Below are 57,671 nucleotides of genomic sequence, written 5' to 3'. Positions count from 1 at the left end.
GGCATAAGTCCCCTGCTGAGCCATCAGCGCTGCGTGGTTGCCGCGCTCGACGATATGGCCTTCGTCGATCACCAGGATCTCGTCCGCCTTCTCGATGGTGGAGAGGCGGTGAGCGATCACCAGCGAGGTGCGCGCCTTGCACAGCTCGTCGATGGCCGCCTGGATGTGGCGCTCGGACTCGGTATCCAGCGCCGAGGTGGCCTCGTCCAGCAGCAGCACGGGGGCATCGCGCAGCAGGGCGCGGGCGATGGCGATACGCTGACGCTGACCGCCGGAGAGCGACGCGCCGTTTTCGCCAACCACGGTGTCATAACCGTTGCTCATCTTGCTGACGAACTCGTCGGCGTGGGCGATGCGGGCCGCCTGCTTGATCTCGTCGAGGCTGTATTGCTCTTCCGCGGCGTAGGCGATGTTGCTCGCCACCGTGTCGTTGAACAGGTGCACGTGCTGGGAGACCAGGGCGTACTGCTTGCGCAGCTCGCTCAGGCGGTAATCGCGGATATTGACGCCATCCAGCAGGATCTCCCCCTGCTCGATGTCATAGAAGCGGGTCAGCAGGCTGGCGATGGTGCTCTTGCCAGAGCCGGAACGGCCCACCAGGGCCACCGATTTGCCCGCCTCAACCTTGAAGCTGACGTTGTGCAGCGCCGGGGTGTCCTTGGTCGGGTAGGTGAAGGTGACGTTGCGAAACTCGATCTCGCCGCGGGCGCGCTCCAGGGTACGAGTGCCAGTATCCTGCTCCGGCTCGGTATCGAGCAGGCCGAACAGGCTGTGGCAGGCGGTGATGGCGCGCTGGAACTGGTTGTTGACGTCGGTCAGGCTTTTCAGCGGCTTGAGCAGCATCATCATGGAGGTGATCATGACGGTAAAGGTACCGGCAGTCAGCTCGCTGCGCACGCTGTCGATGGTGGCCACATAGAGGAAGGCCGCCAGCGCGATGGAGGCAACCATCTGCACCACCGGGCTGCCGATGGCATCGGCGGCGACCATCTTCATGGTCTGCTGGCGCATGTTGTTGCTGACCTTGAAGAAGCGCTTCTCCTCCACCTTCTGGCCGCCGAACATCAGCACCTCTTTGTGCCCCTTGAGCATCTGCTCGGTGGAGGTGGTGATGTCACCCACCGCCTGCTGGATGTGGCGGCTGATCTGACGGAAACGGCGGCTGATGAGGCCGATGATGATGCCCACCACGGGCCCCACCACCAGGAAGATCACCGACAGTTGCCAGGAGTGCCAGAACATCAGGCCGAGCAAACCGATGACCGTCGCCCCTTCCCGCACCAGGGTGACCAATGTGGTACTGGCGGCCGAGGAGACTTGACTCGCGTCATAGGTCACCTTGGAGAGCAGGTGGCCGGTATTCTGGCGGTCGAAGAAGCTCATCGGCATCGCCACCATGTGGTTGAATACCTGCTGCTGCAGGCGCATCACCACGTGGTTGCCGACCCAGGCCATGCAGTAGTTGGAGAGGAAGTTGGCGACGCCGCGCAGGGCCACGATACCCAGCACGAAGAAGGGCATCCACTTGAGCACGGTCGGATCATTGCCGTTGATCCCCTTGTCGATCAGCGGCTTGATGGAATAGACGAAGGTGGTATCCACGGCGGCGTAGCCCAGCATGCCGATGATGCCGCCAATCAGGCCAAGCTTGCGGTCACGGACATAGCCGAGCAGACGCTTGAAGACAGGCCAGCTGTCTTGTGAGGTTTCTTGTTGCATGAATAGCCGTTAATAAGGGAAATGACGGGCTATTCTAGCCAAAGCGCAGGATTACACCAAGCATCGCCAGCGCATGCCCATCGCCAAGACGGCAAATGACGGCCGTTATCCCAGCCAAGGCGCAGGATTACACCAAGCAGTGCCCATCACCAGAGCGGGAAATGACGGTCGTTATCCCAGCCAAAGCGCAGGATTACACCAAGCATCGCCAGCGCATGCCCATCGCCAAGACGGCAAATGACGGCCGTTATCCCAGCCAAAGCACAGGATTACACCAAGCAGTGCCCATCACCAGAGCGGGAAATGACGACCGTTATCCCAGCCACAGCCGGGTTTACGCTCAGCGCTCAGGCTAAAATGCAGGCCGCCACCAGTCACCATTGCGACGAAACCAGGGGCCCTGCTCCCGCTCGGCACTGATCCGCAGCCCGTCCGGCGCTGGCTCGACCAGGATCTCCCCGTCTAGCCCGGTGACCCATTGCTGCGCCTCCCGGTAGCGAGCCACCACCTCGGGGCGGGGAAAGCCCCACTGGTTCATGAAGCCGGCGCTGTGTACCACATAGCGGGGGGCCACCGCCGCCACGAAGGGGGCCGTGGAGGAGGTGCGGCTGCCATGATGGGGGCTTACCAGCAAGGTGCTGGCAAGCCCGGCCCCTTCCAGCGCCAGCAAGCGCTGCTCCGCCTGCCGCTCGATGTCGGCGCTGAGCAGGATACGTCGATCCCCGTCGCGGATCTGCAGCACACAGCCGTCGTTGTTATGGCCGCCTCCCGGCTGCTGTGGCCAAAGCACCGCCATCTCGAGCCCCTGCCAGCGCCACTGCTGGCCACGCCGGCACAGGGTCGTGAAGCGGCCGAAATCGAAGGAAGAGAGCTCGTGGCGCACCGGCAGAGCCTGCAGGATGGCGCGCCGGTTGCCGGCGTGATCCCGGTCCTTGTGGCTGATGACCAGATAATCCAGCACCCGCACATCGAGCCGGTTGAGCAAGGGCAGGATCACGGCATCCGCCATGTTGTAGCCGCCCGGGTAGCGATCGCCGGTGTCAAACAGGATGCCGCGCTCGCCCCGGGTGATCAGCACCGCCAGCCCCTGCCCCACGTCCAATACCCTCAGTTGCCAGTGAGTCGGCACCGGCCAGGCCGCCAGCAGCAGGGCTACGCCCCCCGGCAACAGCAAGGAACGACCGCCCGGCACATGCCAGGCGCACCAGAGCAGGGTCAGCAGCGCTGTGAGCGGCAGCACCCAGCCCGGCACCGGCCACCAGAGCTGCCACTGGCTGGCCAACCTCTCCAGCGCCCACAATATCCACTGCAGGCCGACATCGGCCAGCCAGAACAGCAGGTGGGCCAGCTCCCCCGAGAGCGGCGCCAGCAGCACCCCGATGAGCGCCAGCGGTATGATGCCGATGCAAAAGAGCGGCAATGCCAGCAGATTGAGCAGCAGCGACAGCGGCGCTATCCCCTCGAACAGCGCCAGTTGCAGCGGCAGCAGCCCCAGCAGCAACAAGCCCTGCAGACGGACGAGCCCGGGCTTGGCCTCCAGCAGGCTCGCCACCAGCAGCAGGGCCACCGCCAGGAAGGAGAGCCAGAATCCGGCCGAATAGAGGGCGAAGGGATCCCAGAGCGTGAGTACCACGAAGGCCCACAACCAGACGCGATGGGCAGGCCACTCCCGCCGTCGCCAGCGCAGCAGGCTCCACACCAGCACCATGATGAGGGCCCGCTCGGTGGCCACCGCAAAACCGGCCAGCCAGCTGTAGAGGGCGGCAAACAGCAGGGCGAGCAGAATCGCCCCCCGCAGTCCGAACAGCCGCCCCAGCCACCAGCCGAGCACCGCCACCAGCGCGATGTGCTGCCCCGAGATGGCGATGATGTGGGTCAGCCCGCTGCCGCGAAACAGGCTCCACTGCTCAGTCGTGATGCCGCCCTGCTCGCCGAAGGTCAGCGCTGCCAGCAGCGGGCCCTGGCTCAGATCCTGCCAGCTGGCGGCGGCCCGGGCCAGCCAGCGCTCGCGCAGCCCCGCCGGCACAGCTTCAATCTGGATCACCCGGCGCAAGTTGCCGGTGGCGGTGATCCCCGTGCCGAGCAGCAGGCGCCGCCCGTCCATCCCCGCCTCGTTGGCCAGGCCGTGGGCCGGCTTGAGGGAGACCTCCAGGGTCAGGCGACTGCCTGCCGTCATGGTGGGCAGCGCCTGGTAGGCATTGATGCGCACCAGGGGTGCCGGGGTGAGCGCCTGCTCATCGAGCCTGTTCACCCGCAACACCAGCCGGACAAATTTATCGCCCTCGGGTTCTGCACTTTGCAGTTGTGCGGTTATGATGTGGCTCGTTTTTTTGCCAAGCTGATCCAGCCAGGCAAGCCGGTAGTGCAAATTCCCCTGCATCCAGAGGATGCCGCCCAGCAAGAACAGCAGCCGCCAGCAGCGGCAACCGGCGAGGGGGAACGCGAGCAGCAGCATCAGGCCACCCCATTCCCATGAAGGCAACCATGGCCAAAGCAGTGAGGAGCTTGCCCCGAGGGCAAACGACAACAGGCGCAGATCCATGGTGCAAGTATTTAGCAAGGTTTCAATATGCCCAAACGACTCATACAACGCTGGCTGCCTGATCCGGCGACACTCAAGGAACACAAGCACTTGCGGCTGTTTGGCAAGTTGCTGCTGGACGCCAACCTGTGGCACCTCAATCGCCGCTCGGCGGCCGGTGCCTTCGCGGTGGGGCTGTTCATGGCCTGGGTGCCGCTCCCCTGCCAGATGTTGCTGGCGGCCGGCGGCGCCATCGCCTGCCGGGTCAACCTGCCGCTCTCGGTAGCCCTGGTCTGGCTCTCCAACCCCTTCACCATGCCGCCGCTGTTCTACGGCGCCTACCTGACCGGCTGTCAGCTGCTGGGGCAATCCTCCCAGCACATCGAGATCGAGTTCACCTGGGCCTGGCTGGTGTCGGTGTTCGAGACCGTGGCCCCACCGCTGCTGCTGGGTTCGCTGGTGCTGGCCCTGCTCAGCTCCCTCATCGGCTACGCCCTCATTCGTACCTGCTGGCGCATCAGCACCGTTCGTCAGTGGCAGAAACGCAAGGTGGCCCGCGCATGCTGAATCGCTGGTTTGCCCGCTTCAAGATTGACCCCGATACCCTGCGCCAGCAGAAGTGGTTCGCCCTGTTTGGCGAGCGCCTGCTCGCCCCCGCCCTCTGGCAAGGGGGGCCGCGCGCCCTGAGCGGGGCGGTGGCGGCGGGCATCTTCGCCTGCTGGTTTCCCATCCCCATGCATTCACTCATCGCGGTCGGGCTGGCGCTGGCGTTCAGCCTCAACCTGCCGCTGGCGCTGCTGGCGGTCTGGTTCAACAACCCGCTGACCCTGCCCTTCATGTACCTCTACGCCTATCGCACCGGTTGTCTGGTGCTGCACAAGACGCCGGAGCCATTTCACCTTACCTGGACCCTGCACTGGCTGGAGCACGAAGCGGCCACCCTGGTGCCTCCCTTCCTGCTCGGCAGCCTGCTGCTGGCGGTACTGACCGCCGCCACCGGCGGCCTCCTCACCCTGCTGTTGCTGCGCCTTGGCAAGCTGGTCCGCCCCCGCTGATCTCACCCGCCTCGTCAGCCTCTGGCGCGCTGACGAGGCGCTGCCTTGCCATCCCCGGCACCTGCCACCACACTCCTTGTAACCCGTTGTTTTTAGCCCCCCATTTGCCACAAGGAGCCCACCATGGCCGAACCGCTCACGCTGGCCTATGCCAGTGGTCATCCCCTCGCCCTGCTGCCGGCCATGGCCAATCGCCACGGTCTCATCACAGGGGCCACCGGCACCGGCAAGACAGTCACCCTGCAGGTGCTGGCGGAGGGATTCTCCCGCCTCGGCGTGCCGGTCTTTCTAGCCGACGTGAAGGGGGATCTGAGCGGCCTTGGCGCCGCCGGGGCTGGCTCGGCCAAGCTGGATGCCAGACTGGCCCAGCTCGGCATCCCGGCACCCGCCTTTGCCGCCAGTCCTACCCTGTTCTGGGATCTGTTTGCCGAACAGGGCCACCCGGTGCGGGCCACCGTCTCCGACATGGGGCCCCTGCTGCTCGCCCGCCTGCTCGGCCTCAACGATACCCAGAGCGGGGTGCTGGAGCTGGTGTTCAAGGTGGCGGACGACGAGGGGCTACTGCTGCTCGATCTCAAAGACCTGCGCGCCATGGTGCAGTTTGCCGGCGACAACGCCAAGTCCCTCACCACCCGTTACGGCAACGTCTCCACCGCCTCCATCGGCGCCATCCTGCGCAACCTGCTCACCCTGGAGAGTGCAGGCGGCGATCACTTCTTCGGCGAACCCATGCTGGACATTCAGGATCTGTTGCAGACCGATGAGGCTGGCCACGGCCATATCAATGTGCTGGCCGCCAGCAAGCTGACCCAATCCAGCCGCCTCTATGCCTGCTTCCTGCTCTGGCTGCTCTCCGAGCTGTTCGAACAGTTGCCGGAGGTGGGGGATCCCGACAAACCTGTGCTGGTGTTCTTCTTCGACGAGGCACACCTGCTGTTCAACGATGCCCCCAAGGCGCTGTTGGAGAAGATTGAACTGGTGGTACGCCTCATCCGCTCAAAGGGGGTCGGCGTCTACTTCGTGACCCAGAGCCCGGCCGACATCCCCGACAGCGTGCTGGGGCAGCTTGGCAACCGGGTGCAACACGCCCTGCGCGCCTTTACCCCGAGTGATCAGAAGGCGGTGCGGATCGCCGCCAACACCCTGCGCGCCAACCCCACCTTCGATGCCGCTGGCGTCATCACCGAACTCGGTGTCGGCGAGGCACTGGTCTCTCTGCTCGACGAGAAGGGGCGGCCCAGCATGGTGGAGCGCGCCTTCATCGCCCCGCCGGCCAGCCGCATCGGCCCCTTGAGCGACGCCGAGCGGCAGGCGCTTATTCAGGGCTCATTGCTGCATGGCCGCTACGAGACGCCGGAGGATCGCGAATCGGCCTTCGAGCGGCTCAACGGCGGCAAGCTGACAACCACAAGCGAACAAGCCAGTAAACCGTCATCCAGTGAGGAAGGCGGCCTGCTCGATGCACTCAATGGCATCCTGTTTGGCCGCACCGGCCCCCGTGGCGGCCAGCACGACGGGGTGGTACAGACCGCCGCCAAGAGCGTAGCCCGCACCATCGGCAGCGAGGTGGGTCGCCAGCTGGTGCGCGGGGTGCTCGGCTCCCTGCTGGGGGGCGGCAAGCGCCGCCGTTAAGGCCTGAGCCGAAAAATGAAAAAGCCCGCCGGACCTCCCCGGCGGGCTTTTTATTGAACGGATGGCGATGACTCGCTTACAGCACCTTGGCGATGGCGTCGCACAGCGGATCTATGTTGGCACGGGTGATACCGGCCACGCTGATACGGCCGGAGCCGACGATGTAGATGGCGAACTCGCTCTTGAGGCGCTCCACCTGATCCTTGGAAAGACCGGAGAAGGAGAACATGCCGTTCTGCTCGCGGATAAAGCTGAAGTCCTGGTTCACGCCGCGCGCAGCCAGTTTTTCCACCAGCAGCTCGCGCATCTCGCGAATGCGCACCCGCATGGCCGCCACCTCTTCCACCCACTCGGCATAGAGGGCCGGATCGCTCACCACGGCGGTGACGACGGCAGCGCCGTGTGACGGCGGGTTGGAGTAGTTGGCACGAATGACGGTCTTGACCTGGGTGAAGGCCACATCGGCGATCGCCTTGGTCGCGCTGACCAGGGTGAAGGCACCGACCCGCTCGTTGTAGAGGCCGAAGTTCTTGGAGAAGGAGCTCGCCACCAGCAGCTCGTCGTGGCACTCGGCGAAGATGCGCAGACCTTCGGCATCCTCTTCGATGCCGCGGGCAAAGCCCTGATAGGCGAAGTCAAACAGCGGCAACCAGCCGGCGGCGGCACTCTGCCTGGCCAGTGCACGCCACTGATCAGCGGTCGGATCGATACCGGTCGGGTTGTGACAACAGCCGTGCAGCAGCACCAGATCGCCAGCCTGCGCCTCGGCCAGAGACGCCTGCATGGCGGCAAAGTCGAGCCCCTTGGTGGCCGCGTCGTAGTACTTGTACCACTTGACGGTCAGACCCGCCGCCTGGAACACGCTGACATGGTTGGCCCAGGTGGGATCGGAGATCCAGATGGTCTTGGCGAGGTTGTTGCGTACCACGAACTCGGCGGCGATGCGCAGGGCACCGGTACCACCCGGCGCTTGCGCCGTCTTGGCGCGGCCGCTGTTGACCAGCGCGGAATCCTGTCCGAACAGCAGTTGCTGCACGATGCGGCCGTATTCGATATTGCCTTCGATACCGAGATAGTTCTTGGTCTTCTCGTCGGTCAAGAGCTTCTGTTCGGCTTTCTTGACGCAGTGAAGAATGGGGGTGGCGCCGGTCTCATCCTTGTAGATCCCGACCCCCAGGTTGATCTTGTGGCTGCGAGAGTCGGCGCGGAAGGCTTCGGTCAGGCCCAGGATCGGATCCGCTGGGGCGGCAACAACCTTTTCAAACATGGTATTCCCTGTATTCCGTTGAGTTCGTTGGCTGGCAAAGCGTGTTGGCACACCGTCCGTGACACGCAAAACACGTGGCAAACAAAAGCGCCCACTGGCGAGCGCTTCGTCAACTCTTTATATCACCGTGCAGGATGGGGGAAAACCGCTTTTTCGGCCGGATCTGCGGCAATCTCAACCGATGGCATGCCACTGTGGCGCCAACGCGCACACCTCGGCAGACAAGCCACCATTGGACTCAACCAAACCGCTACAAACTGCTAACAATGACTTGGGGATCCGGCTCGGCTCCCAGGGGCGGGAGTCGGCCAACGGCAGGGCATAGGCCGTCATAATGGGAGCCAGCACGGTGGGCAGCCACCAGCTGGCCGGCCGACCCAAACGCTGGGCCAGAGTCAGCACCCGATCCACCCCGCTCGGGTCGAGGGAGGTGAGATGACTCCACTGCACCTGTGGCGGCAGCGCGGCGATCACTTGCTGCAGTGCCTGCTGCGCCGAGGCGGGAGCCCAGATCAGCAGGGTCCCTGCCGACAGCACCAGCTCGGCAAAGGCACCGACGCTGTCGGTGGTGATCACCCGCAGCAGCTCCCCCTCCCCCCACAGGATCTTGCCAAGGCTGGCTAGGTTGCGTTCCGGCAGCGCCACCTCACCAAGCGCCTGCAGCCAGGGGGCGGCATCGAGCAGGGTGCCGCCGCTGAAAAACAGGCTGAACGGCTGGGGGGCACGCAGGCGCACCTGTTGATCCGAACAGAGCCGGATCCCCTTGTCTTCGAAGTCGATCTGCTCGTTGGGAGTAAAGCTCACCTCGCTCTTGCGATAGAGCGCGGCCAGCACCCGCTCGTTGACCTGTTCCGCCAGCTGCCAACCCTGCCCATGGAGCCACTCCTCCGGGGTTGGCGGCGCCGTGGCGATCTCGGCCAGTGTCAGTTCACGGGTCAGGTAGCGGCGGCCGGCGGGGGTGAGCTCATAGTGGTGATTGCCCAGCGCCAGCAGCAGCTGGTTGTCCTTGAGCAGGCCCAGCAGGGGTTGCCACTGGCGGGCGCGGACCACCGAGGTGGGGTTGTCCAGCAGCTGGCGGGCCAGCTCCCGCCACTGCGGGTGACTAAAGTCAATCAAGCGTCATCCTTCCCTGTCTGCCGAACATCCTGCAACGAGCTGAATAATCTAGCGATTCGCTGACCGGGAGCCAAGTACAGAAAAGAGACAACGTGAACTGGCGCAAGCCAAACAGGAGCAGGAGAGGATCATCAACAGAGGAGAAGAGAGGCAATCAGGTGGGAAGCAGATAAAACAAAACGGCCAAGCAAGCTTGGCCGTTCATCAACTAAATCAGCGCAGAGGCTAGATTAGAAGTTGTATTGCAGGGCAACGGTCCACTCGTCGTCCATCTTGTCGATACCCTGGATCTTGTACTCGGTGTAGGCTTTCAGCTTGGAAGTGAAAGCGTACTGTACGCCCAGCAGGGTTTCGTCAACGATGTCTTTGTACTCAGCACCAGCGGTGTTGGAAGCAGCTTTACCTTCAGTGAAGTTGTAGCCGGCCAGGAAGGTCCAGGCATCAACGTTGTAGGAAGCAGCCAGCTCGTAGCCACGGCCTTTGTCCTTGTTACCACCGGTGGTGTTGTCGTAGCTCAGGTCAGCTTGAGTGTAAACACCGGCGAAGTAGAAACCGTTGATGGCGTAGTGTGCACCCAGTGCCCACTCTTTCTTGTCACCAGTTTTGTTGGTTGCAGTGCTTTCCAGATCGGAGTAGGAGTAACCTGCGTTCAGACCCAGACCGAAGTCGAAGTCATAACCGGCAGCCGCGGCATAACCGTAGTTACGCTTAACATCCTTGCCGTACACTGCGTTTTCTTTGATGCCCTGACCTACGTCAGTAACCTTGACGGCCTTGTCGTCGTTGGTTTGATAGGACAGTTTGCCTTTGAAGCCACCGTAGGTGTTGGAGTAGATGATCTGACCTTCTTGACGACCGTCATAGAAGTTACCTACGTCGCCCCACTCGTTGAAGATATCGGTCGGTTCCAGCACATCGTAGAACGCGGTATCGGTCTGACCGAAGATGATCTTACCGTACTGGGTGCCGTCGAAACCAACGTAGATGTGACGGGAATCGAACTTGTTGGCGGAGTTTTCAGCAGAAACTTGCCACTCAGTCTTGGCGATACCGGACCAGGTGTTGTTCAGGGCAATCTTACCGGACCAACCCAGACGGGAAGAACCGACCAGCTCACCATCAACATCAGAGTAATGGGCAGCGGTACCAGGAGTATATTCCGGGGTACCAGTTCCGCTGAAGCCCCAGGAACCATCGGTAGCAGCTACAGATTTGTTGTGGTCACCGTAGTAGTTAGCCTGAACACGGCCGTATACGTCAAAAGTGGTACCGTCTTTGTCGTAAACCACTGCAGCGTTAGCGGCGGATGCAAACAGAGCCGGGATAGCAATAGCCAGAATTGTCTTTTTCATAGTTTCCAATGCCTACTGTAATTAAACACTAAGTCGTTGTTATTCCCTGTGTTAGCGATGTACTTTGCATCACTATGGCGCCGAGACTAGCACCGGGTTTTCCAATCCGCAATGAAAAAACTTGGAACTTTTTACGAAAAGCATAGTCACAGCGGAAAAATTGTGACCTGAATCCCACATTGTTTGCACGCCATGGGAAAACGTTTACAGCGATAACCGCTGGCAAAAATCGTCCGAATTGGTGATTTATCACACAATAACGACGACTCGCCTTATAAATAGAAGAAGAGGTCGGATCTGTGCGTTGCCACACACCTCGACCCAGGTTGCCGGTTGCAGGTATCCTGTCTTCCTTCACCCTGTGCAACGGTCATTTTCTTCATGCTGTCAACCCGTCTCAAAACCACCATTCGCAATACCTATCGGCAAATAGCCGATGGTTTACCCGGTTTTGTGCCGCGCAAGGAGCAGAATTTTCTGGTGGCCGAAATAGCCAAGACGCTGACCGGGGAGTATGACAAACAGCGTCGCATCCTGGTGGCCGAAGCCGGCACCGGTATCGGCAAGTCCCTCTCTTATGCTCAGGGGGCCATCCCGGTGGCTCGCCTTACTCAAAAGAAGCTGGTGATCTCCACCGCCACAGTGGCACTGCAGGAGCAGCTGATCCACAAAGACCTCCCCTTCTATCATCGCCATAGCGAGCTGCCGTTTCGTTTCATGCTGGTCAAGGGACGCCAGCGCTACTGCTGCGAACACCTTCTGGAGCAGGCCGCCAGTGGCGGCGAGATGGCCAACTTCGAGTTTGACTTCGGAGCCCTCAGCAAACACAAGCCGTCAGACGCCGACAAGGAGTGCTATCAGGCGCTGTGGCAAGCCTACACGGAAGGCAAGTGGGACGGTGATCGGGACAACTGGCCCAAGCCCATCAACGATAACTGCTGGGATCGCATCGCCGCCGACCGCCACACCTGCAACAAGGCGCTGACTCATCATCAGCACTGCCCCTTCCACCGCGCCCGCAACGACATGGATGCGGCCGACGTGCTGGTGGTCAACCACGCCCTGCTGCTCTCCGACCTCACCATGGGTGGCGGCATCATACTGCCGCCACCGGACGAGTGTCTCTATGTGCTGGACGAGGCCCATCATCTGCCCACCATAGCCCGGGATCACGGCGCCGCCTCGGCCAGCGTCAAGGGTTCACGCCGCTGGCTGGAAAAACTGGCACAGGGGGCGGGCAAGCTGGCCAGAACCCTCAACAAGGAGAGCCTGCTCGATCCCCAGCTCAAGCTGCAGGACGCGCTGGCCTCCCTGCAGCCGGACCTGAAGGCGCTGGAGCAGTGGCTCGCCGCCAACGACCGCTTGTTCAATGAAGAAAAACACCATCGCTTCGCCGATGGTGTCTTGCCCGACCCCCTGCCCATGCTGGCGGAGAACCTCAAGGAGGCGAGCAAGAAGGCACTGCGGGCACTGGACAGAATGCAAGGGGCCATCGGCGAGGCGCTGAAGGATGGCGAGATCCGTCGCAAGGATGCCGAACCCCTGCTGGCGGAGAGCGGCTTCTATCTGCAGCGGCTGGAGGGTTTCTGCGCCCTGTGGGAGATGCTGGGGCGGCACGTGGCAGAGGGCAAGACGCCGCTGGCCCGCTGGATGGTCAAGAGCGATGACGGCGACATCTGGCTGCACGCCTCCCCCATCGAGGTGGGCTACCTGCTGGAGGAGTGGCTCTGGTCCAGGTGTCTTGGCGCCGTGCTGGTGTCGGCGACCCTGACCGCCCTCTCCTCCTTCAGCTATTTCCGCCACCAGGTGGGGCTCAAAGAGCACGATGGCACCCGCTATCTGCGCCTGCGCTCCCCCTTCGATTACCAGAAGGCCGAGCTCTATTTGCCCAGGATGGAACACGAGCCCAGCGCCCCCGCCTTCACCCAGGAGCTCGTCAGCACCTTGCCTCGCCTGCTGGCAGGCAAGGAGGCGAGCCTGGTGCTCTTCTCCTCCTACCGACAGATGAACGAAGTGGCGGTGGGTCTGCGGGCCAAGGGACTCTCCCTGCTGGTGCAAGGGGAAGCCTCCCGCAATGCCCTGCTCACCCTGCACAAGCAAAAATGCGATGGCGGCCAGGCCAGCATACTGTTTGGCACCGGCAGCTTCTCGGAAGGGCTGGATCTGCCCGGTCACTACCTCACCAACCTGGTGATCACCAAGTTGCCGTTCGCGGTCCCCAACTCGCCGGTGGAAGAGGCCACCGCCGAGTGGGTCGAGAAACGGGGGGGCAATCCCTTCTTGCAACTGACGGTGCCAGAGGCGTCGCGCAAGCTCATCCAGGCCTGTGGTCGCCTCATTCGCAAAGAGGCGGATAGAGGCCGGGTCACCATTCTCGATCGCCGTCTGCTGACCAAACGCTACGGCAAGGGGCTGCTCGATGCCCTGCCGCCATTTCGACGCCGGATTGAGTAGGGCCGAGGTTGACCAGGGTAGCCAACACCACTGGCCCGATGAGTTTGCATCGGGAAAGCGCGAGCCCAGACGCGACAGGGGCGCCATAAACGCCTATTGCCGCCCTCTGGCAAACCTGCAAAAATGAGCCCCTGTTTTTCAGTGGGCACTCGCCTGACTGTTCAAGGAGATGAAATGAAACTGACTGTTCTGGTGCCAGCCCTGGCTGGTCTGTTGTGGGCAGGTAGTGCCCTGGCCGATGCCCAACTGGAAGTGAACAACCCCTATGTGGTGCAGCTGATCGATGGCCAATCCATCAATCCCAAACTGCTCGACAAGACGAGTACCTATCCTATCAAAGCCGGCAAGCACCAACTGGTCGTCGCCTTCGAAGGCAACTACTCCAGCCGCAGCGACACCAAGCTGGTCACCGCCGAGCCGCTGGTGATCAACTTCACCGCCGCCGACAACCAGAAACTGGTGCTGGACTACAAGAAGCCGCGCAACGAATCCGAAGCTAACCAGTTCGTCAAGGAACAGAAAGTCGCGCTCAAAGACAAGAGCAGCGGCCAGGTCGTCACCACCGAGCAGTTCGTGCTGCCGAAGGTGGAAGGCTTCCAGCTGACCCGTGACTATCAGCAGGAGCTGATCAACATGGGCAAGGCGTTCAACCAGCCCAAGACTGTCGCTGTCTCTACCGCTGCCGTCATGGCCGCCAACAGCGCCCCGGTTCAGGTCGCCCCGAGCAAGGCCCAGAGCAATCCGGAAGCCCTGACCCAGCTGCAAAACTGGTACAACAAGGCCGATGCGGAGACCCGCAAAGCCTTCCAGATCTGGGTGATCCAGCAGCAGTAATTGCATCTGTTCGTCCCGAATTATCGGGCATGACAAGGGGAGCCTGGCTCCCCTTTTTCATATCTGCCCATTTGCCAAGGCCCAGCCTTCATGTCACTGCGCATCTTCCATCACCCCCTCTACTCCGCCCTAGCCCTGCCAGCGCGCCATCTCTTTCCGCTGGCCAAATACCAGGCGCTGTTTGAACAGCTGGGAAACCTGGGTTATCCGCTGGCAGAGGCCGCGCCCGCCAGTCGCGCCCAGATAGAGAGAGTGCACGATGCGGCCTATGTGGAAGCGGCCCTCACCGGCACCCTGGATGCGGGCGCCATTCGCCATCTGGGGTTTCCCTGGTCCCCCGTGCTGATTGAACGTACCCTGCGCTCGGTGGGCGCCACCCTTGCCGCCAGCCGACACGCCCTCGCGCAAGGTTGCGGCCTGCAGATCTCCGGTGGCTATCACCACGCCCACCGGGACGTTGGCAGCGGCTTTTGCCTGTTCAACGATCTGGTGATCGCCGCACAGACCTGTCTGGACGAAGGACGCTGCGAACAGGTACTGATCGTCGATCTCGATGTCCATCAGGGGGATGGCAGCGCCGCCCTGTGCCAGGGTCGGCGCGACATCATCACCCTATCCCTGCACGGGGAGCACAACTTTCCCCGCCACAAGCCCGCCTCCCACATGGATTTCCCCCTGCCAAGCGGCATGGAGGACGATGCCTACCTCAGCACGCTGACAGAGGCGCTCAATCTGGCGCTGCGGCTCTACGCCCCCGACCTCATCCTCTATCAGGCCGGGGTGGACGTGCATCATGCCGACGAACTCGGCTATCTCTCCTTGAGTGATGAGGGGGTGCGCCAGCGCGATGCCATGGTCTTTGACTGCGCACAACGGCACGGGCTACCCATTGCCGCCGTACCGGGCGGCGGCTACCGCCGTGACTGGCAACAGCTGATCCCGCTGCATATGTCCTTGTTTGAAGAAGCGAAAAAGCGTTACGGCTAGCCGTTGAGCTCTGCCTGGCCACCGTTGCAGACAACAAGAAGGCGGCCCCTTGGCCGCCTCTGCTTTATATGCGTGCCATCCAGCCCCCTATAGGTAAGCGAGGATGGTGCCCTGCCGCCGACCACAGTTCAGGCATGAGCCACCGGTGTCGAGTGTTTCCCCATGGGGCGCAGCAACATCAGCAGATAGAGCAAGGCCACGCCGGCGATCATGATGAACAGCAGGTTGTCCGAAAGGTGCTGCATCAGGAGCGCGGTATAGGCCGGACCGAGCAGGCTGCCGATGGTGTAGCTCAGCAGCAGCGCTTGGTTCATGGCCACCAGCTGATGGTGCTCGACCTTCTCGCAGGCCCACGCCATGGCCACCGGATAGAGGGTAAACCCGGCGGCACCCAGGATGAACAGCGCCGGCCCCATCGCCACACCGCCGAGCATGGCCCCGCACCCCAGGATCACCACCAGCACCTGCACCCGCAGCACCGGCAGGCGGCCGAACCTGTCCGCCAGCCGACCCACCGGCCACTGTCCCAGGATGCCGGCACTCACCATCACCGCCATCCAGTAACCAATGCCGGCATCGCTCACCCCCTGATGGTTCAGATAGAGCGGCATCAGGCCGTAGAGCGACCCCAGCACGATGCCGGAGATGATACAGCCATCGACCCCGAGCCGTGCCTGACGTAGCCGCAACATGGACCAGACCCGGGTTGAGCCCTGCGCTTCGCTACGCTCACTGACGATGCGGGTGAACAACAGCGGCAGGATAGCCGCCAGGATCAGCCCACTCGCCCAGGGCAGTACCTCCATCAGGCCGGTCGGCAACTTGCTGACCAAGAGCTGGCCGAGTACGGTGCCCAGGTAGTAGACCATCATATAGGCGGCCAGTAGACGGCCCCGATTGTGCGCGTTGCCGCTGCACATCAGCGCGCTCTCCACCACCACCCAGATCATGGCGCAGCCGATACCGGCGATAAATCGCCAGCCGAGCCAGCTCCAGAAATCAAGGGTGATGCCGAGCCCGACACAACCGGCGGCAAAGAGGGCGGAGGCCAGGTAATAGCTGCGGTTGAAGCCGCAGCGCCTGATCAAGGTGCCCGCCAGCAGGGTGCCCAGCAGGTTGCCGCTGAAATAGGAGGAGCCGACCATGCCCACCTGCCAGGTCGGCAGCTGTTCATGGGCAAGCCAGAGCGGTACCAGGGTATTGAGTACCGCGATGGAGAGGGTCAGCAGCAACAGGCCACAGAGCAATAACAGCACTGGCCGGGTGTATGTGGTCATGGGTAAAACCGTGAGGAGAGTCAAAAATGCGAGCGCATCATGCCACTGCCAATGCCATTGTCAATCGGCACTGAAAGCAGGATCGCAAGGTTTTATCGAATGCTGCTGGTGCGGTGCTGCACTGCACTGTTTGGCGCCTGGCTTATCCCCTTGATTCACGGCCTCTTTGGCCATGATGACGGGCAGATGCCGGTTGCCTGTCGGCCTCTTGGCCTCCCCCTCAATCCAGGACGCCATAACGAGAAGAGGCGACCCCGGGTCGCCTCTTCTTTATACCTGGCACAAGGCCGGTCAGCGCTGACGCTTCTTGGCGTACTTGCGGCGGGCCCGCGCCTGACGCTCCTCTTCCCGCTCCGCCTTCTCCTTGGCCTTCTGTTCGGCCTCGGCATCGGCCTCCACGATCTCGCTGCTCACCATCTGCGGAGTCTCCAGCGAGATGCGGCCCAGCAGGCCAGAGCGGAACTCGTTGACCAGGATCTCGGACGCCTTGTGCAGATCCGACAGCCCCCCCTTGCGCATGAAGCCGCGCTGACGGGCAATCAGATCCAGCAGCTCGATCTCGGTCTCGGGCAGCGCGTCAATCTGATAGCGCGCCTGGATCCGCTCCGGATAGGCCTTGAGGAAGTAGTCCGCGGCGAACATCGCGATGTCCGCATAGTCATAGACGGTGTCCTTGATGGCGGCCGTGATGGCCAGCCGATAACCGCAGGAGGGCGGGTTGAGTTTGGGCCACAAGAAGCCCGGGGTGTCGGTCAGGATGACGTTGTTGTCCAGCTTGATCCGCTGCTGGGACTTGGTCACCCCCGCCTCGTTGCCGGTGCGGGCGATGATGCGCCCCGCCAGGGTATTGATCAGGGTGGATTTGCCCACGTTGGGAATGCCCATGATCATGGCGCGCACGCCGCGCAGCTCCAGATTGCGCTCCGGCAGCATCTCGTGGCAGAGGGTCAGCAGCTGCTTGATCTTCTCCGGCTCCTGCTGGGTCAGGGGCAATGCCTTGATCCCCTTCTCCTGTTCCATGTGGGCCACCCACAACGCGGTGATCTCGGGGTCGGCGAGATCCGCCTTGTTGAGCACCTTGATCACCGGAGTATCGCCGCGCAGCTCGGGCACCAGCGGGTTTTCGCTGGAGAAGGGGATGCGGGCGTCGAGCATCTCTATGATGACATCGACCTGGGGCATGACCTCGGCAATCTCTTTGCGGGCCTTGTGCATGTGGCCGGGGAACCAGTTGATGGACATATCCGTTACTCTCATCTAGGGACTGCGGGCGCGGGCTTGCGGTGGCGCGAGCGGCGGGCGATGGCGGACGCAGGGCGTCGCAAGGGGGCGCATTTTACCTGCACCCGCCCCGATTTGACAGGCCATTCTAGCCGCCAGCCGGCAAACCGGCCAGATTTTCGCCAGCCCCCTCCCCGCGTCAGCCGGTCTGGCCAGTCCCGGCTATTGATAGATAAGTGATTGACACAACATAACATTCACGTAACACCTTCATCGGATTGTCATCCAGTTTCACTAAAAGTGTCATCTGCGACCTCTAGGCTGCGCTCAGGTTTTACAAGGAGCGAACCCCAATGAGAAAGATGGCAGGACTTGCATTGATGATCGGCGCCGCCCTGGCCGCCGGCTGCAACTCCAACAACGACAGCAGTGCGCCCGAGCCCGGTGCCAAGAACGTGATCTTCTTCCTCGGCGACGGCATGGGTCTCAACACCCTGACCGCCGCCCGCATCTACGGCGTCGGTGAAGAGGGCAGCCTCACCATCGATACCCTGCCGGAGACGGCCTTCATCAAGACCTTCTCCCACGACGCCCAGGTGACCGACTCGGCCCCCTCCATGTCCGCCTACATGACCGGGGTCAAGAGCAACAACGGTGTCATCAGCATGGACGGCGATGCCACCCAGGAGAACGACTGCAGCAAGAGCGCCGGCAAGCCGGTCACCACCTTGCTGGAGCTGGCCAAGGCCGCCGGCCGCGGCACCGGCGTGGTCACCACCACCCGGGTGACCCACGCCACCCCGGCCGCCACCTATGCCCACCTCTGCAACCGGGATCTGGAAGCGGACATCGCCGCCCAGCTGGTACCCGGCGGCGCCGGTTACAACAGCGCCCTTAAAGAGGGGGTGGACGTGGTACTCGGCGGCGGCAGCAGTTTCTTCTTGCCCAAGGCCGACAAGGGCAAGCGTGAGGATGGCCGCAACCTCATCGACGAGATGAAGGCCAAGGGCTATCAGTTTGCCGCAACCCTGGACGAGCTGAACCAGGCCGATGCGAGCAAGCCGCTGCTGGGGCTGTTTGGCTCAAGCCACATGAAATATGACTTGGACCGACCCGCCAGCGAGCCCTCCCTGACCCAGATGACCCTGGCCGCCATCAAGCAGCTCAAGGACAAGAAACAGGGCTACTTCCTGATGGTGGAAGGGGGTCGCATCGACCATGCCCTGCACGACACCAACGCCAAGCGTGCCCTGCAGGACACCCTCGCCTTCGACAACGCCATCAAGGCGACCATCGACGAGGTGAAGAAAACCGATCCCGAGCTGAAAAACACCCTGATCGTGGTCACCGCTGACCATGACCACACGCTGGTGCTGAACGGCTACGCCAAGCGGACCGGCAAGACCACCGCCGACAACCCAGGCGTCCTCGGGCTGGTGAAGAACTACGAAACCGGCGAACCGAGCAAGGATGCCGACGGCATGCCCTACACCATCATCGGCTTTGGCAACGGCTACAACCGGGTGGATGGTCCGCGCAGCAGCGTGGCACCGCTGGACGACGCCACCGTCTCTGCCAACGACTATCACCAGGAGGTGGTGGTCAAGGTAGGCGAGATAGGCAACGAGACCCACGGCGGCACCGACGTCTTCCTCGGCGCCATCGGCCAGGGAGCGGAGAGCTTCCACGGCTCACTCGACAACACCGCCGTGTTCGGCAAGGTCAAGGCTGCGGCCGGGCTGTAAGGAGCATTCCCATGAAAAGCGCCATGAAACAAAAACTGCATAAAACCCTCGTCAGCACAGCCCTGCTGGCCGCCCTCGGCGGCGCGGCCCAAGCACAGGCCAGCGACGCCAAGAACGTCATCCTGTTTATCGGCGACGGCATGGGCCCCACCGTGCTCACCGCCACCCGCCTCTACAAGGTGGGGGAAGAGGGCAATTTGGAGATAATGAAGCTGGCCCGCAGCGCCCGCATCAAGACCTTCTCCAACGATGCCCAGACCACCGACTCGGCCCCCTCCATGGCGGCCTACACCACCGGGGTCAAGATGAACAACGAGGTGATCGCCATGAGCAGCGACACCAAGGCCGTCGCGCCGTCCAAGGACGTCAACGGCAACAAGGGCATCAACAACTGCACCAGCGACAACGGCAAGCCGGTGCCCACCATTCTCGAGCTGGCCAAGGCAGCCGGCAAGTCGGTGGGGGCCGTCACCACCACCGAGCTGACCCATGCCACCCCGGCCGCCACTTACTCCCACATCTGCCACCGGGATGCCGCCTACGCCATCGCCGAGCAGGCGGTACCGGGCGGCGCCGGCTTCAACACCGCGCTGGGGGATGGAGTCGACGTGCTGATGGGGGGCGGCGCCAACCACTGGACGCCCTACAACAGCACCAGCAACAAGGGTGGCCGCGCCGACGGGCGGGATCTCACCGCCGAGCTGACTGCCCAGGGCTACCACTACGTCACCACCAAAGATGATCTGGCTGGCGTCAACTCGGGCAAGGTGCTTGGGCTGTTCAGCGCCAAGTCCCACCTCGACTACGAGCTGGACCGGGTCGCCAAGGGGGCTGCAAGCACCCAGCCCTCCCTCTCGGAGATGACCGCCAAGGCGATCGATCTGCTGAGCCAGAACAGTCAGGGTTACTTCCTGATGGTGGAAGGGGGTCGCATCGATCACGCCCTGCACGGCACCAATGCCAAGCGCTCGCTCACCGACGCGGTGGCGCTGGACGAGGCGGTCAAGACGGCGCTCGGCAAGGTGGATCTGAAAGATACCCTGATCGTGGTCACCGCCGACCATGACCACACCATGACCATCAACGGCTACTCCGCCAAGGGCAACAAGGTGCTGGATCTGGTGAAAAACGGCGACGGCTCGACCCAGAACGACGTGGATGGCAAGCCGTTCACCACCCTGGTGTTCGGCAACGGCCCCAACCGCGCCGACGTGCGCCCCACCCTCACCAGCGATCAGGTGATGGCGGACGACTACCTGCAAGAGACCGGGGTCAAGCTGGGCTCCGAGACCCACGGCGGCGGCGATGTGATGCTGTTTGCCGACGGCGCCGGCAGCAGCCGCTTCAAGGGCACCCTCGACAACACCAAGGTGTTCGGCAAGCTCAAGGAGGCGCTCGGTCTGTAAACGGCAGGGCCCGGCCAGGTGCCGGGCCCTGCTCGCTCGAGCGAGACGGCATGATGCGATATTTATTACCCTTGTGGCTGCTCACCAGCAGCCTCTCTTTTTCCCTCCTGGCCGACGAAGTCCCCGATCTGGCCGCCCGCATCCGCTATCAGGACAGGGTGACCAGCAGCGACGGCATCAGCAAGGAGAGCCAGTGGCAGGAGAAGTGGCTGCGGGTCGGCGATCAGGTGTGGAGCCAGCGGCTCATTCCCCTCCCCCTGGCCCGTGCCTACCACGCCGCCCACGATGCCACCCCGGGCCACAAGCACTTTACCCACCAGATGGCAGCGCGCTGGGTGACCCGCAACCAGCAGGATGAGTTGCAGCTGCGCTACGCCGACAACTGGCACAACCAGCTGGTGGAGGTACCGGAGGAGGAGTATGGCCAGGTGGCCTTCAAGCCCGACTGGCCCAGGATCCGCTACCTCATCAACCCGGCCCTGCTGCAGGAGATGACCCCCCTCGACGAGCCGGCTCCCGAGCAGGCCCGCTGGTATGAGAAGCGCGAGGGCAAGCAGCGCACCCGCATCCTCTGGTCGAGCCGCTGGCAGTTACCGCTGGTGGTGGAGTCGGCCAGCCTCGACGGCTATCGCAGCTACCGGATGGAGGTGACCCTCAAATCCCTGCCAAAGAGCCTGCCCTGGCAGCAGCTGGAGGGCTACCAGACCCTGGATCTGCGAGATTTCTTCGACTGACGGGACGCCCCGAACAGGGTGGGCTGACTTGTGCCGACGGGGTGGTACACTCTGTGTACTCATCCCGGATCAGGTCTGCCATGCGAATTTCCGCTCTCCTGCTGCTGTTTTGCTCCCTGCTCTTTTCCGCCCTGCCGGCCCGGGCCGTGGTGGTCATCGCCGCCGAGATCCCGCCTTATGTGATCCGCTCCAATCAGGGGGCCCCGAGCGGCATGGTCATCGAGGTGCTGGAAGAGGCCGCCCGCCGCCTCAAGGAGCCGCTCACCATCGAGCTGATGCCGCTGGCCCGCGCCCTCAGCCAGACCCGCCACCGCCAGGACGTACTGCTGGTGCCGCCGGTGCGCAGCCCCCAGCGCGAGCCGCAGTTCCTGTGGATTGCGCCGCTGCTGGACGAGGCCTTCGTGCTGGTCAGCCATCGCCAATATCACCCGACCCCCCTCACCATCAACGCCCTGCCCGGCCTCACCGTCGGCGTGATGCGCGGCTCCTTCGGCCAGAGCCTGCTGCGACCCTATCCGCAGGTGAAACAGGCGCTGGTGGCCGAGGAGATCCACAACGCCGACAAGCTGGCACTCGGCCGCATCCAGGGCTGGGCGGTGGCCTGGAACAGCGCCCGCTACAACCAGCAGCAGGCCGGCCTGCCGCTGGCGGATCTGGTGCGCGGCGAAACCCTGCAACACTCTCCCCTGTACCTGGCTGCCAGTCCCCATTTTCCAACCACCGAGGCAACCCGCTGGTACCAGACCATCACCGCCATGCGCGACGACGGCAGCCTGGCGCGCATCATCAAGCAGTACGATTACCAGGCGCCCTGACAAGCTTGTCAGGAGAATTGCCAAAGCAGTTCAGAATGGTTATGGTATCCCCATGAAAGCGCTCATGATTTTGTCAAGTCTGCTCACACCCCGTTGAGCCCCCGCCCTCGCCCCTGACAGCGAGTCGTTGGGGGCATCGCATTCCCGATCTGTTTTTTCGTATCGCACACTCTTTTTTCGGCCAGCTTGCCCGTCATCCTGGCCATCAGACCCATTGATAAGGAATATCTTATGAAACAGCCACATCTCGTGATTTCCAGCCTGGATCTCGATCGCATCGAGCAGCTGCTCGGCAACCATCCCCAGCACCTGGCCCTGCAGGAGGAGCTGGATCGCGCCGAGATCCGCGAACCGGCCGACATGCCGCCGGACGTGGTGACCATGAACAGCACGGTGCGCTTCAAGATGCAGAGCAGCGGCAACGAATTCTGCCTGACCCTGGTCTACCCGCGGGACGTACAGGGAGACGAGTCGAAGATCTCCGTGCTGGCACCGGTCGGCAGCGCCCTGCTCGGGCTCAAGGTGGGTGACAGCATCGCCTGGCCAGGCCCGGCCGGTCGCACCATCCAGGTGGAGATCCTCGAGGTGGTCTACCAGCCGGAGCGTGCCGGCGAGCTGCACCGCTAGCCACCCCGGGCACGCGCCAGCCTGCATGACGGCGCCGGGCGTGCCCCTGCAGCTGATCCCGATCAAGCTTTGCCGCAGAAGTGGCGCCGATCCTGCCCTCCGGTCCCGCTTTCACTTGAGCCGGGACGAGGGGGCAGGTATCTTGTTGGCCGCGCCAGCACCCTGGCCGCAGATTTCAGGCTGACATCATGATTAAGATTGCCCTCATCGACGATCACCAGATCGTCCGCTCCGGTTTTGCCCAACTGCTCAATCTCGAACCCGACCTGCGGGTGGTGGCCGAATTCGGCTCCGCCGCCGAGGCGCTGGCGGGTCTGCCCGGCAGCGGGGTACAGCTGTGCGTGTGCGACATCTCCATGCCGGATCAATCCGGGCTGGATCTGCTCAAGCGCCTCCCCTCGGGGCTGGCCGTGGTGATGCTGTCGGTGCACGACAGCCCGGCCCTCATCGAGCAAGCCCTGCAGGCCGGTGCCAAGGGGTTCCTCTCCAAGCGCTGCAGCCCGGACGAGCTGATCGCCGCGGTGCGCACCGCCGCCCATGGCGGCTGTTACCTCACCCCGGACATAGCCCAAAAGCTCGCCTGCAACAGCCAGGATCCGCTCACCAACCGTGAGCGGGAGGTGGCGCAGCTGCTGGCGCGGGGACTGGAGGTGAAGGCCATCGCCGAGCAGCTCGGCCTCTCCCCCAAGACTGTGCACGTGCACCGCGCCAACCTGATGGACAAGCTCAAGGTCAGCAACAACGTGGAGCTGGCCCACCGCATGCTGGACAGCTGGTGATCGCTCGTCTGGCCAGCTATGTCGCCATCTCGCTGGCGGCCTGCTTCATCTTTGCCGCCGGCTGGTTTTGCCTGTGGAGCATTGGCCTGCATCTGGCGGGCTCCCCCATGCTGGCAGCCCTGCTGTTTCCCTTCGGCCTGCGGCTGGGGCTGCTCTTGCAAAGCCCGCTCGCCTACTGGCCACCGCTGCTGCTGTGCGAATCCCTGCTGCTCTACTGGCTCAACCAGGAGGTGGGGCTGCCGCTGTGGCCGCTCATTCAGGCGGGCAGCCTGCTCACCCTGCTGCCGCTGCTCATCGCCCGCCGCCAGCCGGTGCGCAACGACTGGCAGCAGCTGCTGGTGCTGCTGGCCACCGTCACGGTGGCCGCCGGGCTGCAATCCCTGCTCTGGCACCTGGCCGGCGAGGATGGCCTCACCGCCCTGCTGCTCACCCTCACCGGCGGGTTGACCCTCACCTCCACCTGCATGCTGATCTGGCACTACCTCACCCGCGCTACCTGGGTGCCGCTCGGCCCTGCGCTGGTGGATCAACCGGTGGACTGGCGCTTTCGCCACCTGGTCTGGTATCTGCTGCTGTTCGTGCTGAGCCTCTGGCTGCAGCTCGGCCTGCCGGACTCGCTGGTGCGCTTCACCCCGTTTTGTCTGGCCATTCCCATCATCGCCATGGCCTGGCGCTACGGCTGGCAAGGGGCCCTGCTCGCCACCCTGATGAACACGGTGGCGCTGATGGCCGGCCAGGCCTGGCACGATCATCCGCTCGATCTGCTGCTCTCCCTGCTGGCCCAGAGCCTCACCGGCCTGCTGCTCGGCGCCGGCATCCAGCGCCAGCGCGAACTCAACCAGGCGCTGACCCGCCAGCTCGCTCACAACCGCCAGCTCACCGAGCGGCTGCTGGAGACCGAAGAGAGCATCCGCAAGGAGGTGGCGCGCGAGCTGCACGACGACATCGGCCAGACCATCACCGCCATCCGCACCCAAGCCGGCATAGCGCGCCGCCTCGCCCCTGACAACGCCGGGGTGGGCCAGAGCAGCGCCCTCATCGAAACCCTGTCGCTTGGCATCTACGACGCGGTGCGCGGCCTGCTCGGCCGGCTGCGCCCCCGCCAGCTCGACGACATGAGCCTGGAGCAGGCGGTGCGCGCCCTGCTGCGCGAGCTTGAGCTGGAACGCCGCGGCATCGTCACCCGGCTGGAGTGGCAGCTGGCGGACGCCGGCCTCTCCGATGCCCAGCGGGTCACCCTGTTTCGGGTCTGTCAGGAGGGGCTCAACAACGTGGTCAAACACGCCAACGCCAGCTCGGTCACCATCCGGGCCCAGCGTCAGGGGGAGCGTTTGACCCTTCAGCTAGAAGACGATGGCTGCGGCCTGCCCGAGCACCGCACGCCCCAGGGCTACGGCCTGCTCGGCATTCGCGAGCGGGTGCAGGCGCTGGGGGGCTCACTGCAACTCTCCTGCGTACACGGCACCCAGCTGACCGTGACCCTGCCCGATCGCAAGCGGGAGGAAAACCATGAATAAGCCAACTCTCCGACCGGGAGCGCTTCCATGCTGAGCTTTATGCGCAGTGCGCCGCCCCAGCCCCTCATCCGCGATCAGGCCGAGATCGACGCCTGTTATCGCCACTGGCGGCTGCACATACTGCTGACCATGTACCTGGGCTATGCGGTCTTCTACTTCACCCGCAAGAGCTTCAACTTCGCCATGCCGGACATGCTGGCAAGCGGCATGCTGGCCAAGGCCGACATCGGCATGCTGTGGACCCTGTTCTACATCACCTACGGCTGCTCCAAGTTCTTCTCCGGCATCATCAGCGACCGCGCCAACCCGCGCTACTTCATGGGCCTCGGCCTGATGGCGACCGGGGTCATCAATATCCTGTTCGGGCTCTCGTCGTCGCTGTGGCTGTTTGCCGCCCTCTGGGTGGCCAACGCCTTCTTCCAGGGCTGGGGCTGGCCCCCCTGCTCCAAGCTGCTCACCAGCTGGTATTCGCGCAGCGAACGCGGCTTCTGGTGGTCGGCCTGGAACACGGCCCACAACGTGGGCGGGGCTCTCATCCCCCTCATCGTCAGCACCCTCGCCCTGCAGCACGGCTGGCGCTACGGCATGATAGTGCCCGGCCTCATCGCCATCCTTGCCGGGCTGTTTCTCTGCTGGCGGCTGCGGGATACCCCGAGCGCCATGGGGCTGCCCACGGTGGGCGAGTGGCGCAGCGATGCGCTGGAGCTGGCCCAGCAGACTCAGGATGCGGGGCTATCCCATCGCCAGATCCTGCGCAAGTACGTGCTCGGCAACCCCTACATCTGGCTGCTGGCCTGCTGCTACGTGCTGGTCTACGTGGTGCGCACCGCCATCAACGACTGGGGCAACCTCTACATGACCGAGCAGCGCGGCTTCAATCTGATGAGCGCCAACTCGGCCATCTCCATGTTCGAGGTGGGGGGCTTTATCGGTGCCCTGGTGGCGGGCTGGGGATCGGACAAGCTGTTCAACGGCAACCGCGGGCCCATGAACCTCATCTTCGCGGTGGGGATATTGCTCTCGGTGGGGTCGCTGTGGCTGATGCCCTTCTTCAGTTACGTGATGCAGGCGGCCTGCTTCTTCACCATCGGCTTCTTCGTGTTCGGCCCCCAGATGCTGATCGGCATGGCGGCGGCAGAGTGCTCCCACAAGAACTCGGCGGGGGCCGCCACCGGCTTCGTCGGCCTGTTCGCCTACATGGGGGCGGCGCTGTCGGGCTATCCGCTGGCCAAGGTGATGGAGATCTGGCACTGGCAGGGCTTCTTCGTGGTCATCTCGGTGGCGGCCGGCGTCTCCGCCCTGTTGCTGCTCCCCTTCCTCAAGGCACAGGCCCCCCGCCCTCGCGAGGCGGCCTGACTCACCCCGGCCAGCAGACCCGTCTCTTGATTTGATCGCGGCGCAGTCGGTCTACGCCTGCCACCCATACCTCGCCCCCCCTTTACCACTCATGTGAAGCTGATTGTGGGCGCACGCCAGCCGGCTGAGCAGCAATTGGCACCGCTGACGGCGGGTCCCCTTGTAACAAAATGTGCTGAATACATTTTGGGCTTGAACCCGCCCCATTAGATAGATATGTTGTTTTCGTGTGATTTTATGAGTGTCGCCACGGGGAAAATGCGCCACTAACCTATTGAGTCATCTGGCACAATCGGCATTTGGTACATTTTTCACTCAACTGGTGGCGAATAGAATCCCATATGGGGCTTTCGCCTCAATCAAGACAATAATCCTGTCTTGCCCTGTTGCCGGATGCAGCAGTCTCTTGTGCCACGGAGTCGCACGGGATCAGGTTCAAGGCTGAACACACTTTTGACAGAGACGTCACTTATGATCAAAAAACTCATTCTCTCTACCCTGCTGCTGTGCGGGCTGGCCAACGCGGCCCCCAGTTCCACCCTGGATGCCGTGCTGGAGCGCGGCGTGCTGCGGGTCGGTTTCGACGCCGGCTATCAACCCTTCGAGATGACCAACAAGCAGGGCCAGTACATCGGCTTTGACGTGGATCTGGCCAAGATGGTCGCCAAGGAGATGGGCGTGAAGGTGGAGTTCGTCAACACCGCCTGGGATGGCATCATCCCCGCGCTCTTGACCGACAAGTTCGACGTCATCATGGGCGGCATGACCGTCACTCCCCAGCGCAACCTGCGCGTCAACTTCGCCGACCCCTACATCGTGGTCGGGCAGACCATCGTCCTTCGCAAGGACAAGGCTGGCGAGATCAAGTCCTTCACCGACCTCAACGACCCCAAGTACAAAATTGCGGTCAAGCTCGGCACCACCGGCGAGCAGGCGGTCAAGCGTCTGATCCCCAAAGCCACCCTGCTGCAGTTTGAAACCCAGGATGACGCCAAGCTGGAAGTGATCAACGGCAAGGTCGACGCCTTCGTCTACGACCTGCCCTACAACGCCATCTTCGCCACCCAGAACAAGGGCGCCGTGGTGCATCTGGACAAGCCGTTCACCTTCGAGCCGCTGGCCTGGGCCATCCGCAAAGGCGATCAGGACACCCTCAACTGGTTCAACAACTACCTGCGCCAGATCAAGGGCGACGGCAGCTACGACCGCCTCTACAAGAAGTGGTTCGAATCCACCGCCTGGCTTGATCAGCTCAAGTAACCTCGCAAGGGGCGGCCCGCCGCCCCTTCACGCAGATCCCCAAACAATAACTACAACGAGGTTGCGACAGTGCACAACCCAACAAGACAGATGGAAAAACAACCCAATCAACTGCTCTGGCACGGCGTCTTCCTGCTGATCGTGCTGGCCGCCCTGTTCGGCATCTACAAGGCCGTGCAATCGGTGGATTACACCTGGCGCTGGGAGCGGATCCCCCAATACATCGCCTACCAGGCGGAGCAGAAAAATTACGCCGAGTTCGACGGCACCGTGGTCGCCGGCACCACAGAGGCCGACAAGGGCAAGCTGTTCCTGCAAAACGATCTCGATCCCAACCAGCGCCAACCCATCGCCGCCAGCGGCGGCCAGGTGGCGCAAGGGGACACCGTCTTTCGCGGCGACACCCTCGACACCCAGCTGAGCTGGACCGCCGGCCCCATCGCCTGGGGCGTCTGGATGACCATCAAGCTCTCGCTGGTGGCGGGCATCTTTGCCATCCTGCTCGGCACCCTGGCGGGGCTGGCACGGCTCTCCCCCAATCCGGCCCTGCGCAACCTGGCAATCACCTATGTGGAGCTCATCCGCGGCACCCCGCTGCTGGTGCAGATCTTCATTGTCTACTTCTTCATCGGCACCGTGCTGAACCTCGACCGGTTCACCGCCGGGGTGGCAGCACTGGCGGTCTTCACCGGCGCCTACGTGGCGGAAATCGTCCGTGCCGGCATCAGCTCCATCCACAAGGGGCAGATGGAAGCGGGTCGCAGCCTTGGCATGACCTCGGCCCAGACCATGCGCTACGTGATCCTGCCGCAAGCTTTCAAGCGGGTACTGCCACCGCTGGCGGGCCAGTTCATCAACCTGATCAAGGACTCCTCGCTGGTCTCGGTCATCTCCATCACCGATCTCACCAAGGCGGGACGGGAGGTGGTCAGCTCCACCTTCAGCCCGTTCGAGGTGTGGTTCACCGTGGCCCTGCTCTATCTGGTGCTGACCGGCACTCTCTCCTTCCTTGTACGCCGTCTGGAGGTGAAATATGCGCGCAGCAACTGATCCGATTATCAAAGCAAGCTCAGTGGAGAAGTTCTACGGCAGCGAGGTGCACGCCCTGAAAAACGTCAGCACCCAGGTAGCCGAAGGGGAAGTGGTGGTCATCGTCGGCCCAAGCGGCTCTGGCAAATCCACCTTCCTGCGCACCCTCAACCAGCTGGAGACCATCAACGACGGCAATATCGTGGTGGATGGCATCAGCCTGACCGAGCCCGGCGACGTCAACAAGCTGCGAGAAGAGGTGGGCATGGTGTTCCAGTCCTTCAACCTCTTCCCCCATCTGAGCGTGCTGGACAACATCTGCCTCGCGCCGCAAAAGGTGCGCGGGCTGTCGCGCAAGGATGCCGAGGACAGAGCCAAGGCCCTGCTGCTCAAGGTGGGGCTCTCCAACAAGGCCCAGAGCTACCCCTCCCAACTCTCCGGCGGCCAGCAGCAGCGGGTGGCCATCGCCCGGGCGCTCGCCATGCAGCCGCGCATCATGTTGTTTGACGAGCCCACCAGCGCACTCGACCCCGAAATGGTGGGCGAGGTGCTGGACGTGATGAAGGGGCTGGCCCGCGAGGGGATGACCATGGTGGTGGTCACCCACGAGATGGGTTTTGCCCGGGAAGTGGCGGATCGGGTGCTGTTCATGGAGAGCGGCGAACTGCTGGTGGACGAGAAGCCGGCGGATTTCTTCGACAATCCCCCCTCCCCGCGCCTGCGCCAGTTCCTGAGCCAGGTGCTCTAAGGGATAACGCACAAAAAGAAAGAGGGAGCCCATGGCTCCCTCTTTACGTTGATACCCTGCCAACTGCGTCTATTTTGTCGCTTTGCGCTTTGCTTCATCCAGCATAGTTTGCAGTGCCGGCATATTGCGCTCGGCCAGGGATTTACCCACCAGCGAGCTCTCCTGAAAGATGGCGGGCATGGTATCCAGGGATTTCTTCCCGACCGGGCTCTGATAGAAGGCGATCAGCTCCTTGAGCTCGGCTTCGGTGAAATGCTTGCGGTAGATGGCGGCCACCTCGGCACTCATGGCCGGCCAGGAGAGATAACGGGCAAACCAGGCCTCCAGTACATCGCGGTGCTGGGCCAACTCCTGTGCATGTTCACCGGCGCCCCGAATGATCAGCGGGATCATCTGTGCCTGCATCTGGGCCTGCAGCTGCTCCGCCTGCTGCTCGCTGTTGAGCAGACTGACCAGCTCCTGAGCGGGATCGGCCCACACTCCGCCACTCCACAACAGGGCGATCACAGCCCCTCTTTTCACCCACTGCATAACTGCCTCATCAACCATTTGAAAACAACAGGTTACATTGAATTTTCAAACAGACCAGTCGCCAGATGGTGGTGAGGGATGAGGGAATGCGGTTGTCATATGGGCAAGATCAGGCTGACTATAAAAGCAACAGAGGGACTCATAGTCCCTCTGTTGCTTGGCCGACACGACGGGAAGGCTGAATCTGACCGGCTCCACCATCAGTTCAGCGTGGGGACTTTCCCAGATAATGCTCCACTATGGTCCGGATCCCGTCCCGCTTCTTGAGTTCGTAGAGATGCTTGTCGAACTGCTCGACAAAGTCCTCCTTGAAGTCGAACTCCCCCTTGCGGCTGTAGCCGAGAAAACCCTGCTCCCGGCTGAGCACGGGCCCCTGCTTGAGCTGGGACATATCGGCCACCGCCAGCTGGTTGCCCTTGATCATGCTGAGCAGCTCATAGAGCAGCGAGAGCCGGTCGTTGACGGTGCAGTCCACCCGGCCGCGCACGATCTTGAGCAGGTTCTCCCGGTTGCTCTTCACCTCCTCCAGCCCGATCTTCTGCTCTTTGATCGCCTGCCAGAAGGGGGCTCCGCCGATGGTAAAACCGGCATTCATGCCAAAGCGCAGGCCATAGTAGTCGGTCGGGAACTGCGCCTGCGGGGTGTTGACGGCCACCCCGGCGCCGCACATCACCACCAGCTCTTCGTCGAGCAATGGCTGGGAGTAGGGCCACATCCAGGGACGACCATCGGGCTGGTAGTAGGGCGGGAAGATGGCGAAGGCGCTGCCCTGCTCCACCATGCTCAGACCCCGTCGCCAGGGCATGGCCTTGATCACCACCTCGTAGCCATCCATGGACGCCGTCACGCTGCGCACTATGTCGGCATAGATCCCCTTGACCTCCTCTCCCTCCTGCCAGGAGTAGGGGGGATAGTTGGCATCGGCCAGGATCTCGACCCGGGTCTTGGCCTGCGCCAGCAGGCAGACCCCCATCAACAAACAACACCACAGCCGCATCATCTGCCACTCCAGAGGTAGAAAGCCTCATCAAGCATAGTCACTGCACCCACCGCTCAGGGGGTCGTCATACCAATTGATGGGCCGCCGCTGGCCACATGCCACATCAAGCTCCGGATGAACACACCCACCGCAGCAAAATGTTAATGAAAGTTTGCATTCATCCTTTATGCTGGAGAGCAATTGCTCTGACTGGATACCCGACATGGATGTGCAACTGCTCCTGCTCTACCTCTCGCCGATCTTTGTGGCCTTTATCGGCTGGGAGATGCTCTACCTGCGCAAGCATGGCGCCGCCTTTCCCAGCGCCGGCTACCAGTGGAGGGATCTCTTCGCCAACGCCACCCTGGCGCTGATGCATCAGGGGGGAGACGCGCTGGCGGCCATCGCCATCGCCTACCTCTACGACGCCCTCTGGGGCTGGCGGCTGCTGGACATAGATCTCAACCTCTGGAGCCTGTTGCTGCTCTTCCTGCTGCAGGATCTCTGCTACTGGCTGTTCCACTTCGCGAGCCACCATGTGCGCTGGCTGTGGGCCTCCCACGTGGTGCACCACAGCTCGGAGCGGCTCAACCTCTCCACCGCCTTTCGCCAGAGCCTGATGTACCCGGTCTCCGGCATGTGGCTGTTCTGGATCCCCATGATCCTCATCGGTTTCCCGCCCGAGGCCGTGGTGGCCACCGTGCTCTTGAGCCTGGGCTTCCAGTTCTTCGTCCACACCCAGGTGGTGGGCAAGCTTGGCTGGCTGGAGTGGATCTTCAACACCCCCTCCCACCACAGGGTGCACCACGCCAGCAACGCCAACTATATCGATCGCAACTTCGCCGGAGTGCTCATCATCTGGGACCGGCTGTTTGGTACCTTCGTGGAAGAAGACCCCGCCGAGCCGTGTCGCTTCGGCATCACCAAGCCCATCCACAGTTTCAATCCGCTCACCCTCACCTTCCACGAGTGGCGCGACATGCTGCAAGAGGCCAGGGGCCTGCCCTGGCGGCAGAAGCTCGCGGTGCTGTTTGGCAAGCCGGCCGGCACCGCCAGCCGCTGAGCACGCACTGCAAGCAATCAGCAGACAAAAAGAGAGCGCCCCCTTGGGCGCTCTCTTGCATTGCCGGTCACAACCCGGTCAAACGTGGGCAAAGGACCAGACGGCGGGAATGAGGCTCAGCAGCGTCACCCCGGCCAGCAGGCGCTCGCGTCCGCTCAGGGGCTGCTCGGCCCCCAGCTGGCGCCGGCTGTAGAGGAACAGCAGCAGACCCGGCCCGTAGAGCAGAAGCGACAGCAGCAGATACTCCACCCCGGCGGCGTAGAGCAGCCAGAGGCCGTAACCGCTCGACACCAGCGCCACTACCCGCATCAGACCATTGCCCTCCCTACGCAAGGAGAGCTTGAGCAGGAACAGGCCGATCAGCAGATAGGGCACCAGGATCATGGAGGTGGAGATGAGCAGCAGGTTGGTGTAACCCTTGCCGAGCAGCCACACCAGCAGCAGGCAGCCCTGCACCGTCAGGCTGGTAAGCCAGAGCGAGGCAATGGGGGTGCCGTTGTGGTTCTGGCGCCGGAAGATGGCCGGGAAGGCGCCATGACGCGCCGCACTGAACGGCACCTCGGCCGAGAACAGGGTCCAGCTCACGTAGGAGGCGAGCACCGAGACGATAAGGCCGGCGCTGATGAGCAGCTTGCCCCAGGAGCCGGTCATCTGGGCCATCAGCCCCGCCATGGAGGGGTTGGGCAGGGCCGCGAGCTCGGGGCGACTCAATATCCCGAGCGCCAGCACCGAGATGAGCACATAGAGCAGCAGCGCCAGCACCACCCCGAGCACGGTGGCCGTGCCCACGTCCCGCCGGTTTCTGGCCCGGGCCGACAGCACCGCCGCCCCTTCGATGCCGGTGAAGACCCAGAGGGTGATCAGCATGGTGTTGCGCACCTGCTCGGAGACCGGCGTCGCCAGGGTGCTGCCCTGCTGATCCGCCGCGAAGGTGACCGGGTCAAACCAGTAGCAGGCAAACAGGATGAACAGCAGCAGCGGCAGGCTCTTGGCTAGGGTTGCCACCAGGTTGAACAGGGCCGCCTGCTGCACGCCGCGGGCCACCAGCAGGTGCACCGCCCAGAGGATGCAGGACTCGCCGATGAAGGCCGCCAAGGTGTTGCCCTCGCCAAACCAGACCCGCTCCGGGGTGTCGACGAAGCTGCCCAGCGCCGCGAAGGCGATCACCAGATAACCCACCACGCCGATGGTGGCGCACAGCCAATAGCCCCAGGCGGAGAAGAAGCCCACCAGATCGCCGAAACCGGCCCGGGCATAGCTGTAGATGCCGCCATCTAGCTCCGGCCTTAAGCGCGACAGATAGAGAAAACTCATGGCGAGCGCCAGGATGCCGACCCCGGTGACGGCCCAGCCGATCAGCACGGCGCGCGCGCCGGCCACCTCGGCCATGTTCTGGGGCAAGCTGAAGATCCCCGCCCCCACCATGGAGCTGAACACCAGTGCAGTGAGGGACCAGAGCCCGATCTTGCTCTCTTTCATGGGCGCTCCTTAACGCAGCCGGCTGGCCAGCGCCTCAATGTGCTCCGGGCCGATGCCGCAGCAGCCGCCGATAAGACTCGCCCCGGCTGCGCGCCAGCGCTCGGCCCAGCCAAGGTAATCCAGCGGCCCCAGATCGGTGCGGATCTCGTCCAGCCCGTCGTTGGCGGTCGCTTCCTTCGGCTGGGGCGGGAAGGCGTTGGCATAGGCGCCGAGCCGAATATCGGTGCGCCCCTGCTCTTGCAAAGCGGCGCCGGCCACCTTGAGCGCCCCTTCGATCACCTCGGGCTGACAGCAGTTGAACAGAATGGCGTCCACCCCGGCATCGGCCAAGGCGGCGACGGCGTCCGCCACCCGCTCGCCAGAGCGCAGGGTCGGCTCGCTGCCCGGCGCCTCGTCTTCCAGGGTGAAGGAGACCCAGAACGGCTTGCCATCCTCGGGCAGCAAGGCCTGGATGGCCAGCGGCTCGGCGATGAGGCTCATGGTCTCCGCCAGCCAGAAATCCACTCGGGGGGAGAGCGCCCGAATAAGCGGGGTCGCCAGCTCGCTCACCCGGCCAGTGTCGAACAGGTCGGCGCGGTAGGAACCAAACAGCGGCGGCAAGGAGCCGGCCACCTGCACGCTACCCGGCTGCTCGTCAGCCACCTCGCGGGCCAGCTGGCCGGCCAGCGCCGCCAACCGCTCCCCCTCCGCCGCAAAGCGCGCCTCACCGATATGAAACGGCACCAGCGCATAGCTGTTGGTGGTGATGACCCGTGCCCCGCTCGCCACATAGGTCCGATGCACCTCGCGCACCGTCTCGGGGGCCTCCATCAGGGCCAGCGCCGACCACTCCGGCTGGCGAAACGGCGCACCCTGCCGTGCCAGCTCCCGCCCCATGCCGCCATCCAGTATCCACAATGTCTGCGTATCCATCTGTCTCGTCTCTTGTTTGTTGTCTTGTTGTCTTGTTGTCTTGTTGTGCGGGTCTGTGCGCTTTATCCGTTGCGTCTGTCCCGGCGGCGCGGCAACCCGTCGTCATCGTCACCCTGAACAAATTAGCCATAAAAACATATAGATGTTTAGATGGCTAAAACAAGATAAAGCAAAGCCCGCCCGACGGCAACCGGCATCACCGCAAAACCACAAAATGCAGCAGGTAGAAAAACAAGAGGCCACCCTAAGGTGGCCTCTTGTGGCAACAGATGAACTGGTGGCTCAACGCCCGGCCAGTACCCGCTTGGTCTGCTTGACCCAGTCGGAAACCCGACCCTGCTGGGGATACCCCTGCCAGATCTGCTCCCACTGGGCAGGGCTGAGCGGGCGGCCCAACCGGCGCTGCACCCCGGCATAGAGGTAGTCGTGGGCCGTGGTACGGGCCTGGGCCGAGGTGAGGAACTTGGCCACCGGGTCGGTCAGGCGCACGTCCCGCATGCCGAGCAGCGGGTAGTCGCTGTGCACCGCCGCCAGCATGGTCTCGCGCATGGCCGACTCGATGTAGCCGCGGGCAAACAGGGCGGTCACCGACTCGAGCGAACCTTGATCCGGGCCGTGATACTCCTCGTCGAACACCGGGCTCGGCTCCGCCACGGCGCTTTGCACCACCGCATCGGGATCCGGTTGCGGCATGACCACGGCAGCCTTGGGAGCGGCCGGCTTGGCGACGGGAGTGGCCTTGCGCGGTGCGCTCTGGCTGCAGGCACCGAGTGCCAGGGCGAGCGCCACACAGGCCAGCGCACGGGAATGAGACTGCATCTTCATGATTGCTAACGAGCTCCTTTTACGATTCCTGAGCGGGCTTGTCGGCCGGCGTGGCCTCTACCCGGGTGACCAGCAGCTGGTCAATCTTGTAGCTGTCGATGTCCACCACTTCAAACTTGTAACCGGCGTATTTGACCGAGTCGGTTCGCTTGGGGATCTTGCGCAGCATGTACATGATGAAGCCGGCGATGGTTTCATAATTCTGGTTTTCCGGGAACTCCTCGATGTCGAAGGCACGCATCACGTCGGAGATGGGGGTGACCCCGTCCACCAGCCAGGAGTTCTCGTCCCGCTGCACGATTTGCTCTTCCACCACGTGGGTGGCCCACTCGCCCATGACGGTACTCATCAGGTCGTTCATGGTGACGATACCCACCACCAGCGCGTACTCGTTCATCACCACCGCAAAGTCGCCGCGATGGTTCTTGAAGTACTCCATCGCCTCATAGAGGTTGAGGGTGTCGGGGATGATGATGACGTTCTGCACCAGGGAGCCGCTGTTGAGATCGATGCTCTGGCCGCTGATGACCCGGATCAGCAGCTCCTTGGAGTCGACGAAGCCCTTGATGCTGTCGAGGTTGTGGTCGCACACCAGGAACTTGTTGTGGGGGTGCTCGGCGATCTTGGCCTTGATGCTCTCCTCCCCCTCTTGCAGGGTGAAGTAGATGAGGCTCTCGCGCGCGGTCATGGCGGAGGTGACGCCGAGGGACTGCAGCTCGAACACGTTCTCGATGAGCTGATGCTCCTCGCGCTGGATGACGCCCGCTTCGGCCCCCGCATCCATCACCGCATAGATGTCGTCGGAGGTGATCTCGTCGTTGCGCACCATGGAGATGCGCAGCAACCGGAACAGGCCGTTGGCCATGCCATTGAACAGCCACACCAGCGGCATCAGCAGGGTGACGCACAGCAGCATGGGGCGCACCACCACCACGGCGATCCGCTCCGGCATGGTCATGGCGAGGCGCTTGGGCATCAGATCGGCGATGAGAATGAACATGCCGGTGACGAACACGAAAGAGGTCGCCGAGCTGATTTCACTCAGCCAGGGCCCCTGATAGAACTCGGAGACCAGCTCCTTGATGGCCGGGTTCAGGGCGGATTCGCCCAGGATACCGCCCAGGATGGCGACGGTATTGAGCCCGATCTGCACCACGGTAAAGAAGTTGCCCGGCTGGGCCTGCAGTGCCAGTACCTTTTCGGCATGGCGGTTGCCCTCATCGGCCATCACCTGCAACTTGATCTTGCGGGAGGCGGCGAGGGAGATCTCGGAGAGAGAGAAGAACACGCTGCCGGCAACCAGCAGCATCAGGAAAAATAAACTATCGGCAAAACTCATGATTAACCTATTGCTACACCCGTCTTAGCACAAGACGGCAAACTGGGTCCGGGAGACCGGACCGTGAGTCGATCCGGGACTCACACAGGGGGCATATTCTAGCAGAAAAGCGCCAGTCGGGTGGCGATATCTTGCACTGACTGAAAAGGCAACAAAAAAGGCGCTCAAAGCGCCTTTTTATTCATTTCAGACTCACCCTTTCCCCAGCAGGGTGCCCAGGTCGTCCGCCTTGGTGTGGCGCACGTCCTTGCCTTTCACGTAGTAGACGATGTATTCGCAGATGTGCTGGCAACGATCGCCGACCCGCTCGATGGCTCGCGCCGCCCACAGCACGTTGAGCACCTGCGGTATGGTGCGCGGATCTTCCATCATGTAGGTCATCAGCTCGCGAATGATGGACTCGTACTCCCGGTCCACCTTGTCATCTTCCTTGTAGACCGCCAGTGCAGCATCGAGATCCATGCGGGCGAAGGCGTCCAGCACGTCGTGCAGCATCTTGATGGTGCGTCGGCCCATGTTCTCCAGCGACACCAACGGCGGTTGCGGCTTGTTGGCGTTGTCGGTCAGCATCCGAGCAATCTTGTCCGCCACGTCGCCGATGCGCTCGAGATCGGTGATGGTCTTGATGATGGCCATCACCAGCCGCAGGTCGGAGGCGGTGGGCTGGCGCTTGGCGATGATACGGGTGCACTCCTCGTCGATCGCCACTTCCATGGCGTTGACGTTATGGTCGTTGGCCACGATCTTGCGGGCCGCGTCCAGATCCTGATCGTGGATCGCCGCGATGGCGTCGGTCAGCTGCTGCTCCACCAGCCCGCCCATCACCAGCACCTGGTTGCGCACGCTCTCGAGCTCGGCATTGAACTGACCGGAGATGTGTTTGTTGAGGTTCATATTGTCCATACCAATAATCCTTGATGCTCCGAGTATGCCTTAGTCGTTGAACTGACGGGTAATCTGTTTGTTGATGCTCATCTTGCTCATCCCCATAACCCTTGTTGCACCAACACGCCCTAGTCGTTGAACTGACCGGTAATCTGTTTGTTGATGCTCATCTTGCTCATCTCCATCGCCAGCATCCCTTAGCCGTAACGACCGGTGATGTAGTCTTCGGTCTTCTTCTTGGCCGGGGTGGTGAAGATGGTGTTGGTGTCCGAGTACTCGATGAGCTCACCCATGTACATGAAGGCGGTCTGATCCGAGACCCGCGCCGCCTGCTGCATGTTGTGGGTCACGATCACCACGGTGAACTGGCTCTTGAGCTCGTTGATCAGCTCCTCGATGGTGAGGGTGGAGATGGGGTCGAGCGCCGAGGTGGGTTCATCGAGCAGCAACACTTCCGGCTCGATGGCGATGGCGCGGGCAATCACCAGACGCTGCTGCTGACCACCGGAGAGGCCGAAGGCGTTGTCGTGCAGGCGATCCTTCACCTCGTCCCACAGGGCCGCGCCGCGCAGGGAGCGCTCGGCCGCCTCGTCCAGAGTGCGTCTGTCGTTGATGCCCTGCAGGCGCAGGCCATAGACCACGTTCTCGTAGATGGACTTGGGGAAGGGGTTCGGGCGCTGGAACACCATGCCCACCTGACGGCGCAGGGCGGAGACATCGACGCTCTTGTCATAGATGTTGTGGCCGTGCAGCTGGATCTCGCCCTCGATGCGACAGATCTCCACCAGGTCGTTCATCCGGTTGATGCAGCGCAGCAGGGTGGACTTGCCGCAGCCGGAGGGGCCGATAAAGGCGGTGACCTGGCCCTTGGGGATCTTCATGTTGACGTTGAACAGCGCCTGTTTGTTGCCGTAGTACAGGTTGAGATCCTTCACCTCCAGCGCGGTCTGCTCCGGGCTCAGGTTGAGCAGGTCGGTCGCGGTATGCTGGGTCGCTGCGGTCGTTACGTTGATCATCTGTTACCTCAAAATCTGTCGGTGGCGGCGGGCACTCTCATTGCCCGCGGCCGGAACGCTTGGCTGGCAGGGAACCCTGTTCCCTGCCCGTCTCTGTGGTGCTGGTCTATCAATGTTCCAGCGACCGGAATTTTTCACGCAAGTGGTTACGGATACCGATGGCCGTCAGGTTGAGGCCGACGATCACCGTCACCAGCAGGAAGGAGGTGGCGTAGACCAAGGGACGCGCCGCCTCGACGTTGGGGCTCTGGAAGCCGACGTCATAGATGTGGAAGCCCAGGTGCATGAACTTGCGCTCCACGTGCAGATACGGGAAGTTGCCGTCCATCGGCAGGGTCGGCGCCAGTTTCACCACCCCCACCAGCATCAGCGGCGCCACTTCACCGGCCGCGCGGGCGATGGCCAGAATGAGGCCGGTCATGATGGCCGGGCTTGCCATGGGCAGCACGATGCGCCACAGGGTCTCGGCCTGGGTGGCCCCCAGCGCGAGAGACCCCTGGCGGATGGTGCTCGGGATCCGGGCCAGCCCCTCTTCGGTGGAGACGATCACCACCGGCAGGGTCAGGATGGCCAGGGTCAGCGCAGACCAGATGACGCCAGGGGAGCCGAAGGTCGGGCTCGGCAGCGCTTCCGGATAGAACAGCTGGTCCAGCGAACCACCGAGGGTGTAGACGAAGAAGCCCAGACCGAACACGCCGTACACGATGGAGGGCACGCCCGCCAGGTTAATCACTGCGATGCGGATGATCTTGGTCAGGCTGTTCTTGCCCGCGTACTCGTGCAGGTAGACCGCAGCGATGACCCCCAGCGGAGTCACGATGATCGCCATCAGGAACACCATGAAGACGGTGCCGAAGATGGCCGGGAACACCCCGCCCTCGGTGTTGGCCTCGCGCGGATCGTCGGAGACGAACTTGCCGATCTGGTGGAACCAGTAACCCACCTTGGCCGGCAGGCTCATGTCGTTGGGCCACACCACGTCCAGCACCTTGGACATGGGCATGGTCACCAGTTCGCCGCGCATGTCCTTGACCGTGATGCTGTCTCTGTCCGCCTGGGCACGCAGGGAGAAGAGCTCCTTCTCCAGCACCTGATAACGATCGTTGAGGGCCTGACGCTCGCTCGCCAGCTCGGCTTTAAGCTGATCGGTCAACTTGTCGTCCAGCTCGGCCTTGCGCTCTTTCAGGCGCAGCCGCTCCAGCTGATAGTTGATGCTGCCGATGTCCCCTTTTTGCAGATCGTCAGCCTGCTCGGAGAGGCCGTTGGCCCGCGCCAGCACCCGCTGCAGGGCGGGATGCAGATCCGAGGTGAGCTCGCGGCCATCCTCTTTCACCGCGACGATATAGCCGTAGAAGTTGCCGTTGGTAGCGCGTTCCACCATGGCCAGCTCCGCCGGCAGGCTCTGGGACTTGATGTCGGTCTCCAGCACCCAGCGGAAGTCCAGGTCGACGAACTCGCGGTTGCCGGTCTTGACCAGATAGCGGGTCAGCAGCTCGCGCTCCTCCCCTGCCAGCGGCAGGCCGGCGGCCCGCAGCCGCTCGACCGGCACCAGCTCGCGGTCGTTGATTTCGCCGATCAGCACGCTCTTGTTGCCCTGGGCGTCTTCCAGTTGCCACTCATAGATGGGGTGGGGCCAGAAGTAGACCAGACCACGCCAGCCTATCAGCAGCAGCAGACCCAGTACCGCTACCAGACTCAGGCTGACGGCGCCGCCGGTCATCCAGATCCAGGGGGCCCCCGATTTAAACCACTTACCCATTGTCGATTCCTCGATCCTTACAGAGCAGCCCATCACAGGGAGCTGTATTTTTCACGCAACCGCTGACGGATGAACTCGGCCAGGGTATTGAACAAGAAGGTGAACACGAACAGCACGAAGGCGGCGAGGAACAGTACCCGATAGTGAGAGCTGCCCACTTCCGATTCCGGCATCTCCACCGCGATGTTGGCGGCCAGGGTGCGCAGCCCCTGGAACATGGAGAAGTCCATGATGGGGGTATTGCCGGTGGCCATCAGCACTATCATGGTCTCGCCCACGGCGCGGCCAAGGCCCATCATCACCGCCGAGAAGATGCCCGGGCTGGCGGTGAGGATCACCACCCGGCTCAAGGTCTGCCACGGGGTGGCACCGAGGGCCAGGGAGCCCTGGGTGAGGTGCTTGGGCACCGAGAAGACGGCGTCTTCGGCGATGGAGAAGATGGTGGGAATGACCGCAAAGCCCATGGCGATGCCGACCACCAGGGAGTTGCGCTGGTCAAACTTGATGCCCATGTCGTGGGTCAGCCAGATGCGCGAGTCACCGTGCATGAAGGCGTTCTCGATGAGCGGGCTCACCGCGAAGGCGCCCCAGCCAATCAGCAGCAGTACCGGGATCAGCAGGATGGCGTGCCACCCTTCCGGCAACCAGGCCTTGCCGCGCTCCGGCAGGTAGTTCCACACCAAGGCGGTCAGCAGCATCCCCATCGGCAGCAGGATCAGCAGCAGCACCACGCCGGGCAGCGCCCCCTCGATGATGGGAGCGAGCCACAGACCGGCCAGGAAGCCGAGGATAACGGTCGGCAGGGCCGCCATGATCTCCACCGTCGGCTTGACGTATTTGCGCAGCCCCGCCGACATGAAGTAGGCGGTGTAGATGGCGCCGGCGACTCCGAGCGGCACCGCAAACACCATGGCATAGAAGGAGGCCTTGAGGGTGCCGAACACCAGCGGGACCAGGCTCAGCTTGGCTTCGAAGTCGTTGCTGGCGGAGGTGGACTGCCAGACGTACTGGGGCTCGGGGTAGCCTTCATACCACACCTGTTGCCAGAGCGCCGACCAGGTTACCTCGGGGTGCTCGTTCTCTACCGCAAACAGCTTGAAGGCATCCCCCTGCTGCATCAGCAGCACGTTGTGACGGGGGGAGATGGCCAGCGCAGCCAGCGGACCGCCCTCCACCTTCTCGCTCAGCAGCTTGGTTTCGCCGGTGGCGTGGAAGAAGCTGATGGTGCCGCTCTTGTCGGCACTGATGAAACCCTTGCGAAAATGTTCCGGGGTCAGCTGCGCCACGGCGCCATCGCCCTTGAAGTCGCGGATCTGGGTGAACTGGCGCTTGCCATCCCGGGCCACTTCGAACCACTGGGAGATGACGCCATTGTCGTTGCCCACCAGCAGGGAGGAGGCGCCGGAGAGCAGCTCGACCCGGGTCACGTTGGCGTTGGGGGCGTTGATCTCCAGCACGTTGCGCAGGGAGATATCGTTCAGGTTGTGAATGTCGTAGACCGAGAGGCGATTGCCCTCGCGCACGAACAGGATGCGCAGGTTGGGGGTCAGCAACATCTGATCCACGTGGCGCGGCAGGGAGGGGATGGTGTAGTTCTGGGCGCTCCACTCGACTTCGCCGGAGAGGAAGTTCTCCTCGCCGCTCATCACCATCATGACGCCGCGACCATCGGCGGTCACGGCCGCGGTGGCCATCTTGTCCTTGGTGGCTTCAAATACCATCAGCGACAGCGCCTTGCCCGCAGGGTCCACCACGACCGGCTCTTCGCCGAAGGGGTACTGCAGACTGGGTTCGATGACCCGCACGTCGTTGGGATAGGAGACCTTGAAAGCGGGCTGCACCACCTGGGCCTTGCCGTCGGCAAAACCGTAGGCCATCAGCTTCTGGCCCGGCGACGGCGGCGCGACGGCGGTGATGTCACCCTTTACCTGTGCCTGACCGAGCGACTGGCCCACCTTGACCTTGCCATCATTCTGGACGGCAAAGAAGTTGACCTGGCCCTGGTCGCTGAAGCGATAGCCGATCTCGTTCTGCTCCTCCACCCCGAGCCAGGCGGTCTTGCCCTGAATGGGCAGGGTAAACGATGCGGTCGGCTCCATGGAGGCGCCATTGAAGATGGGTTTCACCACATAGAGCAGATAGAAGAAAATAAGCAACAGGGCGACCAGTACCAGGGCTCCGCCCGTGGTCACCCCGTACTTGGCCAACTTATCCTTGATACGGCGCTTTCTGCTCCCCGCCATAACCAGGTGCAACGATTCCGATGACATGCAAAACCTCAATGTGAGCTAGGCTTGGCGGCATTATATGGCGGTTGCATGACAGTTTTGTTACATGAAGAACCCGTGAACGGGGCTTATTTGCAGGCAAGAAAGCGGCATCAAAGATGCCATGAAGAAGATGGCAAGCGACTGTTTTATAAAGTTAAAAATGCAGCGCAAGCGCCGCTGGAGCGCGCCGCTTGCGCCGATGCGCCTCAATCGTTGGCGGCCGGGGTTTGTTGCAGTGCCAATCTGGCGGCCTTTTTCTCGGCGCGGCGACGCCTGAAGAAATCCGACAGCTGGGCCGAGCAGGCCTCTGCCAGCACGCCGCCGGTCAGCTCGACCCTGTGATTGTGACGCGGGTCCTGCAGGATCTCGAACACTGAGCCGGCCGCCCCGGTCTTCAAGTCCCGCGCGCCATAGACCACCCGCTTGACCCGGCTGTGGATCAGGGCACCGGCACACATGCAGCAGGGCTCCAGGGTCACATAGAGGGTGGTGTCGAGCAGACGGTAGTTTTGCAGCCGTTCGCCGGCTGCCCGAAGCGCCATCACCTCGGCATGGGCGCAGGCGTCGTGTTCGCTGATGGAGCGGTTCCAGCCCTCTGCGACGATCTCCTCCCCCAGCACCAGCACGGCGCCCACCGGGATCTCGCCGATCCCCTCGGCCCTGGTGGCCAGCGCCATGGCATGGCGCATCCAGCGTTCATCCTGCTCGTGCTGGCTCGCCTGTGCTGCAACGTCCGATGGTTTCACGCCCTGCTCCTCTCTGACTGGTTGATGACGACAGATCATGCTGTCGGCGAAAGACGGTATCACGGCCCCGTGCCGCCGCTCTCTGTGGCATAGGTCCCGCCATCCATGCCCGCGGCGGGGCGGCGATTATGCCAAATCCCGCTGACGCCCCCAAGTTCCATCTGTGGTGAGCAATAAAGAAGCAGTCAGCATCTCTATGATAAAAAAGGAGTTGCGTCCAAAGGTGCGGAACATTAGACTTCCTCCCCGTCAGCACAGACTGACCTTGTCGGCGTGTAGCGCAGCCAGGTAGCGCACTGTCATGGGGTGTCAGGGGTCGGAGGTTCAAATCCTCTCACGCCGACCATCATTCCCCGAAAATAGCCCAGTCCAGCGACTGGGCTATTTTTTTGCCCGTCATCCCGATCTTCACCCGCCGCTCGCCGTTAGCCTCTCGTGTCACGCCCTCTCCTTCAAAGAGTCACCAGTCAGTTGCGGTACGGATTTTATTCAGAACCGCTTGAAACCTTTCTAGAGTATCGCTAGGATACGCGACTTTTCCGCCGGCAATTCGTACAGGGAGGTGGAAACCCGGGTGATGGAGTCACCAACCGGCTTGCAATCCAGTGAGGCAAGCACCCATGACGCAAGCAGTTGAAACACAACCCGAACACTCTCCCCTGCCCCAGCCGGCCACCGAAACCGGTGCCAACCAGTATGTGGTCGAGCATGGCCCCGTCGTACGGCTCGACATCGTCGATCTGGCGGCGCCGGACGATGACTACTGAACCGTCAGCCCTGGCGTCAACCCTTCCTGTCACGGGAGAGCAGGGTCGCGACACTCGGGATCATCTCCCCTTGATACCTCCTTTGAGGGCCAGGATGGCCCGCTGATACAAATAACAACAATATCCTGCGTAATGAAATAGCGGCAGTCATATCTGCTACCAGCGTTTCTCCCCTCACCTGCACACGCCATCCCTGAGGTGATACAAACCTACGTTATTGCCCATCACTTTCTCACTCTGCTGCCACTGGACCCCATTTGGTCCCATTGAGCGACTTAAGTTTTAAACAACCGTTCTCCAGCCAATGCCAGAAGGCACCAAGCGCTTGCTGGGTTGCTCAAACACATTTCATACGGACGTTTTTTGAAAGCTTGGAGTGAGGTCGGGATTTGTTTTTGCATTTGTAATTTTATTACGTAATAAGTTACATCCCATCGACTGTTCTCCCCCCGATATGGGGCCATCGCGAAGGGATGGAAAGCAAGAGCATAACCATCTGCATAGAGTTTTTGCGTTAATCAAACAAACCCTTTTAAAACATACAGTTAATATCATGACCAAAACAGGCGTTTTAAAAAAGCTGTTGACGAATAGAGCAATATTTCGCACCTTATGAATCGTGTTATCCCGTTGTTACGGGAAGATTGAAAAAACAGGGATCGACTTTAGTCGTAGTTAATTAGTTCAAAATGTAATTCTCAAAGGAGTGAACACTATGTCGGCACCGGCCCAGACCCACTGTAGCGCCCGTCTGCGCATCCAGGGCGAAATGCATCCCGATTACGCGCAAATTCTGACGCCGGACGCGGTGGCCCTGGTATCCGAACTGGTGGAACGCTTTGCTCCCCAACGGGACGAATTGTTGAAACAACGTGTGGCACGCCAGGCACGTATCGATGGCGGCGAGCTGCCGGACTTCCTGCCTGAGACTGCCCACATCCGCGCCGGCGACTGGACGGTACGCGGTATTCCTGCCGACCTGCAGGATCGCCGTGTGGAGATCACAGGCCCGGTCGAGCGCAAGATGGTGATCAACGCCCTCAACGCCAACGTCAAGGTGTTCATGGCGGACTTCGAAGATTCGCTGGCCCCCGCCTGGAACAAGGTGATCGAGGGGCAAATCAACCTGCGCGATGCGGTCAATGGCACCATTGCCTACCAGAGCCCGGAGGGGAAATCCTATACCCTCAATGCCGATCCGGCCGTGCTCATCTGCCGGGTGCGCGGTCTGCACCTGCCGGAAAAACACGTCACCTTTGATGGTGCCCCCATTCCCGGCGGCCTGTTCGACTTCGCCCTCTATTTCCTGCACAACCACAAGGCGCTGCTGGCCAAGGGATCCGGCCCCTACTTCTACGTACCCAAGTTGCAGAGCCATCTGGAAGGGCGCTGGTGGAGCGAGGTATTCGCCTGGACCGAAGACAAGTTCGGCCTGCCCCGCGGCACCATCAAGGCCACCGTGCTGATCGAAACCCTGCCGGCGGTATTCGAGATGGACGAGCTGCTCTATCAGATGAAGGATCACATCGTAGCCCTCAACTGCGGCCGCTGGGACTACATCTTCAGCTACATCAAGACGCTCAAGAATCACCCTGATCGCGTCCTGCCGGACCGCCAGGTGGTGACCATGGACAAACCGTTCCTCTCCGCTTACTCACGTCTGCTGATCAAGACCTGTCACAAGCGCGGCGCGCTGGCGATGGGGGGCATGGCCGCCTTCATTCCGGCCAAGGATGCCGCCGTCAACGAACAGGTCTTCGCCAAGGTACATGCCGACAAACAGCGTGAAGCCGACAACGGCCACGACGGTACCTGGGTGGCCCACCCGGGCCTGGCCGACACCGCCATGGCCGTGTTCAACGCCACCATCCCGGCCGGCGCCAAGAACCAGATCGGCGTGCTGCGCGAGCAGGATGCCCCCATCACAGCCGCCGACCTGCTGGCACCCTGCGAGGGCGAGCGCACCGAGGCAGGCATGCGCACCAACATCCGGGTTGCCCTGCAATACCTGGAGGCCTGGATCAATGGCAACGGCTGCGTGCCCATCTACGGTCTGATGGAAGATGCGGCCACCGCCGAGATCTCCCGCACCTCCATCTGGCAATGGATCCGCCACGGCAAGAGCCTCTCCAACGGCCAGGTGGTGACCAAGGATCTGTTCCGCCAGATGCTGGCCGAGGAGCAGGAGGTGGTCAAACGCGAGGTGGGCGAAGCCCGCTGGCAGTCGGGTCGCTTCGCCGAGGCGAGCGCCCTGATGGAAGAGATCACCTGCGCCGATACCCTGATCGATTTTCTGACGCTGCCCGGTTACGAGCGGCTCTGAATCACGGGCTCCGGAAGGGGCTCGCCAATAACAAGTCAATGGAAACGTGAAATCAATGAAAGAGGGAACTGATATGGCACTGACCCGTGAGCAACAGATCCAGGCTATCGAGAAAGACTGGGCACAGAACCCCCGCTGGAAAGGGATCAAACGCGGCTACAGCGCCGAGGACGTGGTCAACCTGCGCGGCAGCCTGCAGCCGCAGCACACCCTGGCCCAGCGCGGCGCCGACAAGCTGTGGGAGCTGATCCACGGCGGCGCCAAGAAGGGCTACGTCAACTGTCTCGGCGCCCTGACCGGCGGCCAGGCGGTGCAACAGGCCAAGGCGGGGATCGAGGCGATTTACCTCTCCGGCTGGCAGGTAGCAGCAGACAACAACCTCTCCTCCACCATGTATCCGGATCAGTCCCTCTATCCGGCCAACTCGGTACCGTCGGTGGTGGAGCGCATCAACAACTCCTTCGCCCGTGCCGACCAGATCCAGTGGGCCAACAAGGTCGGGCCGCAGGACGAGGGCTTCATCGACTACTTCCTGCCCATAGTCGCGGATGCGGAAGCCGGCTTCGGCGGCGTGCTGAACGCCTTCGAGCTGATGAAGGGGATGATTGAAGCGGGCGCCGCCGGCGTCCACTTCGAAGATCAGCTCGCCTCCGTCAAGAAGTGCGGCCATATGGGCGGCAAGGTGCTGGTTCCGACCCAGGAAGCGGTGCAGAAGCTCGTCGCGGCTCGTCTGGCGGCCGACGTGTGCGGCACCAGCACCTTGGTGATCGCCCGTACCGACGCCAACGCGGCAGACCTGCTGACCACGGATGCGGATCCTTACGATGCGGACTTCCTGACCGGTGAGCGCACCGCCGAAGGTTTCTACAAGGTGCGTGCCGGCATCGATCAGGCCATCGCCCGCGGTCTGGCCTACGCCCCCTACGCCGACATGGTGTGGTGCGAAACCGCCAAGCCGGATCTGGACGAGGCGCGCAAGTTTGCCGAAGCGATCAAGGCCCAGTTCCCGGATCGCATCCTGGCCTACAACTGCTCGCCGAGCTTCAACTGGAAGAAGAACCTGGACGATGCCACCATCGCCCGCTTCCAGCAGGAGCTGTCCGACATGGGCTACAAGTACCAGTTCATCACCTTGGCGGGCATCCACAACATGTGGTTCCACATGTACGAGCTGGCCTACCAGTACGCCCGTGGCGAAGGGATGAAGCACTACGTCGAGATGGTGCAGCAGCCCGAGTTCGCCGCTGCCGAGCGGGGCTACACCTTCGTGGCACACCAGCAAGAGGTGGGCACCGGTTACTTCGACAAGGTGACCACCGTCATTCAGGGCGGCCAATCCTCGGTGACCGCTTTAACGGGTTCCACCGAAGAAGATCAGTTCCACTGATAGGCAGAACTCTTTGAGAGAGTCCTTGAGATAGCAAAACCCCGGCCACTGGCCGGGGTTTCTTTTTATTCATTGCTTAGGCGTCGCTCACGCTCAAACACACCCGAAGGGCTCAGAGCTCGAGGATCTCTTTAACAAAGGGGATAGTCAGCTTGCGCTTGGCACGAAAAGAGGCGTTGTCGAGCTGATTGAGAGTGGTGAGCAAGGTGCGCATGTCGCGCGAGAGGCGGTTGAGCAGGAAGCGGCCCACATCGATGGGCAGTTTGAAGCCCCGCAGCTCGGCACGCAGCTGCAGGGCACTGAGCTTGCCCTCATCGTCCAGCTCGTCGAGGTGGAAGCTCACCCCCCAATCGAGGCGGGAGGCGAGATCCGGCAGCTGCAGCCCCAGTTTGCGCGGCGCGCTGCAACCGGTCACCACCAGGGTCCCCTCGCCCTTCTCCTTCCAGCGGTTGTAGAAGTCGAACAAAGCGCGCTCCCACAGGGCATTGCCGGCGATGGCTTCCAGGCTGTCGAGGCAGACCAGCGGCAGGCTTTCTAGGGCATCCAGCATGCTGGGGTCGAGCTGTTCGAACTGATCGAGGGAGAGATAGGCGGCGGCAGCGTCGCGAGCATTGACCTCGGCGCAGGTGGCGTGCAGCAGATGGGAGCGGCCCGATCCCTTGGCCCCCCAGAAATAGAGGAAAGGCGAACCCTGACCAATGGCCGCATTCTTGAGGGCGGTGATCAGATGAGCATTGTTGCCGGGATAAAAACTGACGAAGGTTTCATCATCCGGTAGTTGTACGGCTAAAGACAGTTGGGCCGGTTGCTTCACTCGTTGGGCTTTGACTGTGACATTTGCGGGCAAGTGTATCATCGCGAAGGCGGATAGAGAACCGCCCGGACGATGCCGGGCGGTGTGGATCCTCATAAAGGATCGAGGCTGCGACCATTGCTAACGGGAACGGCTACTCCTTGGCCGGCATGCTCAAGCCCGGGCAGGAGAGCGCCCATGCCTCACGGCCGAACGGTCAGGATACTCGACCAGGATCAGGGCTGCGACCATTGATAGCTCAGCCCCTCTGGGGTATCCGCCAGCTGGCGCAACCGGCTCTCCAGCTGCAGCCCGCGGATGAGCTCGGCCTTGTCCCCCTGCAGGCTCAGGTTGAAGGTCACCTTGTCCCCCTCCAGCTTGCCAATCTCCACCTTGGTGACGCTGGCCATCCCCTGCAGCATTTTCTGCACCGTGATCATGCCGTCGATACCGGACAACCCCTCCACCACCAGTGTCTGGCTGGAGGCAACACCGGAGATGCGCGCCCCGTAGTTCTGCACCAGCCAGCCTGCCAGGGCATCGGCGAACGTCTGCGCCACCTCGGCCTGGGTGCCGGCGCCCTCGCCCTTGGTCAGTTCGCTCAGCTCACCACCGGCCTTGGGCCCGTAGAGACCCCAGTCGATGCTCCACTTGTCACCTTCAGGGGTGAGCTTGCCCAGCACCACCATCTCGGCACCGTAACGCTGGCTCGCCTTGAGGATGGGATCGGCGAAGCGACCCCAGACGTCGGTGGCATTGACCGCCATGTTGTCGTCCAGGTCCATCAGCGGAATGCTGACCGGCAGCCCCATCGCCTGGACCTGGGTACGCAGGGCGGCGGCCCAGCCGTCGCTGGACTGATCCGGCAGAATGCGGCGCTCCCCTTCATTGATCACCAGCCAGATGGCCACTTGCGGCCGGGCCGGGCCCAGCAGGGCGAACTTGCTCTCGGCCACCAGGGCATTGACCTTGGTCACGTCGAAATCGGCCTTGAGAAACTTCACCGGCCCCACGTCCTGATAACCGTAGTGCTGCACGAACGCACCGGGGGCCGCCAGTGCCTTGACCACCGCCGGCTGGGTCAGGATGTCGCGCTTGCCGGTCACCTTGATCAGCACCTCGCCCAGAGCCTGGGACTGGGCTGCCGCCATGTCGCCGCTGGTGGGGGCCTTGCCCTGATAGAGATCGGTCACCTGAGCAGCCGACACCATGAATGACAAGCCGCAGCAGAGGGCGGTCACAACACGTTTGAGCATGAGAAAAGTCTCGAAATGGGAGATGGTGCTTATGGTAGCGGCAAGGCGCGCATGGCAGCAAGCCAGGGGCGGGAGAAACAGCGGAGCCGGCGATGTGCCGGCTCCGTTTGCGCGCCTGCAGGCACGCGATGAGGCGATCGAGGCTTACTTGGTGCCGAAGATCTTGTCTCCGGCGTCGCCCAGACCCGGGACAATGTAGCCCTTCTCGTTCAGGCCCTGGTCGATGGAGGCGCAGAACAGCTCCACGTCCGGGTGAGCGGCTTCCAGCGCCTTGATGCCTTCCGGCGCGGCAACCAGCACCAGCACCTTGATGGACTGGCAGCCCTTCTTCTTGAGCAGGTCGATGGTGGCGATCATGGAGCCGCCGGTGGCCAGCATGGGGTCGATGACCAGCGCCAGACGTTCTTCGATGTTGCTGACAATCTTCTCGAAGTAGGGAACCGGCTGCAGGGTCTCTTCGTCGCGGTAGATACCGACCACGCTGACGCGTGCGCTCGGCATGTGCTCCAGCACGCCGTCCATCATGCCCAGACCGGCACGCAGGATGGGCACCACGGTGACCTTCTTGCCTTTGATCTGGTCAACTTCCACTGGCCCGTTCCAGCCATCGATGGTAACCTTCTCGGTTTCGAAGTCAGAGGTCGCTTCGTAGGTCAACAAACTGCCCACTTCCTTGGCCAGTTCACGGAAACGCTTGGTGCTGATATCGCCTTCACGCATCAGACCGATCTTGTGCTTGACCAGGGGGTGTTTGACTTCAACGACTTTCATTATTATCTCCTCTAACTGCCGCAAAAAAAATCGCGGAATCATACAACAAAAGCCGCCGCTTGTAGAGCATTTCCGCGCAAAAACGCGCAAACGATTTCCTTTCTGGTTTTTCACCGCCACTGTTAGAATACGCCCCGAATTTTACCCTCCACTTCTTTATATGACGGGGAATACGCGTGACTGACAAAACCTCACTGAGCTACAAGGATGCTGGCGTGGATATCGATGCCGGCAATGCACTGGTTGAACGTATCAAGGGCGTGTCAAAGCGCACTCGTCGTCCTGAAGTCCTTGGTGGTCTTGGCGGCTTTGGGGCCTTGTGTCAAATCCCTGCGGGCTACAAGGAGCCGGTGCTGGTCTCCGGCACCGACGGGGTGGGCACCAAGCTGCGCCTCGCCATCGATCTGAAAAAACACGATACCGTGGGCATCGATCTGGTGGCCATGTGCGTCAATGACCTCATCGTGCAGGGCGCCGAGCCCCTCTTCTTCCTCGACTACTATGCCACCGGCAAGCTGGATGTGGACACCGCCGCCGCCGTGGTCACCGGCATCGGTGCCGGCTGCGAGCAGTCCGGCTGCGCCCTGGTGGGCGGCGAAACCGCCGAGATGCCGGGCATGTATGAAGGGGAAGACTACGACATCGCCGGTTTCTGCGTCGGTGTGGTGGAGAAGAGCGAGATCATCGACGGCAGCAAGGTCGGCGACGGGGATGCCTTGATCGCCCTGGCCGCCAGCGGCCCCCACTCCAACGGCTTCTCCCTCATTCGCAAGATCCTGGAAGTCTCCAAGGCCGACGTGCAGCAGCCGCTGGGTGATACCACCCTGGCCAATGCCTTGCTGGAGCCAACCCGTATCTACGTGAAACCCGTGCTCAAGCTCATCAAGGAGTGCGAGATCCACGCCCTCTCCCACATCACCGGCGGCGGTTTCTGGGAGAACATCCCGCGCGTGCTACCTGCCAACACCCAGGCGGTGATCGACGAGCAGAGCTGGCAGTGGCCGGCGGTGTTCAGCTGGCTGCAAGAGGCTGGCAACGTCACCCGTCACGAGATGTACCGCACCTTCAACTGCGGCGTCGGCATGATCATCGCCCTGCCGGCGGATCAGCTTGAAAAAGCGCTGACCCTGCTCAAGGCGGAAGGCGAGAACGCCTGGCATATCGGCCACATCGCCAAGGCGGCCGATGGCGAGGAGCAGGTCATCATCCAATGATGCGGATCCTGGTCCTTATCTCCGGCAACGGCAGCAACCTGCAGACCATTCTCGACAGTTGCGCCGACGGCAAGATTGCCGGTCAGGTGGTCGGCGTCATCAGCAACAAGGCCGATGCCTACGGGCTGGTGCGCGCCAAAGAGGCGGGGGTGGCCACCGCCATCCTGGCCCAGCAGCAGTTTGCCAGTCGGGAGGAGTATGACGCCGCCCTGCTGGCGCTGATGAACGACTATCAGCCCGACCTGGTGGTGCTGGCCGGCTTTATGCGGATCCTGAGTGCCGACCTGGTGCGGCACTTTGCCGGTCGGATGGTCAACATCCACCCCTCCCTGCTGCCCAAGTACCAGGGGCTGCACACCCACCAGCGCGCCATCGATGCCGGTGACGACGAACACGGCGCCAGCGTCCACTTCGTCACCGAAGAGCTCGACGGCGGCCCGGTGATCCTGCAGGCGCGCGTTCCCATCTTCGAAGGGGACACGGCCGAGGAGGTGGCGGCCCGGGTGCAGGTGCAGGAGCACAGCATCTACCCACTGGTGGTGCAGTGGTTCTGTGAAGGCAGGCTGCAGATGCTGGAGGGGGCCGCTCTGCTCGGCGGCGCTCTGCTCGGCCCCGCGGGTTATGCCAGCGAGTAACGGTTAACTGCCACATGCAAAATAGAACAAGGGAGGCTTAAGCCTCCCTTGTCATTTCTATCTACCAGCGCACTTGCTGCAGTCAGGTCCGATTACCCCGCTACGCGGCTAATCGAACCTAGACCGGATTGTCGATATCGATAAAGGTGACATCCAGCCCATGCACCGTCGCCAGCCACTCCCCCAGCGCCTTGACGCCGTAACGCTCGGTGGCGTGGTGGCCAGCGGCGTAGAAGTGCATGCCCATCTCGCGGGCGGTGTGGATGGTCTGCTCGGAGGCTTCACCGGAGATGAAGGCATCGATGCCCTGCTCCGCCGCCAGATTGATGTAGCTCTGGCCGCCGCCGGTGCACCAGGCCACCGAGCGGATAAGCTCGGGGCCGCTGTCGCCACAATGGAGCGGCTCACGGCCGAGCCGCTCGGCAATGAGCTTGGCAAAGTCAGACCCGCTCATGGGCTCTTCCAGCTTGCCCACCATGGCGACGCTCTTGCTGTTCCAGGGCTCGAGGCCGCGGCGCACCTTGATGCCCAGCAACTGGGCCAGCTGGGCGTTGTTGCCCACCTCGGGGTGCACGTCCAGCGGCAGGTGATAGGCAAACAGGTTGATGTCGTGGGTCAGCAGGGTCTTGATGCGGCGCTGTTTCATGCCGGTGATCTGGGCCGGCTCGCCGCTCCAGAAGTAGCCGTGATGGACCAGGATGGCGTCAGCATCGGCGGCCACGGCCGCATCGATCAAGGCCTGGCTGGCGGTGACGCCGGTCACCACCTTGCGAATGCGCTCACGCCCCTCCACCTGCAGGCCATTGGGGCAGTAATCCTTGATGGCGTGCGGTTCGAGCAGATGGTTGAGTACGCTTTCCAGTTTTCGATGAGAGATCATAGGGGTCCCTTATAAAGGCGCCGACCCCTGTGCTGCGATACAGACAGGAATCGGGCTCATAACGCCGAGGCCCCATGATAATCGAGGCGGGCCGGCAAGACCATGATGCCTCCCGCACTGCGGCCCATGGTCGGGCCCGGAATGGCCTCAGGCTGGCAGGTCGATCCCCGCCTCGCGCATCTGGGCCAGCTTGTAGCGCAGGGTGCGTGGGCTGATGCCGAGCCGGTCGGCCACCGCCTTGCGGCTGCCGTTGCAATCCTGCAGGGTGTCGAGAATGATCTGATGCTCCTGCTGCTTGAGCTCGCTGCCCAGGTGTTCGCTGCCGCTGCTGCGCTCGTTGCCGACCAGGCGGATCTCCTCTTCCTCCACCTCTTCCAGAATGAGGTGCTCGCAGCCGATGAGGCCGTCGGGACTCAGAATGAGGGCGCGCTGCACCACGTTGTCGAGCTCGCGCACGTTGCCGGGCCAGGGGTGAGCCAGCAGCCGCTCGCGAGCGGGTTCTGTGAGCTGCGGCGTCGGCAGTCCCTGCTGACCGGCATGCAGCGCCAGCAGGTGCTCCGCCAGCGGCAGTATGTCGCCCGGGCGCTCCCACAGCGCCGTCCAGCGCAGCGGGAAGACATTGAGGCGGTAGTAGAGATCCTCGCGAAACAGGCCATCCTGCACCGCTTTTTTCAGATCCCGGTTGCTGGTGGCGATGACCCGCACATCGAGCGGGATCAGCTTGCGACTGCCGAGCCGCTCCACCTCTTTCTCCTGCAGCACCCGCAGCAGTTTGGCCTGCAGCCCCAGATCCATCTCGGTGATCTCGTCGAGCAGCAGGGTCCCCCCCTGCGCCTGTTCGAACTTACCGGGGCAGCCCTGCACCGCACCGGTAAAGGCCCCCTTCTCGTAGCCGAACAGGGTTGCCTCCAGCATGTTTTCCGGAATGGCGGCGCAGTTGATGGCGACGAAGGTCTGTTCGGCGCGGCTGGAGTTGTCGTGGATGTAGCGGGCCAGCACCTCCTTGCCGGTCCCGCTCGGACCGGTCACCATCACGGTGGCCTCGCTTCTGGCCACCCGGGTCGCCAGCTGGAACAGCTCGGCAGTCTTGGGATCGCCGTAGACCACGGCCCGTTTCTCCACCTTCTGGGCCGGCACATAGCGGCTGACCTGATTGAGCAGCACCTCGGGGGAGAAGGGCTTGGCCAGGTAATCGATGGCCCCTTCGCGCATGGCCCGCACCGCGCCGTCAATATTGGCGTAGGCGGTCATCAACAGCACCGGCACCTGGGGATATTGCTGACGAATGTTGGCCAGCAGGGTCAGGCCGTCCATTCCCCCCATCTGGATATCCGAGATCACCATGTCGAAATTCTGGCGCGACAGGGCCAGCAGGGCCCGCTCACCGCTGTCCACCTCGCGGCACTCATAGCCACCGAGCAACAGGGTATCCATCAGCGCTTCGCGCAGGCCATTGTCATCTTCCACTACCAGGATCCGGGCCTGAGTCATGCTACACCTCCCACCACAGCCAGCCTGGCCGCATTGATATTGATCCCTGCCGGATGGCGCTGACGCTCAACATGGTTCATGCGACACCTCCGAGCGGCACCGCCTGCTGATGCAGAGGGAACGACAGGGTAAAACAGGTGCCCTCGCCAGGGACCGAGGCCACGCTGACCTCCCCCTGATGGGCACGGACGACGGATTGCACCACCGCCAGCCCAAGGCCGGTGCCCTGGGATCGGGTGGTAAAGAAGGGTTCGAAAATCTGGCTCAGCAGGTGGGCGGGCATCCCCTTGCCGTTGTCGAGGATGCGCAGCTCCACCCGGGCGCCGCTGCGCACTGCGCTCACCAGCAAGGAGGTTGCCCCCGCCTGCTGGGCGTTGGCGATGAGGTTGTTGACGGCTCCCGCCAGCGCGCTGTTGTTGGCCAGCAGGCAGAGATCAGGCTCCGGCGCCTCCATGTGCAGCTCGCAGCCCTGCTGGGCGCAGAAGACTTCGGCCCCCGCCTGCACTTCGGCCAGCAGTCCCTGTACCGAGGTGGGGGTCACCACCTGGTTGTCACCGTTGCGGGCAAACAGCAGGATGTCGTTGATCTGCTTCTCGAGATCCTGCAGGCGTGCCATCAGCTTTTGCTGGAACTGGCTGCGGGATTCGGGCTTGAGGGTGCGGTTGGCCAGGTTGGCGGCATAGAGCATGGCGGCGGAGAGCGGCGTGCGGATCTGGTGGGCCAGCGAGGCAGCCATGTTGCCAAGGGCCGACAGCCGCTTCATGTGGTTGATGCGATCTTGCAGCTGGCGGGTTTCGGTCAGATCGTTGATGAACACCAGCTGGCCCGGCTGATCCGGCAGCGGCTGGGTCGACAGCTGCACCCGGCGCCCATCGCGCAGGGAGATCTCGTGGCCGTCATCCTCGCGGGGCTGAAAGCAGCGGTCGATGATCTGGCGCCAGGCCTGCCCTTCCAGCGGCTCCCCCAGCAGCGCCTTGGCGGCCGGATTGGCGCGGGTGATCCGGCCCTCGCCGTCGAGCAGCAAGACACCGGTGGGCAGCGCCGTGAAGATGGCGTAAAGCTGGCTCACCTCGTGAGACTGGAGCGGGGTTTCTTGCGGCTGGGCTGTCATAAAGCTGACCTCAAACTGGCGACTTAGTCAGCTTATTCAATTTCCATGCCACTAAAAATTATATATAAAATCAAAGCCTTGAAGCTTGGCGTCAAGGCTTTGACCCTTATGCTTCCTTGCTCATCCCGTATTTTTTCATCTTCTCCACCAAGGTGGTACGACGCATGCCGAGCAGGTCGGCGGCGCGGGCCACCACCCCGTCCTGGGACTCCAGCGCCTGGCGGATCAGCTCCACTTCCAGGTCAGCCAGCATCTCCTTGAGGTTGACCCCCTCCTCCGGCAGCTGCATGGCACGGGCGTGGCTGGCGGGCAGATCCAGCTCGGGCGGATCCTGGAACACCGCGGCCAGCGCATCGCGCTCGTCCATCTCGGTCAGCCGCTCGTCCCGCGGCTCGCAGGGCAGCAGCCGATAGCGGCTCGGCAAGTCGGCCACATCGACGATCTGCTGCGGGTAGAGGATGAGCAGCCGCTCCAGCAGGTTGGAGAGCTCGCGCACGTTGCCCGGCCAGGGGTATTGCATCAGGGACTCCATGGCGCGCTGGGTCAGGCGGATCATCCCCTGATGCAGCTCGGCGTGGCGATTGAGCAGCTCCTGCAGCAGCAGCGGGATGTCGTCGGCCCGATCCCGCAGCGGCGGGGTCTCGATGGGGAAGACGTTGAGGCGATAGTAGAGATCTTCACGGAAGACCTGGGTGCGGATCATCGCCTCCAGATCCCGGTGGGTGGCCGCGATGATGCGCACGTCCGCCTGAATGGGCTTGCCACCGCCGACCCGATCAAACATCCGCTCCTGCAGCACCCGCAGCAGCTTGACCTGCATCGGCAACGGCATGTCGCCGATCTCGTCGAGAAACAGGGTGCCCCCCTGGGCCAGTTCGAAGCGACCGCGCCGGGCGGCGATGGCTCCGGTGAAGGCCCCCTTCTCGTGACCGAACAGCTCGCTCTCGAGCAGCTCGGCCGGGATGGCGCCGCAGTTGATGGGCACGAAGGGGCCCGCGCTTCGGGCCGAGAGTTCATGGATGGCGCGCGCCACCACTTCCTTGCCGGTACCCGATTCGCCGAGGATCAGCACGTTGGCATCGGTCTCGGCCACCTGGCTGATGAGCCGGCGCACCTCCTGGATCCCCTTGCCCTTGCCCACCAGCAGGCGTAGCAGCGCCTGCCCCTTGTCGTGGGTCTGCTGACGGGGGTGGAGGGAGACGAAGGCCTGGCAAAAGTGCAGATGGCGGGTCAGGGATTCATAGGTAAAGGGGGACTCAGCCACCCCGATGAAGTTGCTGTTGGGGAAGTCGGCTTCCACCAGCGACAGGAAAGGCACCCGGGGAAAACCGGTCAGCAGCTCGCCCAGCGGCCGGCCATTGAGGGCACCGGTCAGTACCCCCTGCAGCGGGCCGGATGACTCGATGGCAACCTCCAGATCACCCTCGGCAACCTCCTGCCAGGGGATCCCCATGAACGAGAGAACTGTCCCCAACTGTTGGCGCCGCTGCGCATCGGCGTCAACAATCAACACTCCCATTGCCATCATATCCATCCCTCTATTCTCGACGTAACTTATTGTTTTATTGTGCTTATGTGGTCAAGCCACGCACTTTATGCAGGATGCACAAAGTGCCAAAATTCCGACGCATTGTCAAAATTTGTCGCATTTCACCTAAGTTTATCGACCCAACGGCGCCACAAGATAAATTTTGTCGACTCTTTTTTTGGATAACGCGGGCAGGCCGCAGGCAAACAAGAGGATGAGAGGAACAGGTGCGGGAGGCCTGCTTGCGGCCCGTAGCGGGC

General features: G+C 62.6%; 48 protein-coding genes and 1 tRNA gene (1 of these 49 running past the window's edge). 24 read left to right on the top strand and 25 right to left on the bottom strand.

Features of this window, described 5'->3' with window-relative positions; genetic code table 11:
* A protein-coding gene (msbA, locus tag AB5Y81_RS12760; RefSeq protein ID WP_005302704.1) for a lipid A ABC transporter ATP-binding protein/permease MsbA crosses the window boundary here: on the bottom strand, window positions 1-1,719 show its 5' portion. It extends 51 nt beyond the left edge of the window; 1,719 of the gene's 1,770 nt are visible here — the first part of the coding sequence; its start codon is at window positions 1,717-1,719; the stop codon falls past the left edge of the window.
* A gap of 352 nt (window positions 1,720-2,071) precedes the next feature.
* Entirely contained in the window at window positions 2,072-4,351 is a 2,280-nt protein-coding gene (locus tag AB5Y81_RS12755; protein WP_341536310.1) for a DNA internalization-related competence protein ComEC/Rec2, read from the bottom strand.
* On the opposite strand from AB5Y81_RS12755, the gene AB5Y81_RS12750 reads away from it, so the two are divergent.
* The 3 genes from AB5Y81_RS12750 (at window position 4,289) to AB5Y81_RS12740 (ending at window position 6,927) form a co-directional block, all read left to right on the top strand.
* Window positions 4,289-4,807, top strand: coding sequence for a DUF2062 domain-containing protein (locus AB5Y81_RS12750; RefSeq protein WP_011706585.1), 519 nt, complete (start codon window positions 4,289-4,291; stop codon window positions 4,805-4,807). The genes AB5Y81_RS12755 and AB5Y81_RS12750 overlap by 63 nt on opposite strands.
* Window positions 4,801-5,295: a DUF2062 domain-containing protein gene (locus AB5Y81_RS12745; RefSeq protein ID WP_005302707.1), complete on the top strand. Its 495-nt coding sequence runs from the start codon at window positions 4,801-4,803 to the stop codon at window positions 5,293-5,295. The genes AB5Y81_RS12750 and AB5Y81_RS12745 overlap by 7 nt, the downstream gene beginning before the upstream one ends.
* A gap of 123 nt (window positions 5,296-5,418) precedes the next feature.
* Window positions 5,419-6,927, top strand: coding sequence for a helicase HerA-like domain-containing protein (locus tag AB5Y81_RS12740; RefSeq protein ID WP_279484132.1), 1,509 nt, complete (start codon window positions 5,419-5,421; stop codon window positions 6,925-6,927).
* A gap of 76 nt (window positions 6,928-7,003) precedes the next feature.
* Here AB5Y81_RS12740 and AB5Y81_RS12735 read toward each other — a convergent pair whose 3' ends face one another.
* From AB5Y81_RS12735 to AB5Y81_RS12725, 3 genes are all read right to left on the bottom strand, one after another.
* Window positions 7,004-8,194, bottom strand: coding sequence for an amino acid aminotransferase (locus tag AB5Y81_RS12735; RefSeq protein WP_010633507.1), 1,191 nt, complete (start codon window positions 8,192-8,194; stop codon window positions 7,004-7,006).
* A gap of 174 nt (window positions 8,195-8,368) precedes the next feature.
* Entirely contained in the window at window positions 8,369-9,310 is a 942-nt protein-coding gene (locus AB5Y81_RS12730) for a hypothetical protein (RefSeq protein ID WP_017786230.1), read from the bottom strand.
* Window positions 9,311-9,540: 230 nt separating this feature from the next.
* Window positions 9,541-10,662 carry a porin gene (locus AB5Y81_RS12725; protein ID WP_017765587.1) on the bottom strand — a complete coding sequence of 374 codons (1,122 nt, stop codon included), beginning with the start codon at window positions 10,660-10,662 and terminating at the stop codon, window positions 9,541-9,543.
* 381 nt (window positions 10,663-11,043) lie between these two features.
* On the opposite strand from AB5Y81_RS12725, the gene dinG reads away from it, so the two are divergent.
* The 3 genes from dinG (at window position 11,044) to AB5Y81_RS12710 (ending at window position 14,937) form a co-directional block, all read left to right on the top strand.
* Window positions 11,044-13,116, top strand: coding sequence for an ATP-dependent DNA helicase DinG (gene dinG, locus AB5Y81_RS12720; RefSeq protein WP_279484131.1), 2,073 nt, complete (start codon window positions 11,044-11,046; stop codon window positions 13,114-13,116).
* 174 nt (window positions 13,117-13,290) lie between these two features.
* Window positions 13,291-13,950, top strand: coding sequence for a DUF2057 domain-containing protein (locus AB5Y81_RS12715; RefSeq protein WP_010633503.1), 660 nt, complete (start codon window positions 13,291-13,293; stop codon window positions 13,948-13,950).
* Between the two features lie 90 nt (window positions 13,951-14,040).
* Window positions 14,041-14,937, top strand: coding sequence for a histone deacetylase (locus AB5Y81_RS12710; RefSeq protein WP_279484130.1), 897 nt, complete (start codon window positions 14,041-14,043; stop codon window positions 14,935-14,937).
* 128 nt (window positions 14,938-15,065) lie between these two features.
* On the opposite strand, the gene AB5Y81_RS12705 is transcribed toward AB5Y81_RS12710, so the two are convergent.
* Entirely contained in the window at window positions 15,066-16,214 is a 1,149-nt protein-coding gene (locus AB5Y81_RS12705) for an MFS transporter (RefSeq protein ID WP_279484129.1), read from the bottom strand.
* A 291-nt stretch (window positions 16,215-16,505) separates the two neighbouring features.
* Window positions 16,506-17,456 (bottom strand): ribosome biogenesis GTPase YlqF, encoded by a 951-nt coding sequence (ylqF, locus tag AB5Y81_RS12700; RefSeq protein WP_010633500.1) that lies wholly within the window; start codon window positions 17,454-17,456, stop codon window positions 16,506-16,508.
* 332 nt (window positions 17,457-17,788) lie between these two features.
* Here ylqF and AB5Y81_RS12695 point away from each other — a divergent pair, with 332 nt between their 5' ends.
* From AB5Y81_RS12695 to AB5Y81_RS12645, 11 genes are all read left to right on the top strand, one after another.
* The gene (locus AB5Y81_RS12695; RefSeq protein WP_024942425.1) at window positions 17,789-19,180 is read left to right on the top strand and encodes an alkaline phosphatase; all 1,392 of its coding nucleotides are present in this window, start codon (window positions 17,789-17,791) and stop codon (window positions 19,178-19,180) included.
* 11 nt (window positions 19,181-19,191) lie between these two features.
* On the top strand, window positions 19,192-20,586 hold the full coding sequence (locus AB5Y81_RS12690) for an alkaline phosphatase (RefSeq protein WP_099359746.1): 1,395 nt from the start codon (window positions 19,192-19,194) through the stop codon (window positions 20,584-20,586).
* Between the two features lie 50 nt (window positions 20,587-20,636).
* Window positions 20,637-21,320 carry a hypothetical protein gene (locus AB5Y81_RS12685; protein ID WP_279484128.1) on the top strand — a complete coding sequence of 228 codons (684 nt, stop codon included), beginning with the start codon at window positions 20,637-20,639 and terminating at the stop codon, window positions 21,318-21,320.
* An 80-nt stretch (window positions 21,321-21,400) separates the two neighbouring features.
* A complete protein-coding gene (locus AB5Y81_RS12680; RefSeq protein WP_279484127.1) occupies window positions 21,401-22,135 on the top strand; it encodes an ABC transporter substrate-binding protein in 735 nt (244 codons plus the stop codon).
* 231 nt (window positions 22,136-22,366) lie between these two features.
* Window positions 22,367-22,762, top strand: a complete 396-nt coding sequence (gene rnk, locus AB5Y81_RS12675) for a nucleoside diphosphate kinase regulator (protein ID WP_005302721.1) — start codon at window positions 22,367-22,369, stop codon at window positions 22,760-22,762.
* A 188-nt stretch (window positions 22,763-22,950) separates the two neighbouring features.
* Window positions 22,951-23,541 (top strand): transcriptional regulator UhpA, encoded by a 591-nt coding sequence (uhpA, locus tag AB5Y81_RS12670; RefSeq protein WP_005302722.1) that lies wholly within the window; start codon window positions 22,951-22,953, stop codon window positions 23,539-23,541.
* Window positions 23,538-25,058, top strand: coding sequence for a signal transduction histidine-protein kinase/phosphatase UhpB (gene uhpB / locus AB5Y81_RS12665; protein WP_010633494.1), 1,521 nt, complete (start codon window positions 23,538-23,540; stop codon window positions 25,056-25,058). Before uhpA ends, uhpB begins: the two co-directional genes overlap by 4 nt.
* A 27-nt stretch (window positions 25,059-25,085) precedes the next feature.
* Window positions 25,086-26,414, top strand: a complete 1,329-nt coding sequence (locus AB5Y81_RS12660; protein ID WP_043169673.1) for an MFS transporter — start codon at window positions 25,086-25,088, stop codon at window positions 26,412-26,414.
* Window positions 26,415-26,885: 471 nt separating this feature from the next.
* A complete protein-coding gene (locus AB5Y81_RS12655; RefSeq protein ID WP_019838861.1) occupies window positions 26,886-27,674 on the top strand; it encodes a transporter substrate-binding domain-containing protein in 789 nt (262 codons plus the stop codon).
* A 90-nt stretch (window positions 27,675-27,764) separates the two neighbouring features.
* Window positions 27,765-28,724: an amino acid ABC transporter permease gene (locus tag AB5Y81_RS12650; RefSeq protein ID WP_043146828.1), complete on the top strand. Its 960-nt coding sequence runs from the start codon at window positions 27,765-27,767 to the stop codon at window positions 28,722-28,724.
* Window positions 28,708-29,451, top strand: coding sequence for an amino acid ABC transporter ATP-binding protein (locus tag AB5Y81_RS12645; protein WP_017782344.1), 744 nt, complete (start codon window positions 28,708-28,710; stop codon window positions 29,449-29,451). Before AB5Y81_RS12650 ends, AB5Y81_RS12645 begins: the two co-directional genes overlap by 17 nt.
* Before the next feature lie 69 nt (window positions 29,452-29,520).
* Here AB5Y81_RS12645 and AB5Y81_RS12640 read toward each other — a convergent pair whose 3' ends face one another.
* On the bottom strand, window positions 29,521-29,958 hold the full coding sequence (locus tag AB5Y81_RS12640) for a DUF2059 domain-containing protein (protein ID WP_017765600.1): 438 nt from the start codon (window positions 29,956-29,958) through the stop codon (window positions 29,521-29,523).
* 229 nt (window positions 29,959-30,187) lie between these two features.
* Entirely contained in the window at window positions 30,188-30,955 is a 768-nt protein-coding gene (locus AB5Y81_RS12635) for an ABC transporter substrate-binding protein (protein ID WP_017765601.1), read from the bottom strand.
* Between the two features lie 229 nt (window positions 30,956-31,184).
* Here AB5Y81_RS12635 and AB5Y81_RS12630 point away from each other — a divergent pair, with 229 nt between their 5' ends.
* Window positions 31,185-32,024 carry a sterol desaturase family protein gene (locus AB5Y81_RS12630; protein ID WP_279484126.1) on the top strand — a complete coding sequence of 280 codons (840 nt, stop codon included), beginning with the start codon at window positions 31,185-31,187 and terminating at the stop codon, window positions 32,022-32,024.
* Between the two features lie 78 nt (window positions 32,025-32,102).
* Here the strand turns inward: AB5Y81_RS12630 and AB5Y81_RS12625 are convergent, their stop codons facing one another.
* The 9 genes from AB5Y81_RS12625 to tadA form a co-directional block, all read right to left on the bottom strand.
* Window positions 32,103-33,503, bottom strand: a complete 1,401-nt coding sequence (locus tag AB5Y81_RS12625; RefSeq protein ID WP_279484125.1) for a basic amino acid/polyamine antiporter — start codon at window positions 33,501-33,503, stop codon at window positions 32,103-32,105.
* Between the two features lie 9 nt (window positions 33,504-33,512).
* Window positions 33,513-34,415 (bottom strand): homocysteine S-methyltransferase family protein, encoded by a 903-nt coding sequence (locus tag AB5Y81_RS12620; RefSeq protein WP_139397927.1) that lies wholly within the window; start codon window positions 34,413-34,415, stop codon window positions 33,513-33,515.
* A gap of 282 nt (window positions 34,416-34,697) precedes the next feature.
* On the bottom strand, window positions 34,698-35,240 hold the full coding sequence (locus AB5Y81_RS12615) for a hypothetical protein (protein ID WP_005302733.1): 543 nt from the start codon (window positions 35,238-35,240) through the stop codon (window positions 34,698-34,700).
* Window positions 35,241-35,259: 19 nt separating this feature from the next.
* On the bottom strand, window positions 35,260-36,579 hold the full coding sequence (locus tag AB5Y81_RS12610) for a hemolysin family protein (protein WP_010633484.1): 1,320 nt from the start codon (window positions 36,577-36,579) through the stop codon (window positions 35,260-35,262).
* A gap of 192 nt (window positions 36,580-36,771) precedes the next feature.
* On the bottom strand, window positions 36,772-37,482 hold the full coding sequence (gene phoU, locus AB5Y81_RS12605) for a phosphate signaling complex protein PhoU (RefSeq protein WP_005302735.1): 711 nt from the start codon (window positions 37,480-37,482) through the stop codon (window positions 36,772-36,774).
* A gap of 179 nt (window positions 37,483-37,661) precedes the next feature.
* Window positions 37,662-38,480: a phosphate ABC transporter ATP-binding protein PstB gene (gene pstB / locus AB5Y81_RS12600; RefSeq protein ID WP_005302736.1), complete on the bottom strand. Its 819-nt coding sequence runs from the start codon at window positions 38,478-38,480 to the stop codon at window positions 37,662-37,664.
* Window positions 38,481-38,589: 109 nt separating this feature from the next.
* Entirely contained in the window at window positions 38,590-40,239 is a 1,650-nt protein-coding gene (gene pstA / locus AB5Y81_RS12595) for a phosphate ABC transporter permease PstA (protein ID WP_017782339.1), read from the bottom strand.
* A gap of 32 nt (window positions 40,240-40,271) precedes the next feature.
* Window positions 40,272-42,509 carry an ABC transporter permease subunit gene (locus AB5Y81_RS12590; RefSeq protein ID WP_279484124.1) on the bottom strand — a complete coding sequence of 746 codons (2,238 nt, stop codon included), beginning with the start codon at window positions 42,507-42,509 and terminating at the stop codon, window positions 40,272-40,274.
* A 206-nt stretch (window positions 42,510-42,715) separates the two neighbouring features.
* Window positions 42,716-43,255: a tRNA adenosine(34) deaminase TadA gene (gene tadA / locus AB5Y81_RS12585; protein WP_279484123.1), complete on the bottom strand. Its 540-nt coding sequence runs from the start codon at window positions 43,253-43,255 to the stop codon at window positions 42,716-42,718.
* Between the two features lie 269 nt (window positions 43,256-43,524).
* On the opposite strand from tadA, the gene AB5Y81_RS12580 reads away from it, so the two are divergent.
* From AB5Y81_RS12580 to aceA, 4 genes are all read left to right on the top strand, one after another.
* Window positions 43,525-43,601 (top strand) — tRNA-Pro (locus AB5Y81_RS12580).
* 274 nt (window positions 43,602-43,875) lie between these two features.
* Window positions 43,876-44,022: a hypothetical protein gene (locus AB5Y81_RS12575; RefSeq protein WP_279484122.1), complete on the top strand. Its 147-nt coding sequence runs from the start codon at window positions 43,876-43,878 to the stop codon at window positions 44,020-44,022.
* A 715-nt stretch (window positions 44,023-44,737) separates the two neighbouring features.
* Complete coding sequence (gene aceB / locus AB5Y81_RS12570; RefSeq protein WP_005302741.1) at window positions 44,738-46,345, top strand: malate synthase A; 1,608 nt, start codon at window positions 44,738-44,740, stop codon at window positions 46,343-46,345.
* Window positions 46,346-46,418: 73 nt separating this feature from the next.
* Window positions 46,419-47,732, top strand: a complete 1,314-nt coding sequence (gene aceA, locus AB5Y81_RS12565) for an isocitrate lyase (RefSeq protein ID WP_005302742.1) — start codon at window positions 46,419-46,421, stop codon at window positions 47,730-47,732.
* Between the two features lie 112 nt (window positions 47,733-47,844).
* On the opposite strand, the gene hda is transcribed toward aceA, so the two are convergent.
* The 3 genes from hda to upp form a co-directional block, all read right to left on the bottom strand.
* A complete protein-coding gene (gene hda / locus AB5Y81_RS12560) occupies window positions 47,845-48,546 on the bottom strand; it encodes a DnaA inactivator Hda (protein ID WP_010633474.1) in 702 nt (233 codons plus the stop codon).
* A gap of 215 nt (window positions 48,547-48,761) precedes the next feature.
* Window positions 48,762-49,781 (bottom strand): DUF2066 domain-containing protein, encoded by a 1,020-nt coding sequence (locus AB5Y81_RS12555; RefSeq protein ID WP_279484121.1) that lies wholly within the window; start codon window positions 49,779-49,781, stop codon window positions 48,762-48,764.
* Window positions 49,782-49,925: 144 nt separating this feature from the next.
* Window positions 49,926-50,552 (bottom strand): uracil phosphoribosyltransferase, encoded by a 627-nt coding sequence (gene upp / locus AB5Y81_RS12550; RefSeq protein WP_005302745.1) that lies wholly within the window; start codon window positions 50,550-50,552, stop codon window positions 49,926-49,928.
* A 176-nt stretch (window positions 50,553-50,728) separates the two neighbouring features.
* On the opposite strand from upp, the gene purM reads away from it, so the two are divergent.
* Together purM and purN are read left to right on the top strand one after the other, a co-directional pair.
* Window positions 50,729-51,766 carry a phosphoribosylformylglycinamidine cyclo-ligase gene (gene purM / locus AB5Y81_RS12545; protein WP_005302746.1) on the top strand — a complete coding sequence of 346 codons (1,038 nt, stop codon included), beginning with the start codon at window positions 50,729-50,731 and terminating at the stop codon, window positions 51,764-51,766.
* Window positions 51,763-52,401, top strand: a complete 639-nt coding sequence (purN, locus tag AB5Y81_RS12540; RefSeq protein ID WP_279484120.1) for a phosphoribosylglycinamide formyltransferase — start codon at window positions 51,763-51,765, stop codon at window positions 52,399-52,401. Before purM ends, purN begins: the two co-directional genes overlap by 4 nt.
* Window positions 52,402-52,519: 118 nt before the next feature.
* On the opposite strand, the gene AB5Y81_RS12535 is transcribed toward purN, so the two are convergent.
* The 4 genes from AB5Y81_RS12535 to AB5Y81_RS12520 form a co-directional block, all read right to left on the bottom strand.
* Entirely contained in the window at window positions 52,520-53,281 is a 762-nt protein-coding gene (locus tag AB5Y81_RS12535; RefSeq protein WP_017786251.1) for a Nif3-like dinuclear metal center hexameric protein, read from the bottom strand.
* 147 nt (window positions 53,282-53,428) lie between these two features.
* Window positions 53,429-54,772 (bottom strand): sigma-54 dependent transcriptional regulator, encoded by a 1,344-nt coding sequence (locus AB5Y81_RS12530; protein ID WP_017778559.1) that lies wholly within the window; start codon window positions 54,770-54,772, stop codon window positions 53,429-53,431.
* 76 nt (window positions 54,773-54,848) lie between these two features.
* Complete coding sequence (locus AB5Y81_RS12525; RefSeq protein WP_017765618.1) at window positions 54,849-55,883, bottom strand: sensor histidine kinase; 1,035 nt, start codon at window positions 55,881-55,883, stop codon at window positions 54,849-54,851.
* Window positions 55,884-55,989: 106 nt separating this feature from the next.
* Window positions 55,990-57,411: a sigma-54 dependent transcriptional regulator gene (locus AB5Y81_RS12520; protein WP_005302751.1), complete on the bottom strand. Its 1,422-nt coding sequence runs from the start codon at window positions 57,409-57,411 to the stop codon at window positions 55,990-55,992.
* Window positions 57,412-57,671 lie beyond the last annotated feature (260 nt).

This window comes from Aeromonas sp. s2 (assembly GCF_040907935.1).
GTDB lineage: Bacteria > Pseudomonadota > Gammaproteobacteria > Enterobacterales > Aeromonadaceae > Aeromonas > Aeromonas dhakensis.
This window is presented reverse-complemented; position numbering and strand designations above follow the sequence as displayed.

Bases quoted from the DNA above. Each gene is read 5' to 3' on its own strand.
- rnk (WP_005302721.1), top strand. From the start codon at position 22,367: ATGAAACAGCCACATCTCGTGATTTCCAGCCTGGATCTCGATCGCATC.
- AB5Y81_RS12685 (WP_279484128.1), top strand. From the start codon at position 20,637: ATGATGCGATATTTATTACCCTTGTGGCTGCTCACCAGCAGCCTCTCT.
- AB5Y81_RS12715 (WP_010633503.1), top strand. From the start codon at position 13,291: ATGAAACTGACTGTTCTGGTGCCAGCCCTGGCTGGTCTGTTGTGGGCA.
- AB5Y81_RS12680 (WP_279484127.1), top strand. From the start codon at position 21,401: ATGCGAATTTCCGCTCTCCTGCTGCTGTTTTGCTCCCTGCTCTTTTCC.
- ylqF (WP_010633500.1), bottom strand. From the start codon at position 17,456: ATGTCCATCAACTGGTTCCCCGGCCACATGCACAAGGCCCGCAAAGAG.
- AB5Y81_RS12650 (WP_043146828.1), top strand. From the start codon at position 27,765: ATGGAAAAACAACCCAATCAACTGCTCTGGCACGGCGTCTTCCTGCTG.
- AB5Y81_RS12745 (WP_005302707.1), top strand. From the start codon at position 4,801: ATGCTGAATCGCTGGTTTGCCCGCTTCAAGATTGACCCCGATACCCTG.
- AB5Y81_RS12735 (WP_010633507.1), bottom strand. From the start codon at position 8,194: ATGTTTGAAAAGGTTGTTGCCGCCCCAGCGGATCCGATCCTGGGCCTG.
- AB5Y81_RS12690 (WP_099359746.1), top strand. From the start codon at position 19,192: ATGAAAAGCGCCATGAAACAAAAACTGCATAAAACCCTCGTCAGCACA.
- aceA (WP_005302742.1), top strand. From the start codon at position 46,419: ATGGCACTGACCCGTGAGCAACAGATCCAGGCTATCGAGAAAGACTGG.
- AB5Y81_RS12590 (WP_279484124.1), bottom strand. From the start codon at position 42,509: ATGTCATCGGAATCGTTGCACCTGGTTATGGCGGGGAGCAGAAAGCGC.
- dinG (WP_279484131.1), top strand. From the start codon at position 11,044: ATGCTGTCAACCCGTCTCAAAACCACCATTCGCAATACCTATCGGCAA.
- AB5Y81_RS12705 (WP_279484129.1), bottom strand. From the start codon at position 16,214: ATGACCACATACACCCGGCCAGTGCTGTTATTGCTCTGTGGCCTGTTG.
- AB5Y81_RS12625 (WP_279484125.1), bottom strand. From the start codon at position 33,503: ATGAAAGAGAGCAAGATCGGGCTCTGGTCCCTCACTGCACTGGTGTTC.
- phoU (WP_005302735.1), bottom strand. From the start codon at position 37,482: ATGGACAATATGAACCTCAACAAACACATCTCCGGTCAGTTCAATGCC.
- AB5Y81_RS12750 (WP_011706585.1), top strand. From the start codon at position 4,289: ATGCCCAAACGACTCATACAACGCTGGCTGCCTGATCCGGCGACACTC.
- AB5Y81_RS12555 (WP_279484121.1), bottom strand. From the start codon at position 49,781: ATGCTCAAACGTGTTGTGACCGCCCTCTGCTGCGGCTTGTCATTCATG.
- purN (WP_279484120.1), top strand. From the start codon at position 51,763: ATGATGCGGATCCTGGTCCTTATCTCCGGCAACGGCAGCAACCTGCAG.
- AB5Y81_RS12630 (WP_279484126.1), top strand. From the start codon at position 31,185: ATGGATGTGCAACTGCTCCTGCTCTACCTCTCGCCGATCTTTGTGGCC.
- aceB (WP_005302741.1), top strand. From the start codon at position 44,738: ATGTCGGCACCGGCCCAGACCCACTGTAGCGCCCGTCTGCGCATCCAG.
- AB5Y81_RS12610 (WP_010633484.1), bottom strand. From the start codon at position 36,579: ATGAGTTTTGCCGATAGTTTATTTTTCCTGATGCTGCTGGTTGCCGGC.
- upp (WP_005302745.1), bottom strand. From the start codon at position 50,552: ATGAAAGTCGTTGAAGTCAAACACCCCCTGGTCAAGCACAAGATCGGT.
- AB5Y81_RS12645 (WP_017782344.1), top strand. From the start codon at position 28,708: ATGCGCGCAGCAACTGATCCGATTATCAAAGCAAGCTCAGTGGAGAAG.
- AB5Y81_RS12620 (WP_139397927.1), bottom strand. From the start codon at position 34,415: ATGGATACGCAGACATTGTGGATACTGGATGGCGGCATGGGGCGGGAG.
- AB5Y81_RS12635 (WP_017765601.1), bottom strand. From the start codon at position 30,955: ATGGGGGTCTGCCTGCTGGCGCAGGCCAAGACCCGGGTCGAGATCCTG.
- AB5Y81_RS12660 (WP_043169673.1), top strand. From the start codon at position 25,086: ATGCTGAGCTTTATGCGCAGTGCGCCGCCCCAGCCCCTCATCCGCGAT.
- AB5Y81_RS12725 (WP_017765587.1), bottom strand. From the start codon at position 10,662: ATGAAAAAGACAATTCTGGCTATTGCTATCCCGGCTCTGTTTGCATCC.
- AB5Y81_RS12535 (WP_017786251.1), bottom strand. From the start codon at position 53,281: ATGATCTCTCATCGAAAACTGGAAAGCGTACTCAACCATCTGCTCGAA.
- AB5Y81_RS12575 (WP_279484122.1), top strand. From the start codon at position 43,876: ATGACGCAAGCAGTTGAAACACAACCCGAACACTCTCCCCTGCCCCAG.
- pstB (WP_005302736.1), bottom strand. From the start codon at position 38,480: ATGATCAACGTAACGACCGCAGCGACCCAGCATACCGCGACCGACCTG.
- AB5Y81_RS12655 (WP_019838861.1), top strand. From the start codon at position 26,886: ATGATCAAAAAACTCATTCTCTCTACCCTGCTGCTGTGCGGGCTGGCC.
- AB5Y81_RS12740 (WP_279484132.1), top strand. From the start codon at position 5,419: ATGGCCGAACCGCTCACGCTGGCCTATGCCAGTGGTCATCCCCTCGCC.
- pstA (WP_017782339.1), bottom strand. From the start codon at position 40,239: ATGGGTAAGTGGTTTAAATCGGGGGCCCCCTGGATCTGGATGACCGGC.
- AB5Y81_RS12525 (WP_017765618.1), bottom strand. From the start codon at position 55,883: ATGACAGCCCAGCCGCAAGAAACCCCGCTCCAGTCTCACGAGGTGAGC.
- uhpA (WP_005302722.1), top strand. From the start codon at position 22,951: ATGATTAAGATTGCCCTCATCGACGATCACCAGATCGTCCGCTCCGGT.
- AB5Y81_RS12530 (WP_017778559.1), bottom strand. From the start codon at position 54,772: ATGACTCAGGCCCGGATCCTGGTAGTGGAAGATGACAATGGCCTGCGC.
- AB5Y81_RS12520 (WP_005302751.1), bottom strand. From the start codon at position 57,411: ATGATGGCAATGGGAGTGTTGATTGTTGACGCCGATGCGCAGCGGCGC.
- AB5Y81_RS12615 (WP_005302733.1), bottom strand. From the start codon at position 35,240: ATGAAGATGCAGTCTCATTCCCGTGCGCTGGCCTGTGTGGCGCTCGCC.
- AB5Y81_RS12695 (WP_024942425.1), top strand. From the start codon at position 17,789: ATGAGAAAGATGGCAGGACTTGCATTGATGATCGGCGCCGCCCTGGCC.
- AB5Y81_RS12710 (WP_279484130.1), top strand. From the start codon at position 14,041: ATGTCACTGCGCATCTTCCATCACCCCCTCTACTCCGCCCTAGCCCTG.